Source organism: Vibrio kasasachensis (assembly GCF_050337565.1).
Classification (GTDB): Bacteria; Pseudomonadota; Gammaproteobacteria; order Enterobacterales; family Vibrionaceae; genus Vibrio; species Vibrio kasasachensis.
This window is the reverse complement of sequence record NZ_JAKJTB010000016.1, coordinates 1-57,671: the sequence shown is the minus strand read 5'-3', so window position 1 is coordinate 57,671 and position 57,671 is coordinate 1. Positions and strand designations below refer to the sequence as shown.

General features: G+C 42.8%; 48 protein-coding genes, 1 rRNA gene and 1 other annotated feature (1 of these 50 running past the window's edge). Of the genes, 30 read left to right on the top strand and 19 right to left on the bottom strand.

Going from position 1 to position 57,671, the window contains the following annotated elements:
• The 4 genes from arcB to L4C38_RS13800 all read left to right on the top strand — a co-directional run.
• A protein-coding gene (gene arcB / locus L4C38_RS13815) for an aerobic respiration two-component sensor histidine kinase ArcB (RefSeq protein ID WP_428798142.1) crosses the window boundary here: on the top strand, positions 1-2,037 show its 3' portion. Its footprint begins 312 nt before the window's first position; 2,037 of the gene's 2,349 nt are visible here — the last part of the coding sequence; the start codon falls outside the window, past its left edge; the stop codon is at positions 2,035-2,037.
• Between the two features lie 4 nt (positions 2,038-2,041).
• On the top strand, positions 2,042-2,488 hold the full coding sequence (locus L4C38_RS13810; RefSeq protein ID WP_428798141.1) for a hypothetical protein: 447 nt from the start codon (positions 2,042-2,044) through the stop codon (positions 2,486-2,488).
• A 260-nt stretch (positions 2,489-2,748) separates the two neighbouring features.
• Positions 2,749-2,871, top strand: coding sequence for a hypothetical protein (locus L4C38_RS13805; protein WP_428798140.1), 123 nt, complete (start codon positions 2,749-2,751; stop codon positions 2,869-2,871).
• Positions 2,872-2,983: 112 nt separating this feature from the next.
• Positions 2,984-3,235, top strand: coding sequence for a DUF1127 domain-containing protein (locus L4C38_RS13800; RefSeq protein WP_428798139.1), 252 nt, complete (start codon positions 2,984-2,986; stop codon positions 3,233-3,235).
• A 37-nt stretch (positions 3,236-3,272) separates the two neighbouring features.
• On the opposite strand, the gene L4C38_RS13795 is transcribed toward L4C38_RS13800, so the two are convergent.
• Positions 3,273-4,307, bottom strand: a complete 1,035-nt coding sequence (locus L4C38_RS13795; RefSeq protein ID WP_428798138.1) for an NADP(H)-dependent aldo-keto reductase — start codon at positions 4,305-4,307, stop codon at positions 3,273-3,275.
• Positions 4,308-4,506: 199 nt separating this feature from the next.
• Here L4C38_RS13795 and L4C38_RS13790 point away from each other — a divergent pair, with 199 nt between their 5' ends.
• Positions 4,507-4,818 carry a DUF6482 family protein gene (locus tag L4C38_RS13790; protein ID WP_428798137.1) on the top strand — a complete coding sequence of 104 codons (312 nt, stop codon included), beginning with the start codon at positions 4,507-4,509 and terminating at the stop codon, positions 4,816-4,818.
• Here L4C38_RS13790 and mutH read toward each other — a convergent pair.
• Positions 4,815-5,480, bottom strand: a complete 666-nt coding sequence (gene mutH / locus L4C38_RS13785; protein WP_428798136.1) for a DNA mismatch repair endonuclease MutH — start codon at positions 5,478-5,480, stop codon at positions 4,815-4,817. The genes L4C38_RS13790 and mutH overlap by 4 nt on opposite strands.
• Positions 5,481-6,097: 617 nt before the next feature.
• On the opposite strand from mutH, the gene rppH reads away from it, so the two are divergent.
• Genes rppH through L4C38_RS13760 form a run of 5 tightly spaced genes read left to right on the top strand, consistent with a single transcriptional unit; the run spans position 6,098 to position 11,392 of the window.
• Positions 6,098-6,616 (top strand): RNA pyrophosphohydrolase, encoded by a 519-nt coding sequence (gene rppH, locus L4C38_RS13780; RefSeq protein ID WP_428798135.1) that lies wholly within the window; start codon positions 6,098-6,100, stop codon positions 6,614-6,616.
• Positions 6,617-6,618: 2 nt separating this feature from the next.
• Positions 6,619-8,865 carry a phosphoenolpyruvate--protein phosphotransferase gene (gene ptsP / locus L4C38_RS13775; RefSeq protein ID WP_428798134.1) on the top strand — a complete coding sequence of 749 codons (2,247 nt, stop codon included), beginning with the start codon at positions 6,619-6,621 and terminating at the stop codon, positions 8,863-8,865.
• Between the two features lie 32 nt (positions 8,866-8,897).
• On the top strand, positions 8,898-9,665 hold the full coding sequence (locus L4C38_RS13770; protein WP_428798227.1) for a sulfite exporter TauE/SafE family protein: 768 nt from the start codon (positions 8,898-8,900) through the stop codon (positions 9,663-9,665).
• Positions 9,666-9,706: 41 nt separating this feature from the next.
• Positions 9,707-10,531 (top strand): prolipoprotein diacylglyceryl transferase, encoded by an 825-nt coding sequence (lgt, locus tag L4C38_RS13765; protein ID WP_428798133.1) that lies wholly within the window; start codon positions 9,707-9,709, stop codon positions 10,529-10,531.
• 9 nt (positions 10,532-10,540) lie between these two features.
• Complete coding sequence (locus L4C38_RS13760) at positions 10,541-11,392, top strand: thymidylate synthase (protein WP_428798132.1); 852 nt, start codon at positions 10,541-10,543, stop codon at positions 11,390-11,392.
• Between the two features lie 103 nt (positions 11,393-11,495).
• Here the strand turns inward: L4C38_RS13760 and L4C38_RS13755 are convergent, their stop codons facing one another.
• Positions 11,496-12,641: a Na/Pi symporter gene (locus L4C38_RS13755; protein WP_428798226.1), complete on the bottom strand. Its 1,146-nt coding sequence runs from the start codon at positions 12,639-12,641 to the stop codon at positions 11,496-11,498.
• 418 nt (positions 12,642-13,059) lie between these two features.
• Between L4C38_RS13755 and nhaR the strand changes: the two genes are divergently transcribed.
• Both nhaR and L4C38_RS13745 read left to right on the top strand, forming a co-directional pair.
• On the top strand, positions 13,060-13,950 hold the full coding sequence (nhaR, locus tag L4C38_RS13750) for a transcriptional activator NhaR (protein ID WP_428798131.1): 891 nt from the start codon (positions 13,060-13,062) through the stop codon (positions 13,948-13,950).
• Positions 13,951-14,072: 122 nt separating this feature from the next.
• The gene (locus L4C38_RS13745; RefSeq protein ID WP_428798130.1) at positions 14,073-14,369 is read left to right on the top strand and encodes an ArsR/SmtB family transcription factor; all 297 of its coding nucleotides are present in this window, start codon (positions 14,073-14,075) and stop codon (positions 14,367-14,369) included.
• Positions 14,370-14,430: 61 nt separating this feature from the next.
• Here the strand turns inward: L4C38_RS13745 and rpsT are convergent, their stop codons facing one another.
• Complete coding sequence (gene rpsT / locus L4C38_RS13740) at positions 14,431-14,691, bottom strand: 30S ribosomal protein S20 (RefSeq protein WP_120031875.1); 261 nt, start codon at positions 14,689-14,691, stop codon at positions 14,431-14,433.
• Positions 14,692-14,951: 260 nt separating this feature from the next.
• Between rpsT and murJ the strand changes: the two genes are divergently transcribed.
• The 7 genes from murJ to L4C38_RS13705 all read left to right on the top strand — a co-directional run bounded on the left by murJ (position 14,952) and on the right by L4C38_RS13705 (position 25,646).
• On the top strand, positions 14,952-16,514 hold the full coding sequence (murJ, locus tag L4C38_RS13735; RefSeq protein ID WP_428798129.1) for a murein biosynthesis integral membrane protein MurJ: 1,563 nt from the start codon (positions 14,952-14,954) through the stop codon (positions 16,512-16,514).
• Positions 16,515-16,585: 71 nt separating this feature from the next.
• Positions 16,586-17,521: a bifunctional riboflavin kinase/FAD synthetase gene (ribF, locus tag L4C38_RS13730; protein ID WP_428798128.1), complete on the top strand. Its 936-nt coding sequence runs from the start codon at positions 16,586-16,588 to the stop codon at positions 17,519-17,521.
• 64 nt (positions 17,522-17,585) lie between these two features.
• Positions 17,586-20,429, top strand: coding sequence for an isoleucine--tRNA ligase (gene ileS, locus L4C38_RS13725; RefSeq protein ID WP_428798127.1), 2,844 nt, complete (start codon positions 17,586-17,588; stop codon positions 20,427-20,429).
• A 128-nt stretch (positions 20,430-20,557) separates the two neighbouring features.
• A complete protein-coding gene (gene lspA, locus L4C38_RS13720) occupies positions 20,558-21,061 on the top strand; it encodes a signal peptidase II (protein ID WP_428798126.1) in 504 nt (167 codons plus the stop codon).
• Positions 21,062-21,238: 177 nt separating this feature from the next.
• Positions 21,239-21,670: an FKBP-type peptidyl-prolyl cis-trans isomerase gene (gene fkpB, locus L4C38_RS13715; RefSeq protein WP_428798125.1), complete on the top strand. Its 432-nt coding sequence runs from the start codon at positions 21,239-21,241 to the stop codon at positions 21,668-21,670.
• Positions 21,671-21,693: 23 nt separating this feature from the next.
• On the top strand, positions 21,694-22,659 hold the full coding sequence (ispH, locus tag L4C38_RS13710) for a 4-hydroxy-3-methylbut-2-enyl diphosphate reductase (protein WP_428798124.1): 966 nt from the start codon (positions 21,694-21,696) through the stop codon (positions 22,657-22,659).
• 218 nt (positions 22,660-22,877) lie between these two features.
• Positions 22,878-25,646, top strand: coding sequence for a M16 family metallopeptidase (locus L4C38_RS13705; protein ID WP_428798123.1), 2,769 nt, complete (start codon positions 22,878-22,880; stop codon positions 25,644-25,646).
• A 71-nt stretch (positions 25,647-25,717) separates the two neighbouring features.
• Here L4C38_RS13705 and L4C38_RS13700 read toward each other — a convergent pair whose 3' ends face one another.
• Positions 25,718-27,202 (bottom strand): carbon starvation CstA family protein, encoded by a 1,485-nt coding sequence (locus L4C38_RS13700; protein ID WP_428798122.1) that lies wholly within the window; start codon positions 27,200-27,202, stop codon positions 25,718-25,720.
• 247 nt (positions 27,203-27,449) lie between these two features.
• Here L4C38_RS13700 and L4C38_RS13695 point away from each other — a divergent pair, with 247 nt between their 5' ends.
• Entirely contained in the window at positions 27,450-27,797 is a 348-nt protein-coding gene (locus L4C38_RS13695; protein WP_428798121.1) for a DUF2799 domain-containing protein, read from the top strand.
• A gap of 44 nt (positions 27,798-27,841) precedes the next feature.
• On the opposite strand, the gene murQ is transcribed toward L4C38_RS13695, so the two are convergent.
• Together murQ and L4C38_RS13685 are read right to left on the bottom strand one after the other, a co-directional pair.
• Positions 27,842-28,768 carry an N-acetylmuramic acid 6-phosphate etherase gene (murQ, locus tag L4C38_RS13690; RefSeq protein ID WP_428798120.1) on the bottom strand — a complete coding sequence of 309 codons (927 nt, stop codon included), beginning with the start codon at positions 28,766-28,768 and terminating at the stop codon, positions 27,842-27,844.
• A gap of 14 nt (positions 28,769-28,782) precedes the next feature.
• Positions 28,783-29,892, bottom strand: a complete 1,110-nt coding sequence (locus tag L4C38_RS13685) for an anhydro-N-acetylmuramic acid kinase (protein WP_428798119.1) — start codon at positions 29,890-29,892, stop codon at positions 28,783-28,785.
• A gap of 100 nt (positions 29,893-29,992) precedes the next feature.
• On the opposite strand from L4C38_RS13685, the gene nagZ reads away from it, so the two are divergent.
• Entirely contained in the window at positions 29,993-30,979 is a 987-nt protein-coding gene (gene nagZ, locus L4C38_RS13680; protein WP_428798118.1) for a beta-N-acetylhexosaminidase, read from the top strand.
• A gap of 50 nt (positions 30,980-31,029) precedes the next feature.
• Here nagZ and btsR read toward each other — a convergent pair whose 3' ends face one another.
• Both btsR and L4C38_RS13670 read right to left on the bottom strand, forming a co-directional pair.
• Positions 31,030-31,749, bottom strand: coding sequence for a two-component system response regulator BtsR (btsR, locus tag L4C38_RS13675; protein WP_428798117.1), 720 nt, complete (start codon positions 31,747-31,749; stop codon positions 31,030-31,032).
• The gene (locus L4C38_RS13670; RefSeq protein ID WP_428798116.1) at positions 31,734-33,434 is read right to left on the bottom strand and encodes a LytS/YhcK type 5TM receptor domain-containing protein; all 1,701 of its coding nucleotides are present in this window, start codon (positions 33,432-33,434) and stop codon (positions 31,734-31,736) included. The genes btsR and L4C38_RS13670 overlap by 16 nt, the downstream gene beginning before the upstream one ends.
• A gap of 245 nt (positions 33,435-33,679) precedes the next feature.
• Between L4C38_RS13670 and L4C38_RS13665 the strand changes: the two genes are divergently transcribed.
• Together L4C38_RS13665 and tyrA are read left to right on the top strand one after the other, a co-directional pair.
• The gene (locus L4C38_RS13665) at positions 33,680-34,753 is read left to right on the top strand and encodes a 3-deoxy-7-phosphoheptulonate synthase (protein ID WP_428798115.1); all 1,074 of its coding nucleotides are present in this window, start codon (positions 33,680-33,682) and stop codon (positions 34,751-34,753) included.
• A 22-nt stretch (positions 34,754-34,775) separates the two neighbouring features.
• Positions 34,776-35,903, top strand: coding sequence for a bifunctional chorismate mutase/prephenate dehydrogenase (tyrA, locus tag L4C38_RS13660; RefSeq protein ID WP_428798114.1), 1,128 nt, complete (start codon positions 34,776-34,778; stop codon positions 35,901-35,903).
• A gap of 48 nt (positions 35,904-35,951) precedes the next feature.
• Here tyrA and L4C38_RS13655 read toward each other — a convergent pair whose 3' ends face one another.
• The 3 genes from L4C38_RS13655 to ettA form a co-directional block, all read right to left on the bottom strand.
• Positions 35,952-36,944 (bottom strand): M23 family metallopeptidase, encoded by a 993-nt coding sequence (locus L4C38_RS13655; RefSeq protein ID WP_428798113.1) that lies wholly within the window; start codon positions 36,942-36,944, stop codon positions 35,952-35,954.
• Between the two features lie 9 nt (positions 36,945-36,953).
• The gene (locus L4C38_RS13650) at positions 36,954-37,325 is read right to left on the bottom strand and encodes a PilZ domain-containing protein (protein ID WP_428798112.1); all 372 of its coding nucleotides are present in this window, start codon (positions 37,323-37,325) and stop codon (positions 36,954-36,956) included.
• Between the two features lie 345 nt (positions 37,326-37,670).
• Entirely contained in the window at positions 37,671-39,338 is a 1,668-nt protein-coding gene (ettA, locus tag L4C38_RS13645; protein WP_428798111.1) for an energy-dependent translational throttle protein EttA, read from the bottom strand.
• Between the two features lie 253 nt (positions 39,339-39,591).
• Here ettA and sltY point away from each other — a divergent pair, with 253 nt between their 5' ends.
• On the top strand, positions 39,592-41,544 hold the full coding sequence (sltY, locus tag L4C38_RS13640) for a murein transglycosylase (RefSeq protein WP_428798110.1): 1,953 nt from the start codon (positions 39,592-39,594) through the stop codon (positions 41,542-41,544).
• A gap of 14 nt (positions 41,545-41,558) precedes the next feature.
• Positions 41,559-41,864 carry a trp operon repressor gene (gene trpR, locus L4C38_RS13635; protein WP_428798109.1) on the top strand — a complete coding sequence of 102 codons (306 nt, stop codon included), beginning with the start codon at positions 41,559-41,561 and terminating at the stop codon, positions 41,862-41,864.
• Positions 41,865-41,909: 45 nt separating this feature from the next.
• Here the strand turns inward: trpR and yjjX are convergent, their stop codons facing one another.
• The 6 genes from yjjX to L4C38_RS13605 form a co-directional block, all read right to left on the bottom strand.
• Positions 41,910-42,443 carry an inosine/xanthosine triphosphatase gene (gene yjjX / locus L4C38_RS13630; protein WP_428798108.1) on the bottom strand — a complete coding sequence of 178 codons (534 nt, stop codon included), beginning with the start codon at positions 42,441-42,443 and terminating at the stop codon, positions 41,910-41,912.
• Positions 42,409-44,754, bottom strand: coding sequence for a putative bifunctional diguanylate cyclase/phosphodiesterase (locus L4C38_RS13625; protein WP_428798107.1), 2,346 nt, complete (start codon positions 44,752-44,754; stop codon positions 42,409-42,411). Before L4C38_RS13625 ends, yjjX begins: the two co-directional genes overlap by 35 nt.
• Positions 44,738-45,787 carry a polyamine ABC transporter substrate-binding protein gene (locus tag L4C38_RS13620; protein ID WP_428798106.1) on the bottom strand — a complete coding sequence of 350 codons (1,050 nt, stop codon included), beginning with the start codon at positions 45,785-45,787 and terminating at the stop codon, positions 44,738-44,740. The genes L4C38_RS13625 and L4C38_RS13620 overlap by 17 nt, the downstream gene beginning before the upstream one ends.
• A 162-nt stretch (positions 45,788-45,949) precedes the next feature.
• Positions 45,950-47,128 (bottom strand): prephenate dehydratase, encoded by a 1,179-nt coding sequence (gene pheA, locus L4C38_RS13615; RefSeq protein ID WP_428798105.1) that lies wholly within the window; start codon positions 47,126-47,128, stop codon positions 45,950-45,952.
• Positions 47,129-47,142: 14 nt separating this feature from the next.
• Positions 47,143-47,264: a sequence feature (Phe leader region), on the bottom strand.
• A 105-nt stretch (positions 47,265-47,369) separates the two neighbouring features.
• Positions 47,370-47,723 carry a ribosome hibernation-promoting factor, HPF/YfiA family gene (gene hpf / locus L4C38_RS13610; RefSeq protein WP_428798104.1) on the bottom strand — a complete coding sequence of 118 codons (354 nt, stop codon included), beginning with the start codon at positions 47,721-47,723 and terminating at the stop codon, positions 47,370-47,372.
• A 358-nt stretch (positions 47,724-48,081) separates the two neighbouring features.
• Positions 48,082-49,521, bottom strand: a complete 1,440-nt coding sequence (locus L4C38_RS13605; RefSeq protein ID WP_428798103.1) for an MltF family protein — start codon at positions 49,519-49,521, stop codon at positions 48,082-48,084.
• A 434-nt stretch (positions 49,522-49,955) separates the two neighbouring features.
• Between L4C38_RS13605 and L4C38_RS13600 the strand changes: the two genes are divergently transcribed.
• Entirely contained in the window at positions 49,956-51,587 is a 1,632-nt protein-coding gene (locus tag L4C38_RS13600) for a HAMP domain-containing methyl-accepting chemotaxis protein (RefSeq protein ID WP_428798102.1), read from the top strand.
• An 85-nt stretch (positions 51,588-51,672) separates the two neighbouring features.
• On the opposite strand, the gene L4C38_RS13595 is transcribed toward L4C38_RS13600, so the two are convergent.
• Positions 51,673-52,398: an outer membrane protein assembly factor BamD gene (locus L4C38_RS13595; RefSeq protein WP_428798101.1), complete on the bottom strand. Its 726-nt coding sequence runs from the start codon at positions 52,396-52,398 to the stop codon at positions 51,673-51,675.
• A 130-nt stretch (positions 52,399-52,528) separates the two neighbouring features.
• On the opposite strand from L4C38_RS13595, the gene rluD reads away from it, so the two are divergent.
• From rluD to L4C38_RS13575, 4 genes are all read left to right on the top strand, one after another.
• Entirely contained in the window at positions 52,529-53,506 is a 978-nt protein-coding gene (gene rluD / locus L4C38_RS13590) for a 23S rRNA pseudouridine(1911/1915/1917) synthase RluD (RefSeq protein ID WP_428798100.1), read from the top strand.
• Between the two features lies 1 nt (position 53,507).
• Positions 53,508-54,233 carry a peptidoglycan editing factor PgeF gene (gene pgeF, locus L4C38_RS13585; protein ID WP_428798099.1) on the top strand — a complete coding sequence of 242 codons (726 nt, stop codon included), beginning with the start codon at positions 53,508-53,510 and terminating at the stop codon, positions 54,231-54,233.
• Between the two features lie 121 nt (positions 54,234-54,354).
• A complete protein-coding gene (clpB, locus tag L4C38_RS13580) occupies positions 54,355-56,928 on the top strand; it encodes an ATP-dependent chaperone ClpB (protein WP_428798098.1) in 2,574 nt (857 codons plus the stop codon).
• A gap of 565 nt (positions 56,929-57,493) precedes the next feature.
• Positions 57,494-57,671 (top strand): 16S ribosomal RNA (locus L4C38_RS13575); the annotation flags it as partial.

Genomic DNA, 57,671 nt, shown 5'->3' with positions numbered 1-57,671 from the left:
AATCAGCAATTGCAATCAAATATAGAAAAACTTAATAAAGAGATTGAAGATCGAGTAAAAGCGGAAGAAGCGCGAGAAGAAGCGATGAAAGATCTCGAAAATGAGGTTTATCAACGTGAACGTACTCAAATGGAGTTAGCTGAGCGCACCGCACTATTGCGTTCTTTTATTGATGCATCCCCTGATCTGATCTATTACCGAAACGCTGAAGGTCTCTTCTCTGGCTGCAACCGTGCGATGGAGGAGCTGACTGGGAAAAATGAATCTCAGCTGGTCGGTTTGACTCCGTGGGAGGTTTATAGCAAAGAAGTGGCTCAACAAATTGTAGAGACCGATGAAGAGGTCTTCGCTGACAATCAAGCCATCACCTATGAGCAGTGGCTTGAATACCCAGATGGAAGAAAGATTTATTTTGAACTACGCAAAGTTCCTTTCTATAGCAAAGAAGGTCGCCATCTAGGTTTGGTTGGCTTTGGTCGTGATATTACAGAACGTAAACGCCATGAAGAGTCATTAGAGAAAGCTAGCCGAGACAAAACCACATTTATTTCCACTATTAGTCACGAGCTTAGAACACCACTTAATGGCATTGTTGGTTTGAGTCGCATGCTGCTTGATACTCCAATGACCGATGAACAGCGCAAACACATGCAAACAATTAATGTCAGCGCCATTACGTTGGGCAATATATTTAATGACATTATTGATATGGATAAATTCAATCGCCGTAAGTTGGAGCTTTATCCTGCTCCGCTTAACTTTGAAGAGTTTGTTGTTGAGATTGAGAGTATTGCAGCCTTGATGGCTGAGCAGAAAGGGCTGAGATTTGACCTAGAGCGTTTGAATGATTTGCCAACGGCGATCAGTGCTGACGCAACTCGTTTACGCCAAGTTTTGTGGAATTTGATCAGTAACGCCATGAAATTCACCAAAGAAGGTGGGGTGATATTGTCGGTTAGTTCATCGATCGAAGACGGGCTTGCTCATATTACTCTAGAAGTGGAAGATTCTGGTGTTGGTATTCCAGAGTCTGAATTAGACAAGATTTTTGCGATGTATTACCAAGTGAAATCGGAGAAAGATAACCTTCATGCGGTTGGTACTGGTATCGGTTTAGCGGTTTCTAAGCAGTTAATTGAAATGATGCATGGTGATATCACAGTAAGCAGTGAAGAAGGTTTTGGTAGCAACTTTACTGTGACCATTTGTGTTCCAGTAGCGCAAGCCGCCGAGATTTCCAAAGTCGAAGTGCTGCCATCCAAACGTCAACTCAATATATTCATGGTGGAAGATATCGAATTGAATATCACCGTGGCTCGCTCTTTACTAGAGAGCATGGGGCATGAAGTGACCGTGGCGATGACGGGGCAAGAAGCCATCGATATGTTTGATCCAGAATTATATGATTTGGTTTTCCTTGATATTCAGCTACCCGATATGACAGGTTTCGATGTGGCAATTTATTATCGAGAGCATTATCCACAGCTACCGCCTCTGGTGGCGTTAACGGCGAATATCATCAAGAACAAGCAAGAATATTATGAGCAAGGTATGGATGAAGCTATCAGCAAACCTTTATCTGTGCTGGCTGTCCAAGAAATCATCGCTTTGTTTAGTAGTTGCGAGCCTTTAGAGCCATTGCCACATTTGCCAGAACCTGCGGCACCAGTAGTGGATAGTGAAGAGGTTTATCACAGCGTATTAGATCTGACCATGTTGGAGTCTTATGTTGGTATTGTTGGCGCTAAGCCAGTGCTAGAAAGTATCACCATGTTCGAAGAGATGATGCCTGATTATATCGAACTGCTTGATTCCAATATGATTGCTAAAGATCAAGAAGGCATAGTGTCAGAAGCACATAAGATCAAAGGTGCGGCGGGGTCGATTGGCCTAAAGCATATTCAAATGGTCGCTCAGAAAGCACAATCTCCAGATCAACCAGCTTGGTGGGAGAATATCGATGATTGGGTTGATGAAATTAAGCGTGAGTATCAAAGTGATATTCAAATACTAAAAGAGTGGCTAGCACAGAGGTAATAATATGAAAAGAATCGCATTTGTCTCACTGGCTCTGGCGTTGTTAGCAGGATGTGCTTCTCCGCAAGTTGCTTGGGAGCAAGACGAGAAAATCGTCATTGATAATGCTCAAGTGCAATTAAGCAGTAACCTTTGGTTGAATAAAATGCCAACGATTGGGGAGTTGCAAGAGCAGAATCTACACGGGGCACTCTATTTAGAATCATCACAACCATTACCTGCGGATTTAGCAGTGAGCAGTGTTTTGCTTCGTCAAGGCGATGAGGTTTGGTTGATTGAAGGCAGTGATTTGGAAATACGAACTCACAACGAAAACCAATGGGAAATCGTGTTTGCGTGGCAGTTTGAATTAGACTCCTCTAAGGCGGTTGATGTTGCTTTGCAATTAAGCCTCCGAGATAAAATTAAGTGGATGGTTGAAAATCAGGTGTTAATCGACACTGTGTATTAGTCCTATCCGTATGATATCTAAGCCAGCTTAACCAAGCTGATTTTTTATTGCTGAAAACAAATCTAACGAGGGAGATATATTTCCAAGAGGAATATCTTATAAAATTAGCAATAAACGGGTTAATTTTAGGTTAATAGTTTGTTTTTATTTTTTCGGTTAATTAGTGGTTGAATAATAATCTCTATTGCTTAGTATTTAGCCATGAGCTCAAGCTCATACCCCACTCAAAATTGGATTAAATATTTGCTAGGAGGCGCACTATGAAACAGTTCACTGTCATTCAAACCACGTGTACCTCTGTCGATCCCATGGCTATTTGGAGCTTTGCTCCTTGTTTTGCCAACCATATGACCGATCGAAATTCTAAACACGCAACTATTTAATCCGTAACCATTTATTAATTGGCTGCGGAAAAAGGCAGCTGATTAAGTATCGAATTGATTCCTTTAATTTGTTGACCTTTTTCCCCAGCATCACTATGTACTGGAGAAACTAATGAGTCATTCAATTTACCTAAAGCTCGCCACTGTCTTAGTCAAAGCCGATCTACGCCGTGAAGAGCGAGCTTGGTTACGTAAGGTTCGTCGTAGTGCGCACGAAATTCCGTGGCAAAATGAGCATCTACTACGTGATATTGGTCTAGATAAAGATGGACGTCCGCTGGCAAGCAGTATTGCACCTGAAGTGAAAGCCGAACGTCGTATTCGTCATCTACGCCGGATTTTAACGTTGCGAATAACAACGTAAATTAAGGGAGGGAAGTGATTCTTCTCTCCCTTACCACCTAAGGACAAGGGTTGGAGTAAGTGGTCCCAATCTCTTGGAGATCTTTTAGTAATTCATCACTTAACTCGATAGAGATACTATCAATATTCGCCTTTAGCTGTTCCATCGTTGTTGCGCCAATAATGTTCGCTGCGACGAATGGACGCTGATTGACAAAGGCAAGCGCCATTTGAGCTGGATCGAGCCCATGCTTATGCGCTAAGTCAACATAAGCTTGAGTTGCAGCTATACCTTGCGGTGTAAAGTAACGAACAAAACGCTCAAACAACGAACACCGTGCGCCTAGCGGTCTTTGACCGTGCAGATATTTTCCGCTCAAACAGCCAAATGCTAACGGTGAATACGCGAGCAATTTAATTCCTTCAAAGTGACTTATTTCTGATAGACCGACTTCAAAGCTTCGGTTGAGCAGGTTGTATGGGTTTTGGATGGAAATAATCTTTGGTAAGTTATGTTTTTCTGCCAACTTCAGTAATGTCATCACGCCCCAAGGTGTTTCATTTGATACTCCGATGTCACGAACTTTACCTGCTTTGATGAGTTCAGCCATTGCTTCAAGGGTTTCGACGAGTGTTACTTCTTGCTGAGAATCTGGATAAGGGTAGTTGAGTTGACCGAAGGTGTTGGTTTCACGTTGCGGCCAATGAATTTGATAGAGGTCGATGTAATCGGTTTTTAGCCTAGTTAGACTATCATCGACCGCTTGATGGATATTACGTCGGTCGAGTTTCATGTTGTCGCGAATATAGGGGACGTTCCTCGGCCCTGCAACTTTAGTCGCTAAGATGACTTTCTCTCGTTTACCAGATTTTTCTAACCAGTTTCCAATATGGTTTTCCGTCGCACCCTGAGTTTTGGCGTTCGGTGGAACTGGGTACATTTCTGCGGTATCAATAAAGTTGACACCTCTTTCGATAGCGTAATCAAGTTGATTGAAGGCATCGACTTGGGAATTCTGTTCACCGAAAGTCATGGTTCCCAAACAGATTTTACTGACTTCTAAATTGGAATGCGGGAGTTTGTGATATTTCATGGCGCTTCCTTGTTGTATGAAACAGTCTGGTCAGACTATCTCCTGGTTGCCTTTATAGCCAATATAAAAGAGCTTTTGTGTATTAGAGAAGTGACTTGGTCGCAAATGTCCGTATTTTGTACTTATAATTATTACTAAGCGTACAGGTGAATTCTGATTAGGCATGTAAGTCGTGCGCTTGAATTTTTGGGGAGGGGGTATGCATAGGAAGCAATTGGATAAATGGATACATGGTTTTCACAAGAAGAGTTATCAACCACCGAAGGTATTTGTGATCAGCTGTTCTGACTTATCTCAGTACTTATTAGCAGTGGAGTATAAGCACAAACTAGAACCGATTTGTGTTGATGGGCATCCAGTTCATTTTGCATCACTGGATCAAGTCAAAGAAGAGCTGCATAAGCTTGATGTTGAACGCGCTTATTTACGCTTACACAATAGCTATGACGAATTTGGTTCTGAGAGTGTGTCTATGTACCATGATATAGAGTTGATGCTCACGGCCCACTAAGCAAAAGTATTGGCGAGGATACGAGCGGTAAATTGGGTTCTCAAGTAAAAACCGCGTGGTAGTGTTTTTATCGGTTTTCCGCTGGCACCGTACGCTTCCGTTAGGGCGTGACTATTGGCCGCTTTCGGACGAAGCTGCAACACTTCACCGTGTCGTGCGGTGATTTTGTCTATTTGTCCAAGTACAATCAACTCCATTAGCTCTTCCCAGTCGGCTTGCAGTTGGTTTTCTTCTTCTTTACTGGGTGACCAAATTAATGGTGAACCTACTCGGCGCTCGGCGAGAGGGATCTCTCTTTCTCCTTCGACAGGGATCCAAAGTACCCGCGATAGTTTGTTACGTACATGGCTTCGTTGCCACGTTAAGCCTTGTACGCCCATTAAAGGGGCGACACAAACGAATGTGCTTTCAAGAGGCTTGCTATTGTACCCAATTGGAATAGTTTTTAGTTCAATACCTAGATCCTCGAAATCTTGCTGCGGCTTACTTCCCGCGATTGCACCTAAATGCCATTCGAGCAATTGACCTACCCAGCCTTTATCTCGGCGTAAGTTTTCAGGTATTTTGATGCTAGCCTCTTCAGCGAGTTCTTGAAAAGTGAGTCCTGCAATTTCTTTCGCTCGCTCCAGCAATTCTTGTTCTGATTTTGGTTCAGATTTCATCTATTACACTTCTTGATGTCGTTGGCGTTATTCTAACGTTATTTCCCAAAAGATCGACCTGAGCAAAGATCGTACTAAATGATGAAAAGATCTTCATTAAGAGGTTATCCACAGATATTGGTGGAAAAATAACGTATTCTCAGTATCTGTACGAATTAACAGGGGTTTTAGTGGTTTTTTTTGCTTGAGTTTTCAAGGATTAGCTTTTTGTTTCTTTTGAAATGTGGATAAAGTGAGCGGTGATTGATCTTTGAGCAGTTTGAGTCAAGGTTGCTGAGCTTATTTTTTATTAAATGAATATTACGAATTTTCCCCAGTTAACTTGCTGTATTGTATGGGTTATAAGGCTTGGTTGTTACGTGTTTTTTGTTGCGCAAATAGAGTGTTTTGAACAAACGATCGCTTGTTCGGAGTTTCTTCACATACTTATGCACAGAAAAGGTGAATAAATGTGGAGTAGGTCTCACCTTAATGTGAATAACGACATTTTTGATGATAACTTATCCAGAACAGTAAGATTCGGCGATAATTTCTGTGTTAGTCACACTAGTAAGTTTGCTCCGCTTGGGGATATGTGGAAAAATTAGCGCAAATAAAGATTATATAGAGGTTGGCCAGTGATAGATGGCGATGGTTACCGCTTAAATGTGGGTATTGTAATCTGTAACAACCATGGTCAGGTCTTCTGGGCTAAACGATACGGACAGCATTCATGGCAATTTCCTCAAGGAGGAATTGATGATGGTGAAACACCAGAACAAGCTATGTATAGAGAGTTGTATGAAGAGGTAGGTCTTACTAAGAAAGACGTGAAAATCATAGCAACTAGTCGACATTGGTTGAGATATAAATTACCCAAACGATTGGTTCGCTGGGATTCCAAACCTGTTTGTATCGGTCAAAAACAGAAATGGTTTTTACTACGTATGGATTGTGATGAGTCAAATATCAACATGCAACGTGGTCATGCCCCTGAGTTTGATGGTTGGCGTTGGGTGAGTTATTGGTATCCAGTGCGTCAAGTGGTCTCTTTCAAACGCGATGTTTATCGCAGAGCAATGAAAGAGTTCGCATCCATGGCTATGCCATTTAAAGAACGTCGTGCTAAAGGCAAACGTAAATCGCGAAGAGGGTAGAGATGCTTTCTCAACTAAGGAATATAGTTGAACAAGTTTCAAGAGTAGAAAACGTCCATGCGGCGTTACAACTTTTGGTTAAAGAAACGTGTCTCGCTATGCACACGGAGTGCTGTACGATTTACCTTGCCAATGAAGAGATGCAACGCCTTGAGTTGATGGCAACTCAAGGCTTGCGCTTTAAAGGCAATAAAATACATATGAATTATGGCGAAGGTTTGGTGGGTTTAGTTAAGCGTAGTGCTGAACCACTTAATCTCGCTGAAGCTTCCAAGCATCCAGAGTTCAAATACTTCTCTCAATTAGGAGAAGAGGTTTATCAAAGCTTTTTAGGCACCCCGATTATTCATCGTAAGCAGGTCCTTGGTGTGCTGGTGGTCCAGCAGAAAGAACCACGTCTGTTTAGTGAAATGGAAGAGTCATTTCTCGTCACCCTTGCAGCACAGCTTGCTGTGATTATTGCTCATGCACAAACACAAGGGCAGTGGCGGTTAGAAAAAACTCAACAAGCGATTCGTGGAATCCCAGCGTCATCAGGCGTCGCTATTGGACAATTTTGGTGGGATAACAGCCAACCACTACTTTCTGATGTCAGTCCTGCCTCTGCGCTGGATGTTGAACGCGAACAAGAGTGGCTATTGTTGGCGATTGAAGCTGCGTTGACGGATTTCCGTCGTATGCGTAAAAAGCTTGATAGTGAAATCAATAAAGACACACTCGCTATTTTCGATTTGTTTACCCATCTACTCAATGACCCGATGCTGCGCAAAGATCTTAAAGCACAAATTCAAAAAGGGGATCGAGCGGATTGGGCGGTTCGTCAGGTCGTTGAAACCTATTCAAATCGATTTGCACGCATGTCAGATACCTATTTAAGGGAGCGAGCACAAGATGTTCGTGAGTTAGGGCAGCGTCTACTCTATTTTCTACACAATGCCGAACAAGAGCAGCAAAGTTTCGATCAGCCGATAATTTTGGTTGTACGCGAATTAACGGCGTCGTTATTAGCCTCCATTCCTAAAGATCAGTTATTAGCTGTTATATCGCTGGAAGGTGCTGCAAATTCCCATGCCGCTATTCTTGCGCGCGCGTTGGGTATTCCTGCGGTGATGGGGGTGAGTTTAAATCTCAGCACCATCAATGGTAAGCAAGGGATTGTCGATGGCTACAGCGGCAAAATACTGATTTCGCCTAGCCGCCAGCTACTGAAGGAATATCGTGCACTTGCGAACGAAGAGCGCGAGTTGGCCAACATGGTCAACCAACGCATCGAAGAGCCTGCGTATACGAGTGATGGTGAACGTATTGAAGTTCTGCTCAATGCTGGATTAAGTGCCGATGCCAATATTGCCGTTAATCAGGGTGTGGATGGTGTTGGCTTGTATCGAACAGAAATCAGTTTTTTATTGCAGCATCGTTTTCCGTCAGAAGAAGAGCAGACTCATCAGTATAAATCTGTATTGACGACTTACCCAGATAAACGGGTAGTGATGCGTTCACTTGATATTGGTGGAGATAAAGCTCTGCCATATTTACCTATAGAGGAAGACAACCCATTCTTAGGTTGGCGTGGAATTCGCTTTACTCTTGATCATCCGGATATTTTCCTAATGCAGATTCGCGCGATGATGAAAGCCAGCGCAGAGACTAAGAATCTAAGTATTTTATTACCGATGATTTCGGGGGCGCAAGAATTAGATGATGCATTGACTTTGATTGAGCAAGCGTACTCTGAGGTGGTGGCTATAAACCCAGAGATCGAACGCCCAGAAGTAGGGATTATGCTCGAAGTGCCATCTATGCTCTACCTGCTTCCGTTGTTGGCTGAGAAGATCGATTTTGTCTCTGTTGGTACTAATGATTTGACCCAATATTTGCTGGCGGTAGATCGTAACAATTCAAGAGTGTCGAACGTTTATGAGAGCATGCATCCTGCTGTGATCATGGCTTTGAACCATATTCACCAAACTTGTCAGCAACTTAAGTTACCAGTGTGTATCTGTGGTGAGTTAGCAGGCGATCCCATCGGCTCATTGCTGTTAGTTGGGCTTGGATATCGCAGCTTGAGTATGAATACTTCTAACGTAGCCAAAGTGAAATATCTACTTAGGCACACCAGCGCCGATGAATTAAAATTGCTTGCCAACCAAGCGTTAGTACAGCCATACGGCAATAACATTTATACAATGATGCAGGACTTCTTTGAGTTAAAAGGTTTTTCCGGCTTTATTCGTGCGGGTAAAAAGTAAGGAAAATCGTGAATATTGAACTTCTATGTTTGATGCTTTTACTTGGCTCGTTTGTTGGGATTATGGCTGGATTATTAGGCATTGGCGGTGGGCTTATTGTCGTACCGGCTTTGTTATACCTGTTACCACAAGCCGGTATTGACCCCGATATATGCATGCACATCGCATTGGCTACATCACTCTCAACCATTATTGTCACTTCCGGATCTTCAGCCTTAAACCACCTTAAGCTTGGTAATGTTGATATGTTTGTCATTAAGTGGTTAATGCCCGGAGTAGTGGTTGGTGGGTTTGTTGGGGCTAATATTGCCGAATGGATCCCAACGCATTACCTACCGAAAGTCTTTGGCGTCATTGTACTTTTTCTTGCATTACAGATGTTACTTTCTATCAGGAGCACTATAGAACGCCGTATGCCTTCTAGCAGTAAAACCATAGGTTATGGCGCTGGTATCGGTATGATTTCAAGCTTAGCGGGGATTGGCGGTGGCTCTTTGTCAGTTCCATTTCTTAATCGCCATGGCGTTGAGATGCGAAAAGCGGTAGGCTCTTCATCTGTGTGTGGTTGCGTTATTGCTATCTCTGGGATGCTAGGCTTTATTCTTCATGGTTACAGTGCAGAGAATTTACCAGCGTATAGTGTGGGCTATGTTTATCTTCCCGCGCTTGCTGCTATAGCGTCGACTTCAATGCTTACCACGCGTATTGGCGCAAAAATGGCAACATCGTTGCCTACTGCTGCGTTGAAAAAGATATTCGCACTATTTTTGATGTTTGTTGCGGGAACTATGTTGCTGTAGCGAAATCTCATATAAATCTTCATTAAAAGAGTAGTCTTCTTATGTTCCAGGGATACTTTGAATTTCCTAATATCGATCCTGTCTTAGTTTCCATCGGTCCACTATCCATTCGTTGGTATGGTTTGATGTATTTAATAGGTTTTGCTTTTGCTTTATGGCTGGCAAATCGACGAGCAGATAAACCGGGTAGCGGTTGGACACGAGATCAGGTATCCGATCTGCTCTTTGCTGGCTTCTTAGGTGTCGTTATTGGTGGTCGTGTTGGTTACGTGCTGTTTTATAACTTTGACCTTTTCCTTCAAGATCCATTGTACCTATTTAAAGTTTGGACCGGCGGTATGTCATTCCACGGTGGCTTACTTGGTGTAATTTCCGCCATGTTCTGGTACGCGAGAAAAAACAGTCGAACCTTCTTTGGTGTTGCTGATTTTATCGCGCCACTCGTTCCATTTGGTTTAGGGATGGGGCGCTTAGGCAATTTTATGAACAGTGAATTATGGGGACGGGTGACGGATGTACCTTGGGCTATTATCTTTCCGAACGGGGGACCGTTACCACGCCACCCTTCGCAGTTATATGAGATGGCTCTTGAGGGGATCGTATTGTTCTTCATCTTGAATTGGTTTATTAAAAAGCCACGCCCTCTTGGCTCGGTGTCAGGGTTATTCCTCGCTGGATATGGTACATTCCGTTTCTTAATCGAGTATGTGCGCGAGCCAGATGCACATTTAGGTCTATTTGGTGGCTTTATCTCAATGGGTCAAATCCTATCATTACCAATGGTTATTCTTGGTGTTTTGATGATGGTATGGGCTTATAAACGCGGTCATTACAAAGACGAATTACCCCAACAGAAAGCGAAGTAAGGAATTGGTGTGAAACAGTATTTAGATCTCTGTCAGCGAATCGTTGACCATGGTGAATGGGTTGAAAATGAGCGTACGGGTAAGCGCTGCCTTACCGTAATCAATGCCGATTTAACTTACGATGTGTCTAACAACCAATTCCCTCTTGTTACGACTCGTAAGAGCTTTTGGAAGTCGGCAGTTGCCGAGCTTCTAGGTTACATACGCGGTTATGATAATGCTGAAGATTTTCGCAAACTAGGTACCAAAACTTGGGATGCGAATGCAAACCTCAATCAAGCGTGGCTAGATAATCCTCATCGTAAGGGTGAAGATGACATGGGGCGAGTTTACGGCGTACAAGGTCGTGCATGGGCAAAGCCAGACGGCGGACAAGTTGATCAACTGCGTAAAATTGTTGATGAATTAACTCGTGGTGTGGATGATCGCGGTGAAATTCTTAATTTCTATAACCCGGGTGAATTCCACATGGGCTGTTTGCGTCCTTGCATGTATAGTCACCACTTCTCACTACTGGGTGATACCTTGTACTTAAACAGCACTCAGCGCTCTTGTGACGTTCCATTAGGCTTGAACTTCAACATGGTACAGGTTTATGCCTTTCTTGCGATTATGGCGCAGATTACAGGCAAGAAAGCCGGTGTTGCGTACCACAAGATAGTGAATGCGCATATCTATGAAGACCAATTGGAATTAATGCGCGATGTTCAGCTTAAGCGTGAGCCTCTTGCGCCAGCAACATTCCACATTAATCCTGAGATCAAAACACTCGAAGATCTAGAAACCTGGGTAACATTGGATGATTTTTGGGTTGAAGGTTATGAGTCTCACGATCCAATTAAGTTTCCATTTTCAGTGTAGCTAAAGAAATGAATTGAAAGGCTGACTATGTGTCAGCCTTTTTTATGCGTATAAAAAAGCCCCTGACATTGTCAGGGGCTCAGTAAGTGGTGCTTTTTAGGGATTATACAGTCAAAGCTAAGATTGCGCCTGGAAGAACAATAAACACCGCTAGTAAGTAGGCTGCTACTACTGTTTTGTTCTTAATTGCCATTTCAGCCAGTGTTTCTGCGCATTTCACGGGAATCTCACGTAAGAATGGGATTCCAAAGATGAATACAGTAGCCATTAGGTTGAAAACTAGGTGTACCAGAGCAATTTGTAGTGCAAATACAGCGAACTCACCAGATACGGCTGTTGCCGCCAGTAATGCTGTAATACAGGTACCAATATTTGCACCTAGAGTGAACGGGTAAACATCACGTACTTTAAGAACGCCAGTACCAACGAGCGGAACCATTAGGCTAGTCGTCGTTGAAGATGATTGAACCAGTACAGTAACGATTGAGCCAGATACAATGCCGTGGATAGGACCGCGACCGATTGCATTCTTAAGAAGCTCACGAGCACGACCAACCATTAACGCTTTCATCAGCTTGCCCATGACAGTGATCGCTACGAAAATAGTCGCGATACCTAATGTAATCAGTAGTACTCCGCCAATCGTATCGCCAAAGGTACTTAGTGGACCTTGAATGGCGCTGATTACGGGCTTAGTGACTGGCTTAACGAAATCGAAGCCACCCATGCTCATATCACCAGTAGCCAGTAGAGGAGAGACTAACCAATGAGAAATTTTGTCTAAAATACCGAACATCATCTCAAGTGGTAGAAAGATGATTACCGCTAGTAGATTAAAGAAATCGTGAATAGTGGCACTTGCAAAAGCGCGCTTAAATTCTTCTTTGCAACGTACATGACCCAAAGAAACTAGGGTGTTGGTTACAGTTGTACCAATGTTAGCACCCATAACCATAGGGATTGCGGTTTCAACTGGTAAGCCACCAGCGACGAGACCGACGATAATCGATGTAACTGTACTCGAGGATTGGATAAGCGCCGTTGCCACCAAGCCGATCATCAGACCTGCTACTGGGTGTGATGCAAATTCAAACAGTACTCTGGCTTGATCGCCAACTGCCCATTTGAAACCACTGCCTACCATCGCTACTGCAAGAAGCAGTAAGTACAACATGAATGCCAAGTTAGCCCAGCGTAACCAGCGAGCTGTGCTCGAGATTGGTGCTGCTGCTGTAGTAGCTTGGTTCATCATAATTTTCTCCGTTGGACCGTTAACTCTTGGATTTGGTCGGGTCTGTATTTTCAATCTGAAGGCGATAGTAGAGAGGAAATATTTCAGTAATATTACAATTTGATGTAACAACATTTTTTTTTCTTTTCGTAAGGAGTTGTGTCACTGTTTATTGCTTTTGCTTCTATTTAACTTGTTGATTTTGAAGTAAATTAATCACCTTTGTTGACGGTGTTATTTAATCAATAAAATGTCAAAAAGGTCAGGGTTGAGTCAAAGATATTTATCAAATGCGACAGTGTTCTGTCATAAATTACAATTAAAATTCGGTAATTTTCATTATAAATACTGCTATTATTCGGTTTTGTCGAAGTATTGTTGTCACTTAAAGCTTCTGCTATAAACTAAAGTATTCAACGTAAGAAGAAATTACCCAATGTCTCATCTAAATTACAATCACTTGTACTACTTCTGGATGGTCTGCAAGCAAGGCTCTGTAACAAAAGCGGCAGATGCACTGTTTCTAACACCGCAAACAGTCACTGGACAGATCAAGGCATTAGAAGATCGGTTAGATGGTAAGTTAACTAAACGCAATGGTCGAAGTGTGGAACCGACTGAGCTCGGTCAGCTGGTCTTCAAATATTCCGATCGGATGTTTGGTCTTAGTTATGAATTGCTCGATATCGTGAACTACAGTCAGCATTCTAATATTTTGTTTGATGTTGGTGTTGCCGATGCTTTGTCAAAGCGATTGGTGAGTAAAATTCTAATGACCACAGTTCCAAGTGATAACAGTATTCATCTACGCTGCTTTGAATCGACCCACGAAATGCTGTTGGAACAATTGTCTCAACATAAGCTCGATATGATCCTGTCTGATTGCCCGGTAGATTCAAGCCAAAGCCCAGGATTATTTAGTAAGAAACTGGGTGAGAGCAGTATGAGTTTTTTTTGCTCAGGTAGTGTAGAGAAGATTAACTTTCCTGCTGTGTTAGAACAACGCAAGCTGATCATTCCTGGTAGCCGCACGGCTATGGGGCGAAAAGTACTTGAATGGTTTGATCGTCAAGGTATTCAGGCTGATATTTTAGGTGAGTTTGATGATGTTGCATTAATGAAGGCGTTTGCTCTTTACCATGATGATGTAATTTTTCTGGCCCCAACGATATACATGAAAGAGGTGGGAGATGATCAATCACTACAGCTTTTAGGTCATATAGATGAACTGAAAGAAGAGTACTACGTCATATTTGCTGAGAGAATGATCCAGCATCCGGCGGTAAAAAATGTATGTGATGCTGATTTTACTAAACTATTTAACTAAGATCTTTTACACTTCAAATCAAATCGATTAGCATTTAAAAAAAACAAAATGTATAAATTTTAAGCTAATTATAACCTCAAAACCTCTAGTGAGATGTTTTGCTGTTCCTAGGAGGCGTACTGATGAATGCGCATGAGATGGAAAAAAACGCTGCTCAAGCTGTGGTGTTATTAAAGGCAATGGCCAACGAAAGGCGTTTACAGCTCTTATGCTTACTGCACAATCAAGAGCTCTCTGTAGGGGAGTTATGTAATAAGCTAGAATTGAGCCAATCGGCATTGTCACAGCATTTAGCTTGGTTGCGTCGAGATGGTTTGGTTAATACACGTAAAGAAGCACAGACAGTTTATTATACGCTGAGCAGCGAAGAGGTGAGAGCGTTAATCGACCTTTTACATAATTTGTATTGTCATGAATAAAATTTGGATATAAAAAAACCGGCCTAGGCCGGTTTTTCTTTCACTGGAAATCAGAGTTCTATTAAAGAGCTTTGATTGCAGCAGCGAAACGAGACTTGTGACGAGCAGTTTTGTTCTTATGAACAAGACCTTTAGTCGCCATGCGGTCTAGGATTGGTGTAACTGCAGCAAATGCAGCAGTTGCAGCTTCTTTGTCGCCTGCTTCGATAGCAGCAACAGTTTTCTTCATGTAAGTGCGCATCATAGAACGACGGCTAGCGTTGTGCTGGCGACGTTTCTCAGCTTGGATAGCGCGCTTCTTAGCAGATTTACTATTTGCCAAGGGTCTAACTCCCAAAAACTTTAGTTCGGTGACAATTTAAGGGCAGGGAATATCCCTTATTTGCGCCGAAATGTCAAATGATTTGTGCAAAAACCAATCGGAGCCAAAACAAACTTTGGATTCAACGGGTCATCACGGTTAAGATGGCGGGGATTCTATCAGTATTCTTTTTTCAATGCTAATACTTATCTGCCTTGAATCCGACTTTCGTTCGTCAATTTGGTCGGATTAGTCAAGTATTGCATATTTTTGAGGTATTTGTGAGTAAACGTCTGCTCAAGTCTGGCATGATCGTCAGCGCGATGACTTTAATCTCCCGTGTGCTTGGTTTAGTGCGCGATGTAGTTGTTGCAAATTTAATGGGAGCAGGTGCTAGCGCCGATGTGTTCTTCTTTGCGAATAAGATCCCTAACTTCTTACGTCGCCTTTTTGCTGAAGGCGCATTCTCTCAAGCTTTTGTCCCGGTTCTGACCGAATACCACGCTCGTGGTGATATGGATGAAACCCGACAATTAATTGCCCGCGCTGCCGGTACATTAGGCGTAATAGTCTCTATTGTGACTCTACTAGGAGTATTAGGCTCCGGTGTTGTTACCGCTCTATTTGGCTTTGGCTGGTTTTTAGATTGGTTAAACGATGGTCCTTCTGCAGGGAAGTTTGAACTAGCGAGCTTCATGCTCAAAATTACCTTCCCCTATTTATGGTTTATTACTTTTGTTGCGCTCTCTGGAGCAATACTCAATACGCTAGGCAAATTTGCGGTTTCTTCTTTCACGCCAGTTTTTCTCAATGTGATGATAATTTTTTCTGCGTGGTATATCGCTCCGCAGTTAGCTCAACCTGAAGTGGGTTTAGCTATCGGTGTTTTACTTGGAGGATTGGTGCAGTTTTTGTTCCAAATACCGTTCCTTATAAAAGCGGGAGTGATGGTCAAACCTAAATGGGGCTGGCGCGATCCGGGAGTTGTGAAAATTCGCACGCTGATGATCCCTGCGCTATTTGGTGTATCCGTTAGTCAGATAAACTTATTACTTGATACTTTTATTGCCAGTTTCCTGCAAACGGGCTCGATCAGTTGGCTTTATTATTCTGACCGCTTATTAGAATTTCCATTAGGTTTGTTTGGTATTGCCATTGCCACGGTAATTTTACCTGCATTGTCTCGTAAGCATGTTGACGCGCAGAGTGAAGGCTTTGCCAGTACGATGGATTGGGGGGTGCGGATGGTATTGCTGTTAGGGCTACCTGCGATGTTGGGGTTAATGGTACTCGCCAAGCCAATGCTAATGGTGCTGTTTATGCGTGGTGAATTTTCGCCTCATGATGTTCAGCAAGCGTCGTTATCCTTATTTGCTTATGCTTCTGGGTTGCTCAATTTCATGCTGATCAAAGTGTTGGCTCCCGGTTATTATTCGCGTCAGGATACCAAGACTCCTGTAAAGTACGGCATTATCGCAATGGTGACCAATATGGTTTTCAATGCCATTTTCGCATTTTTCTATGGTTATGTTGGCTTGGCAATGGCAACAGCACTCTCCGCATTGGTTAACATGTCTCTATTATATAGAGGTCTTCATATACAAGGTGTGTATAGAATTAGTAGGAAAACGCTATTGTTTGCAGTTCGACTAGTTATCGCTGGTGGTGCGATGGTTGCGGCGATAGTGTGGCAGCTCGAAGATATGAGTGTTTGGCTGGCATGGGATTTTTCGGAGCGCGTGATGTGGTTAGCCACACTAATTGGTTTGGGCGCGGGTGTTTATCTGCTCAGTTTATTAGCATTAGGCATGCGCTTAAAAGATTTAAAAGCAGCGACAGAGTAGCACGGATTGGTATATAATCCGTCGGTTTCACGCAGTGTAAATATAGAAGACAGGGCATTAAGCAGCTTCCAATGGAATTGATTCGAGGTATTCACAATATTCAGCCACAACATCAAGGTTGTGTGCTAACCATAGGAAACTTCGATGGTGTTCATCTTGGTCACCAAGCGGTTCTTGAGCAGGTGTCACAAAAGGCTAACACGCTGAATTTGCCTTCGATGGTGATGACCTTTGAACCTCAACCATTGGAATTGTTTGCAAAAGACAAAGCTCCGGCGCGCTTGACTCGTCTACGAGATAAGTTTGTTCAGTTGAGCAAGCTCAGCCTCGATCGTTTGCTTTGTGTCAGTTTTAATGCGTATTTTGCCAGTTTAACGGCAGAGGAGTTTATTACTGACTTGTTGGTCAAGCGATTGGGTGTTAAGTTTCTTGTTGTTGGTGATGATTTCTGTTTTGGTCATGGTCGCAAAGGCAATTTTGCGATGTTGCAGCAAGCAGGCAAAGAACATGGCTTTGAAGTTGTCAGTACGCAAAGCTTTTGCTTACAGCAACAGCGAGTCAGCAGTACTGCGATCCGCAATGCCCTCGCTAAAGATGATTTACCTGCAGTGGCAGAGATGCTTGGCCGTGATTACAGTATTAGTGGTCGTGTATCTCATGGTCGTAAGCTAGGAAGGACAATTGGCTTTCCTACAGCAAATATTCCCCTCAAACGTTGTGTATCACCTGTTTCAGGTGTGTTTGTCGTACAGGCTTTAGGGCTTGATGGACAGACGATTGGAGGAGTGGCGAACATTGGTCAACGACCAACAGTAAACGGTGTTCGCCAACAACTAGAAGTGCATTTATTCGACTTTCATGCAAATTTGTATGGCAAACAGCTAGAAATTGTACTTCTTCAGAAGCTTCGCGATGAACAAAAGTTTGAATCGTTTGAAGCGCTAAAACAGCAAATTGAATTGGATGCTGAGGCAGCAAGGGTGTGGCTGCGTCAGTTTAAAGATTAATCGGTTTATTCCACCGATTAACATAATGTCTAACTTTCGCCCAATATAACGGAATTAAGAATCGATGAGTGACTATAAAGATACCCTGAACTTACCTGAAACAGGGTTTCCGATGCGCGGTAACCTGGCTAATCGTGAGCCAGAAATGCTTAAGCGTTGGTACAAAGAAGATCTTTACGGTGAAATCCGTAAAGCTAAAAAAGGCAAAAAATCATTTATTTTGCATGATGGTCCTCCATATGCGAACGGTGATATTCACATTGGCCATGCGCTAAACAAGATTCTTAAAGACATTATTATTAAATCCAAAACACTTTCAGGTTTTGATGCACCATACGTTCCGGGTTGGGACTGCCATGGTCTTCCTATCGAACTAATGGTAGAGAAGAAAGTGGGTAAACCAGGACAAAAAGTGACGGCAGCAGAATTCCGCGAGAAGTGCCGCGATTACGCAGCAGGTCAAGTTGAAGGTCAAAAAGAGAGCTTCAAACGTCTTGGTATTATGGGTGAGTGGGATAAACCTTACCGCACTATGGATTTTGCTACTGAAGCAAACATCATTCGTGCGCTAGGTAAAATCGCAGATAATGGTCACCTGCTAAAAGGTTTTAAACCTGTTCACTGGTGTACAGATTGTGGCAGCGCACTTGCAGAAGCAGAAGTTGAGTACAAAGACAAAGTTTCTCCGTCTATTGATGTTCGCTTTAAAGCAGCAGACGAAGCTGCGCTACTGTCTAAGTTTGCACTAAACGAAGGTCATGAAGGTCACGGTGACGTCTCTATCGTTATCTGGACAACAACACCATGGACTCTTCCTGCTAACCGCGCAGTGTGTCTACGTGATGATCTTGAGTACGTATTAATCCAAGTAGAAGCTTCTGCTGCAAACGAACAGCGCACTGAGCGCATTATCGTTGCATCGGAACTGGCGAAAGAAGTAATGGACCGTGCCGGTATTGAGCACTTCCATAATCTTGGTTTTGCTAAAGGTGCGGATCTTGAATTAGTTCAATTCCAACATCCATTCTACGACTTCACTGTACCTGCGGTTCTTGGCGACCACGTTACGACAGATTCAGGTACGGGCGTAGTTCATACTGCACCTGGTCATGGTCAAGAAGATTTCGTGGTTGGTAAAAAATACGACTTAGAAGTTGCTAACCCAGTAGGTTCAAATGGTGTTTACCTGCCAGATACAGAACTATTTGCTGGTCAACACGTGTTTAAAGCGAATGATGCAGTTGTTGAGACGCTAAAAGAAAAAGGCGCATTACTACATCATCACGCATACGAGCACAGCTACCCACATTGCTGGCGTCATAAGACTCCAATCATTTTCCGTGCAACACCACAATGGTTCATCTCAATGGATCAAGCGGGTTTACGTGCTAAAGCGCTAGAGTCAATTAAAGGTGTTCAGTGGTTACCTGAATGGGGTCAAAGCCGCATCGAAGGTATGATTGAAGGTCGTCCTGAGTGGTGTATCTCTCGTCAACGTACTTGGGGCGTGCCAATTGCTCTATTTGTACACAAAGAGACTGCTGAGCTTCACCCTAATTCACTAGAGCTAATTGAAAAAGTTGCTCAACTGGTTGAGCAAAAAGGCATTCAAGCTTGGTGGGATGTAGAAAACGCAGAACTTCTAGGTGACGACGCCGAGCAATACGAAAAAGTGTTAGATACACTAGACGTATGGTTTGACTCAGGTGTTACTCATTATTCGGTTGTTGATGCTCGTGAAGAGTTTAATGGCCACAGTGCTGATCTATACCTAGAAGGTTCAGATCAACACCGTGGTTGGTTCCAATCGTCGCTAATTTCATCTATTGCGATGAAAGACGAAGCACCATACAAGCAGGTGTTAACGCATGGTTTCGTTGTTGATGGTCACGGTCGTAAGATGTCTAAATCTGTGGGCAACGTTGTCGCTCCAAAAGACGTCACTAACAAGTTAGGTGCTGATATTCTTCGTTTATGGGTTGCTTCAACTGACTACACTGGTGAAGTGGCAGTTTCAGATGAGATCCTAAAACGTTCAGCAGATGCATACCGTCGTATTCGTAACACGGCGCGTTTCTTCCTAGCAAACCTAAATGGCTTTAACCCAGTAACTGATATTGTTGAAGCTGAAGATATGGTTGCATTGGATCGTTGGGCTGTAGGTCGCGCATTAGCAGCACAACAAGAAATTATTAAAGCATACGATGAATACAACACGCATGCAGTAATGCAGCGTCTAATGCACTTTTGTTCTGTAGAGATGGGTTCATTCTACTTAGACGTAATTAAAGACCGTCAATACACGGCTAAATTGGGCGGTCATGCTCAACGCAGTTGTCAAACGGCTCTTTTCTACATTGTCGAAGCATTGGTTCGTTGGATGGCACCGATCATGTCGTTCACCGCTGATGAGATCTGGAATGAAATGCCTGGCGAGCGTGAGAAGTTTGTCTTCACTGGCGAATGGTTCGATGGTTTATTCGGTCTAAAACAAGATGAAACGCTTAACAACGAATTCTGGACAGAAATCCAGCAAGTTCGTGGTAGTGTAAACAAGCTACTTGAAACAGCACGTGCTGACAAAGTTATCGGTGGTTCGCTGCAAGCGGAAGTAACCTTGTTTGTAGATGATGCTTTGGCTGCAAAAGTTAACCTGCTTGAAGATGAGTTACGTTTTGTATTGCTAACTTCAGAAGCTGTCGTTAAACCTCTGAGCGAAAAGTCAGACGCCGCTAAAGCAACCGACATTGAAGGTCTATTTGTTGAAGTTAAAGCGACTGAAGCTGAGAAGTGTGAGCGCTGTTGGCACCACACGCCAGATGTAGGCACAATTGACGCTCATGGCAAAGTTTGTGGTCGTTGTGTGACCAACGTAGAAGGTGAAGGCGAAGCGCGTAAGTTTGCCTAATTACTCTTCATTCTGGGGCTATAGCATCACGCTATGGTTCCAATTATTTTGAGTAGTCCAATTCGGATTGGAACCTTTTCCAAATCTAATGGCCCCAGTCTTTACTGGGGTTATTTTTAGGATCTGAAATGACAGAAACTTCTTTGAGACAATCGGGCGTGCGCTGGCTTTGGTTAGCGTTAATTCTTTTCGTTGCGGATATCGCTATAAAATATGTTGTGATGAACAATATGGGATATGGCTGGAAGAACAGTATCGAAATTCTTCCATTTTTCAATTTAACCTATGTGCACAACTACGGTGCAGCATTTAGTTTTCTAAGTGATCAATCTGGATGGCAACGCTGGTTTTTCACCGCGATTGCATTTGCTGTTACAGCAATGCTGACTTACTGGATGAGTAAGTTACCCGCGAAGGAGAAATGGAATAATATTGCTTATGCCATGATTATTGGTGGCGCAATTGGCAACGTTTATGATCGTATCATGCACGGTTACGTTGTGGATTATCTGCACTTCTATATAGGTGATTTCCATTGGCCTGCTTTTAACTTGGCTGACAGTACTATCTGTATTGGCGCAGCGATGATTATCCTTGATGGCTTTATCAGTAAAGATAAAGCCAAAGTATAACCCAAAAATGGAATAACCCCAAGCGCTGTCTGTTGATTCAGGCGGCGCTTTTTAGTATACCCGTTTATATAAATTTGCAGTGCCAGCAATAAAGTGGCAACGTCAAGTTTCTAGGGTATACATCATCAATCCTACCCTTTAAATTAGAACGTATAAAAACGACAAGGATGCAGTAACGTGATAGCCATAACCCAAGATTCTACAGTCACTCTTCATTTCACTATCAAAATGAAAGATGGTTCCGTAGCTGATAGTACCCACAATATGGGCAAGCCAGCAAAACTTGTCATTGGCGATGGTAGTTTGAGTGATAACTTTGAACAGTGTCTGATAGGTTTACAAGCGGGTGAAAGCAAGGTTATTGAACTTGCCGCAGCGGACGCATTTGGTATGCCAAATCCAGACAATATTCATTATATGGATCGCGCAAAGTTTGTTGGTGATGTCGAGGTTGAAATTGGCACAATCATGGCGTTTAGTGGACCGGATGGTATGGAAATCCCGGGGATTATTACCGAAATCGCCGGAGATTCGGTCACGGTTGACTTTAATCACCCTCTAGCAGGACAAGATGTGACTTTTGCAGTTGAAATTTTGTCAGTAGAATAACGCCCCATAGAAGAAACGACTCCATGAGCAATGAAATGAAAATCCTGTTAGCTAACCCACGTGGCTTTTGCGCTGGTGTTGATCGCGCCATCAGCATAGTAGAACGTGCTTTGGAAATCTATCAGCCTCCAATTTACGTTCGCCATGAAGTGGTGCATAACCGCTTTGTTGTGGAAGGGCTTAAGCAGCGCGGTGCGGTGTTCGTTGAAGAATTAAGTGAAGTGCCAGATGACAACATTGTAATTTTCTCCGCTCATGGTGTATCGCAGGCAGTACGTAAAGAGGCAAAAGATCGCGATTTGACGGTTTTTGATGCAACTTGTCCGCTAGTGACAAAAGTACACATGGAAGTAGCACGAGCAAGTCGTCGTAGCATGGAAGTGGTATTGATTGGTCATGCTGGTCATCCAGAGGTGGAAGGCACCATGGGGCAATATTCAAGCGAAATTGGCGGCATGTACCTAGTTGAAAAACCTGAAGATGTGGCTACATTGCTTGAGGTGGTGAAAGATCCGAGTGAGTTGCATTATGTTAGCCAAACGACGTTATCAGTTGATGAAACCGCAGATGTGATTGCAGAGCTTCGCCGAGTGTTCCCTGAGATCCAAGGCCCTCGTAAAGATGACATTTGCTACGCAACGCAAAACCGCCAAGATGCGGTGCGTGAAATTGCTGAGAAAGTTGAAGTAGTGATCGTGGTGGGTTCGAAAAACTCATCAAACTCTACTCGCTTGAAAGAACTGGCAGAAAAACTCGGCACACCAGGCTATCTAACCGATTGCCCAGAAGATATTCAAGCCAAATGGTTTGATGGTAAGCGCCGAGTAGGCGTAACCGCGGGGGCTTCAGCGCCGGAAGAACTCGTTAATCAAATTATGGAACGCATTAAAGATCTAGTTGGTACACGCTCTGTAGAAGAAGTGACTGGGCGTGAAGAGAATATGTTCTTTGAAGTACCAAAAGAGCTGCAAATCAAGCAAATAGATTAACGCTTCATTTATCCATTAATTAAAGCCGCTGCTCATGTGAACAGCGGCTTTTTTATTATCGGCGTCCAGCCATGAAATAATGAATACTTTTTGATGGTTTGATTAATTTCATCGTCGGGTGATGTGCGCTGTATTTTTACTATCGTCCCTTCCGCGAATAATAATTTGCATTCCAAGCTGAGTATAGTGAGTTGAGTTGAATATGGCTGGAGTTATTGATGCAATATGTACACAAGTGGATGTTAGTTGTTTTAGTAGCTTTGCTCGTGGTGTGCATGCCCAGCTACGCTAAAGCACTGACGGAAGATCCGAATTGGACACAAGGGAAATTAGACAATGGGCTGATTTACCATATTTACCCTACCGATGATAAAGAAGTCTCAGTTCGATTGGTCCTAAATGCTGGTTCGTTGCAAGAAAATGATGAGCAAAAAGGTTATGCCCATTTTGTAGAGCATATGGCTTTTAATGGCAGCCGTAATTTTACTGCTAACCAGATTATCAAGGTTATTGAAGAAAGCGGTGCGCAGTTTGGTCCCGATATAAACGCATTTACCAGTTATCAATTGACGGTCTACCAACTTGATCTCGTCGGTAAAGAAGATTTAGGTACTGCGCTTACATGGATGAGAGATGTTGCTGATGGCATTGTCTTTGACCCCGAAGAGGTGGAAAAAGAAAAAGACGTCATTCTTGGTGAATTTCGAATGCGCAGACCAGAACATAAAAATCTGCATACGAAGGTCTATGAGCAGATGATTAAAGAAAGTGTTTTGGCTGATGCAGATCCAATCGGCACCAAGCGATCGGTCAGTGAGGCGACCGCTGAAGGTTTACAAGAATACTATCAACAGTGGTATCAACCGCAGAACGCCGAAATTGTTATTGTTGGGGATGTGAAAGAAAAAGAACTCCCTCAGTTACTTGAACAGCATTTTGCTGGTTGGATAAGCAATGGCAAATTGACAGCGAAAAAGCAACGTCGCTTTAAACTTGATCTTAGTTCTAGAGCCATCTCGATAGGCGATAAGGAATCGCCGAGTTTGAGTTATGCGATTGATAGAGAAGCAAACAGTAAGCTCACCACCCACAAGCAACAGCATCAACTTTGGATTGATGAAGTGAGCCAGAGCTTGATTAGCCAGCGATTATCAGAAGCGTTGAGTGATTCTGCGATAGCAGTACAGAATTTTGGCACGCATACCTATTGGATAAACTATGATCGTTTTTCGGTGGGTACGATTTCATTTTCGCCACAACAACGAGACACAGTCGAGGGATTGTTTATTGCCACGTTGCGTTCGCTACGTGATTTTGGTGTGACACAAGGTGAACTCGATAGTGTTATGGCAGGTTATCAAGCTGCGCTTAATAATCATGACACGACTTGGGAGAAGCATAAGCCGCCATTCTTCGCCGCTAACAAGGTTAACGCCCTCGATAATGGACAGATAATTCAAGGTAACAAGCACCACCATAAGACTTTGCAGAAGTTTATCAGGTCTATGAGTTTGAAGCGGGTCAACAACAACCTAGACGATATGCTGTCCTCCAAATTAACATGGCTAATAGGCTTTGAATCAAACCAAGAGCTTAATGCTAATGTTAAGCGACTTGAGTTGCTCCCTGTCATGTACGCTAAAAAAGGTGTCAAGCCCGTCGCATTGGATAAGGTGACATCAGAACTATTGCAGCCAATACAAGAAGGCAAAATCCTCTCTCGTGTCGATCGTGAGCGAAACCTAACGGTTTGGCAGCTAAGTAATGGTATTGAGGTATGGTTTCAGCAGGACGCTAAAGCTGGTAAACGCGCCTATGTTACTTACGCCAGTCAGGGAGGTCGAGCTGCACTATCTCCAGATCTTTATGCTGCCAGCAACTTACTCATTGATACAGCAATTCGAAGTGGTTTAGGTGAATTTAATGGCGCGAAATTAGATAGATTCCTGCGTAAAAAAGATGTGGCAGTATTCCCTTTTGTAGAGCTCACCTCTCATGGGATTGACGTAAATACTTCGTTAGATAGTTTGCCTCTCGCATTTAATGTTGTTTATAACATTGCCAGTGAAGTGAAACTTGATGAGAGACAGTTGGATGCGGTTAAGAAAGGCGCTTATCAAGATAATGACGTTAACTTAAATTCCCCACAAGGTAAGTACTATGAAGCGATTAATGCCAATACTTACCTGCCTAACAGTCGCCATCGCTTCTTGTTAAATAGCGATATCGCCAGTGTGACGGTTGAGCAAATGAAAGCGGTGCATAAAACGTTATTTTCTTATGACCGTTCAAATAAGTTGGTGATTATTGCTGATATGGAACCGGAGCAAATCGCGCCATTGATCAGCAAATACATCTCGCAGATTTCTCTGCAAGCAGATCCACCTGCGGCGATACATTTGGGCAATGGTTATGATCAAAAAGCGCAACCACGCATTGATATTGCGGCAGCAAAAGAGGATTCAGTGTTAATGATAAAGCGCGTAATAAACACAACGCCTCAGCCTAGAACGGCAAAAGAAGTCTTTGCTGATGATATGCTGCAAAAAATCAGCAACATTCGATTGGATGATCACATTCGAGGAAAATACGGTTTTGATTATGCACCAGAAATCTATTCTGTAATTCAAGATGGAGAGTCGGTTTCTGACTGGATGATCAGTACTAATATCGCCAGCAAGGATATCGAAGCGGTGGATTCTGAGCTAAGTAAGTTCTTAGTAAGTTTGAGCTCTACAATTACACAGCAAGAAGTAACAACGGCTGCTAAGCAGTTAACAGTGGCTTTGGAGTCGCTCGGCCTTGATCCTGTTGACCGTAGTTGGTTCTATACTCGATATCTCATCCATGGCTATGGAATCGATGCTCTACTTAACATTGAGCAAACGGCGCAAAGCATTACTTTGGACTATATGCAGCAACGAGCGAGATTGGCGTTCGGTGCAGAGAGTCGACATATGACTGCGACGTTGACTGAGGCGCCATAGTTATTGAAATGATAAATAAAAAGGCTCCTAATTAGGAGCCTTTGTCTTAATTACACTATCCATTTTGAAATTTAAGCTATTTCAGTTGTTCCGCTTGGCTTTTCTTCATCAGCCAATTCGGTATCGCCTTTGCCTTTCGATACTTTAATCACATAACACAGTGCCGCAACAGCAACCACGACACCAACAATTGTCGAGATTTGCATTGGCAGACCAAAGCCAAGCGAACTGTTGTTAAGGATAAAGGTGACACACACGCTAGTCATAAACAGTGCTGGAACAGAAGTAATCCAATGCAGTTTGTTGTGACGAAGCAAGTATGCTGAAGCTGTCCATAACATCATGACGGCTGTCGTTTGGTTAGCAAAGCCAAAGTAACGCCAAATAATACCGAAATCTACTTGAGTAAGAATGCCGCCAATTACAAACAGTGGTAAAGCCATCAGTAAGCGGTTACGTAGTGTTTTTTGCTCCATATTGAAGTATTCAGCCAGAATTAAGCGGCTAGAGCGGAACGCAGTATCACCTGAAGTGATAGGTAGAATCACCACACCTAAGAAAGCAAGTACACCACCAAACGCACCCAGTAGACCAAATGAAGAGCTGTACACAACGTTACCAGGGCCACCATTCGCCACTGCTTCAGCTAGTGAGTCGATAGAACCGAAGAACGATAGTGCTAGAGCACACCAAATTAGAGCGATAATACCTTCACCAATCATCGCGCCGTAGAATACGAAACGACCATTCTTTTCATTTTCCATACAGCGAGCCATAAGTGGAGACTGTGTCGCATGGAAGCCAGATATCGCACCACACGCAATGGTAATGAATAGTGCAGGCCAGATTGGCATATCATTTGGATTTAAGTTAGAGAACATGTCAGTGATTTGGAAGTCACCCATCACAGTATGCTCGCTGGAGAATGCGACAGCCGTAATTAGACCGACTGACATAAATATAAGCAGTGCACCAAATAGTGGATAGAAGCGACCGATGATCTTATCAACAGGAACAATTGTCGCGATGATGTAGTAACCAAAGATCAGCATGACCATGGTAGTCATACTAACGGTAAGATCAGTTTGATCATTGATAAGGTTAGTGATCATGCCTGCAGGTGCTGAAACAAAAACGACACCAACCAGTAGTAGTAAGACGATGGCAAAGATGTTCATAAAGTGTTTTGCGCCATTGCCTAGGTATCGACCAGTGATGGTTGGTACTGATGCACCGCCATTACGGATAGAGAGCATGCCTGAGAAGTAATCATGCACGGCACCGGCGAAGATACAGCCTAGTACAATCCATAACATTGCAGCTGGTCCGTATAGGGCTCCCATAATTGGGCCGAAAATTGGACCAACGCCTGCAATGTTAAGCAATTGAACTAGATAAACTTTTTTAGTCGACATGGGTACATAGTCAACCCCGTCTGTTTTGGTATGTGCGGGTGTTTGTCGATTTACATTGATGCCAAAAATCTTTTCAATAAAGGCACCGTAGATAAAGTAGCCACCGATTAACGCGGCAACACAAGTTAAAAACCACAACATAGCTCTTGTCCCCTGATCTTAGAATTCATCTTGAATAATATGGGGTCTTTGGGGCAAGTTCATGTTGATTTGGGGTGAGTGGTCGTATCATCATTTTAGTGGCAATCTCATCACTTAAGTGGTTCTACCGAAGTTAAGTAGTCAATATGAGGTGTTAAACCCAAGTAAGACTCTGAATCCTGCATCTTGAAGTCACTTGGGTATAGTGGTTACACTGATGATGCAAAGCGAATCATAAGGAAAAATAATGAAAAAGCTATTGAGTGTCATGTTGCTAGGGCTGTTAGCTGGGTGTGTTAGTTCAATCGATGAAATGGCGAAAGCAGGTGACTGGTATCAAGTGGGCTATCAAGATGGCGTTAGTGGCAACAATTCGCGCAGCATGCGAGAGCTATCAAGCATGGGTAACGTCAATACGGCAGATTACGATCAAGGTTATTTAGAAGGGGTAAATAAGTACTGCAACCCGAATGCTGCGTATCAAATTGGTCTATCAGGTCAATATTACGAAGGTGTTTGCGAAGGTACTGAGGATGCGCAACGTTTTCGCATGGAGTGGCAACGCGGTTGGAATGAATCACGAATTACATATTAACGCGGCGTGTAAAAGTAAGGCTTGGTAAACCAAGCCTTCAAAATCTATTTAGTGTGATACTCTTCAACTGCACGACGTAAGAATCCCTCTTTTTCAATCAGCTGAAGTTTCGCTGTATCGATATCCATTCCGGTCAAAATCATCAGTATCGCGAGCTTAACATCGCAACATGTTTTTTCTAGAGCTTGAGTCGCGACTGATTTATCACACTCCGTCGCTTGCATTACAATGCGCGCCGCGCGAGCAACCAGCTTTTCGTTAGTTGCTTTTACATCAACCATTAGGTTTTGGTAACTTTTACCTAATCGGATCATGCTAGCGGTGCTCATCATATTTAAGACCAGCTTTTGTGCTGTGCCTGATTTTAAGCGGGTTGAGCCTGTTAACGCTTCAGGACCAACCACCGGGCTGATCGCTATTTGAGCTTCTGTTGCTATCGCAGAATCGGGGTTACATGAAAGGGCAACAGTGGTCGCACCTAATTGGTTAGCATAGCGTAGTGCGCCGATCACGTAAGGCGTTCGACCACTTGCGGCAATACCAACCACGACATCTTTAGTATTAAAGTTGATATTTTTTAAGTCTTCGACACCAAGTTCTAGAGAGTCTTCAGCACCTTCTTTGGCTTTTAAGATCGCTTCAGGACCACCGGCAATTAACCCAATTACCATTTTGTCCGAAACCCCAAAGGTTGGCGGACATTCAGATGCGTCCAGTACGCCCAAGCGACCGCTAGTACCTGCACCCATATAAATTAATCTACCGCCGGCTTTAAATGCTTCAGTGATTTTATCTATGGCTTGAGCTATCTCTGGTAGTACTTTCTCAACGGCAAGGGGTACCAATTTATCTTGCTGGTTTATGCGCGTTATGATTTCAAGTGAGGAGAGTAAATCGATATCCATAGTGTCCGGATTTCGCCCCTCTGAAACCAAATGTGATAAAGCGGCAATGAGATCATCGCTAGTCATAACGTTCCTTATTGTTACGCAAAGTAAAGTACACCGAGCGAAGCCAGTTGGCTGGCACCAGTAACTTCAGGTAGGTTACTCGGTAAATTGTGTATACGACGTTGAGCAAGCCAGGCGAACGCCATTGCTTCCATGTTGTCACAGTCTACGCCTTTATCCTCTGTTGATCGTACCGACCAATTAGGCAATAACGCCGCTAAGCGAGACATTAATAGCGGGTTATGCACGCCACCTCCACACACGAGTAGTTCGGGGGCTGCACCTTGTTGATAGAGCTGAACTTCATTCGCAATCGTCAGCGCGCTATATTCACACAGTGTGCGTTGAACATCTTGTGGTGCAATTGATACCGCAGCGAGCATTTTCTCAAGCCAAGGCATGTTGAACAATTCACGCCCGGTGCTCTTTGGTGCTGAGCGAGTCAAATAAGGCTCTGCTAATAAGGCGTTGAGTAGTGATTGATTAATGACACCTTCTAGCGCAAATAATGCGTCCTGATCATATTTGCTACCGTGATGTTTTTGACACCAAGCATCCATTAACATATTGCCAGGTCCCGTATCATAACCAGTTACGGGATGGTTATGGCGCAACACTGAAATATTGGCGATACCACCAATGTTGAGTACCACAACACTTGAATCAGTAGCAGCAAATATAGATTGATGAAAAGCTGGTACTAAAGGTGCGCCTTGCCCACCGAGCGCCATATCTTTGCGGCGAAAATCTGCCACCGTATCAATGTCTGTTTTGGTGGCAATTATGTTGGCATCACCAAGCTGCATAGTGAATGGCGCAGCACCATCAGGTCGGTGGTAGACCGTTTGCCCATGATTGCCAATCGCGGTAATGCTACTGGCTGGGCAATTGGCGTGTTCTAGCAACGCATTAACAGCGTCGGCAAATAAGTGACCTAATAAGTGGTCGAGCTCACCAATTTCAGCCAAGTTGGTGGCTTGCCCTAGGCAAATATTCAGTAGGCGCTGTTTTAGGTGCTCTGGAAAAGGGAAGTCGAGCGAAGAAAGTAACTCAATATGACTGCCTTCTATTTCGACCAACGCTGTGTCGACACCATCCATGCTGGTGCCTGACATCACACCAATAAATCGTTGTTTTGTACTCATATCCAATTTTCAATAATAGGCTCACTTATCCATTGTAAACTAAGAATAATCAGAATAACCTCAAAGCCAAAGCGAAATTAGAGCGCAGTTAGGAGAAATTATGGGTCCGTTATGGTTGGATGTTGCTGGATACGAGTTAACCGCTGAAGATAAAGAGATTTTACAACACCCAACAGTGGGTGGGTTGATTCTATTTTCACGCAACTATCATGACAGCAAACAGCTTTTGGCATTGAATAGCGAAATTCGCAAAGCGGCTAAACGACCTATTTTAATTGGCGTGGATCAGGAAGGTGGTCGAGTACAGCGTTTTCGTGAAGGTTTTTCGCGTATACCTGCTGCCAAATTGTACGCAGAACAAGCCAATAGCGAGCAAATGGCAGAGCTTGGCGGCTGGTTGATGGCTGCAGAACTTATTGCTCATGATGTGGACTTAAGCTTTGCCCCTGTCCTCGATAAAGGTTTTGAATGTAAGGCCGTTGGTGATCGTGCTTTTGGTGAGGATTTTGAAAGTGTTATACGGCACAGTACAGCGTATATGCGCGGTATGAAGGCTGTAGGCATGGCAACAACAGGTAAGCATTTCCCTGGGCATGGTGGCGTTATTGCCGACTCTCATTTAGAGACGCCATACGATGAACGCGATACCATCCTTGAGCGCGATATGGCTATATTCAAAGCGCAAATTGAAGCGGGAACATTAGATGCGATGATGCCTGCTCATGTAATTTACTCACAATATGACGATCAACCAGCAAGTGGTTCACCATTCTGGCTCAAAAAAGTACTTCGTGAGCAGTTGGGGTTTAAAGGGATCGTTTTCTCTGATGACCTAAATATGGAAGGTGCGGCTGTGATGGGAGGACCGGCGGCTCGATCTCATCAAGCGTTGGTTGCTGGTTGCGATATGCTGTTGATGTGTAATAACCGTCAAGCACAGATTGAAGTTTTGGATAATCTACCAGTGATGGAAACGCCACAAGCTGCTCCATTACTCAAAAAGCAGTCATTTAGCCTAAATGAATTGCAGCGTAGTGAAAAATGGCGTCAAGCTTCTGAAGCAATGAAGCGAATATTAGATTGCTAAACATCCACAGTGTAATAAAGAGCTACCTAGGTAGCTCTTTTGTATTGGGGTTAATGAAAACCTAATAGCTCTTTCAATGTTTTCAAATAGCGGCGGCTGACAGGAATAGGGTGATCGCTGCAGGTGATGATTTCTGCTAAGCCATTTTCCAACAGTTTTATTTCTTTGATTGCCTTAATGTTGATCAGGTACTGGCGATGGCAGCGCACTAAAGGCGTTTTCTCCTCAAGTACTTTAAGCGTGAGTTGGCTGGTGGCTGATTGCTCAGTTGTCTGCACATGCACTCCGCTAATATCACTGTAGGCAAATTCAATATCTTGCGTTGCCACAATCACAATACGGTTTAAACCGATACAAGGCACCTGATCTAAGCTTGGTGGAGAAATCACTTCATATTGTTGCAGTTTTTTTTGCTCTGACTTGAGCAGCCTTTTGACGGTAACGTCCAGCCTTCTAGTATCTATAGGTTTAAGCAGATAGTCGAAGGCATTCTCTTCGAACGCTTGAATCGCAAATTGATCATAAGCGGTAACGAAAACAACCCGAGTTTGAATGTCGGGATCGAGCATACCCAGCAGCTCAATACCTGATATCTGTGGCATATGAATATCTAGAAATACCACATCCGGCTTTAGTTGGTTGATCTTCTTAAGACCTTCAATGGCATTGCTCGCTTGATCTATTACCGTGATATGCCCAGTTTCTTCTAATAACTCGGTCAATTCTTCACGAGCAAATAGCTCATCATCTACGACTAAAGCGGAGAGCATAGCGTTGTTCCTTCACTATCATTATGGGGAATGATGAAGCTCATTCGTGTGTATTGGTTAGGTTCAACTTCAATATTCAATTGACTGATGCGACCAAATTTATTGGTTAAGCGCTTGGCGACAATTTGCATACCGAGCCCTTCGTGATCTTCTTTAGGTGCCAAATAGCTACCGGCGTTGTCTTCGACCGTGATTTGACATCCTTGCTCGACTATCTGGCTATAGATCCGTATTTCACCACCTTCTAATAAGTTAGAGATACCATGCTTAATGGCATTTTCAACCAGCGGTTGCAGCGTAAAAGTTGGCAATTTTCGAGTGAGCCAAGCGGAATCAATATCCATTTCAACTTCGAGTCGGTCAGTAAAGCGCGCTTTTTCAATCGTAAGATATGCATTAACGTGCTCGAGCTCATCTTGCAAGGTGACCTCTTCAATATCTTGCTTAAGGTTACTGCGGAAAAACTGTGATAAATGCTGAATCAACTCACGAGCCTTACTTGGGTTGCGGCGTACTACGGCGCTAATCGTATTTAAAGCATTAAATAGGAAGTGAGGGTTTACCTGAGCATGAAGCAGCTTGATCTCTGCCTGTGATAGCAATGATTGTTTCAGTTGATAATCGCCGTACAGAATTTGGCTTGATAAAAGTTGAGCAATACCTTGCCCCATCGACATATTGATGGTGGAAAATAGTTTTCGCTTTGGCTCGTATAGCTTAATCGTGCCTATGACTTTGTCACCAGTACGCAGAGGAATAATCAAAGCAGATCCGAGTTTGCACTGTGTAGATAGTGAGCATTGGTAAGGCTTATCTTTACCATCAAGGTAAATAATATTGTCTTGTGCAATCGCATCTAAGGTACTTTGAGAGGAGATGGGTGTATCCGGTTTATGGTGGTCATCGCCGATACCAACGAACGCGAGAATTTTTTCATCATCGGTGATTGATACCGCACCTACATTGGTTTCTTCATAAACGATACGCGCTATTTTTTCTGCAGTGTTAGTGTTAAAACCGGCAGATAATATTCCAACAGAACGTTCAGCTATATTCAATGCTCGGCGTGAGAACGTTGCGGAGTATTCTTCAAAGATAGTTTTTCGGTCTTGTAGGATGCTCATAAACAGCGCAGCTCCTACCGAGTTAGCAATAATCATTGGAGCGGCAATAGCCGAAACCAAAATAAAGGCTTGGTCAAATGGCTTGGCAACCAATAAGAGTATCGCCATTTGAATAATTTCTGCGAACAAAGTTACGCCGAAAACAATACTTGGACTAAATAGCAGGATACCTTTGCCTTTACGTAACAAATAGGTATGCAGCAAGCCGCCTATTAACCCTTCAGCGGTCGTGGAAATAGCGCAGGCAAGATCAGTAAACCCACCTAACGAGTAGCGATGCAACCCACCTGTTAAACCAACAAAAAAACCAACTACCGGTCCACCAAACAGCCCTCCCATTACAGCACCAATTGCTCGTGTATTGGCAATGGCATCATTGATTTGCAAGCCAAAATAGGTACCCATGATACAAAAAAGGGAAAACAGCACATAAATACTCAGTTTATGGCTAAGTCGATTGGATACATTGAGCAAAGGCAAAAAGATAGGGGTCTTGCTCAGCATATAGGCGAGCACTAAATAAACACACATTTGTTGCAGTAGAGAGAGTATTAAATCCATGCAGCTCAACCTATTTCCATTAGTTGTTCATAACTATTTTATAGGCTTTATCAATTAGAAAACATGCTTTGAGTAGTGATTTTATTTAGACCTTATAATTACAGTTAATGTAAGTAATAATTTACAGTGAGTGTTTATTTAAATTTACAGTTGAAAACTAGCTAACGCCTGTTATTGTAGTGTTCTAGTCGTGCCTTGGTTGTTGTTAAACTTTGGTGTAATAAAATATTTACAGAGTGTCGGTTATGCAAAAAAGTGAATTGAGTAATGTCAACATCATTGAAGAACAGGTATTGATTACCCCTGATGAGTTGAAGGCGAAGTTGCCGCTGAGTGATAGTGCCCGCCAATTTATTCAACAATCACGTCAAACAATCTCGGACATCATTCATAAAAAGGATCAGCGCTTACTGATCGTGTGTGGTCCTTGTTCAATTCATGATGTTGAGATGGCAAAGGATTATGCTCGCCGTTTGAAGTCGATTTCAGAACAACTAAGTGACCAACTGTATATTGTTATGCGAGTGTATTTTGAAAAACCTCGTACTACCGTGGGGTGGAAAGGTCTGATCAATGATCCGCATCTTGATGGTAGTTTTGATATCGAGCATGGTCTGCATGTCGGACGAGAGCTATTGGTCGAATTGGCGGAAATGAATATTCCATTGGCTACAGAAGCATTAGATCCAATTAGTCCACAATACTTAGCGGACACCTTTAGCTGGGCCGCTATTGGCGCACGTACGACGGAATCGCAAACTCACCGCGAAATGGCCAGTGGTCTTTCAATGCCAATCGGGTTTAAAAATGGCACCGATGGCAGCTTAGCAACAGCGATCAATGCAATGCAAGCCGCATCTTCAAGCCACCGTTTTATGGGTATTAGCCGTGAAGGACAAGTGGCGCTATTAACCACCCAAGGCAACCCAAATGGGCACGTGATTCTTCGTGGTGGTAAGCAAACGAACTATGATTCAGTGTCGGTTGCTGAGTGTGAAGAAGAAATGGCAAAAATGGATCTTGATGCCTCTTTAATGGTGGATTGCAGCCACGCAAACTCCCGTAAAGATTACCGTCGCCAGCCACTGGTTGCGGAAGATGTGATTCATCAAATTCGTGAAGGGAATAAATCCATTATTGGTTTAATGATTGAGAGCCATATTAATGAAGGTAGCCAGTCCTCGGAACTGGCAACAAATGAGATGCAATATGGGGTTTCTATCACAGATGCCTGTATTAATTGGCAAGCAACTGAGACACTATTACGTCATGCCCACACAGCGTTGGTGCCATTCTTAAAAGATCGCTTAAAAGTTTAAGCCGTAAAGTATAGGGACATTCATGGCCGAACAGTTAAACGGACTGCGTGATCAGATCGATGCAGTCGATAAGCAGATACTCAATTTACTTGCTCAGCGCCTTTCTTTGGTGGAAACAGTGGGCGAAGTAAAAAGTGAACATGGCTTACCAATCTACGCACCCGATCGCGAGGCGGCTATGCTGGCTTCTCGTCGTACGGAAGCTGAAAAAATCGGTGTTCCCCCGCAGCTGATTGAAGATATTTTGCGTCGAACGATGCGTGAATCGTATGCCAGCGAGAAAGATTCCGGTTTTAAGTGTTTGAACCCAGAGTTACGTTCGGTAGTGATCGTCGGCGGTAAAGGGCAACTGGGTGGATTGTTTGGGCGAATGTTCAGCCTTTCAGGTTATCAAGTTAAAGTATTGGGCAGCCAAGATTGGCATCGTGCTGATGATATTTTAGATGGCGCTGGGCTGGTGGTTGTGACGGTACCGATTCACCTTACGCAAGGTGTAATTGAAAAGTTAGCTAAGCTGCCTGAAGATTGTATTTTGTGTGACCTTACCTCGATTAAGTCGAAACCGTTAGCGTCGATGTTACGAGTTCACAAAGGACCTGTGGTTGGTCTTCACCCAATGTTTGGTCCGGATGTACCAAGTTTAGCCAAACAAGTGATCGTGTACTGCGATGGCAGAGGGGAAGAACACTATCAATGGCTACTAAAGCAATTTGCTATTTGGGGGGCAAGCCTCTGTCAAATTGATGCCAGTGAGCATGATCATGGTATGACACTTATTCAGGCACTGCGTCACTTTACTTCATTTGCGTACGGGCTGCATTTAAGCAGAGAGAATCCAAGCATTGATCAGTTAATGCAATTAAGTTCGCCAATCTATCGCTTAGAACTTGCCATGGTTGGTCGTTTGTTCGGGCAAGACCCAAATCTCTATGGTGATATCATTTTCTCATCTCAAGAGAATATCGAGATGATCAAGCGCTTCCATCATCGCTTTGGTGAAGCATTACAGATTCTTGATAATAACGATAAAGAGACTTTTATCGACAGCTTTAATCAAGTCAGTGATTGGTTTGGCGACTACTCTCATCAATTTATGGTTGAAAGCCAAAATCTACTTAAACAAGCCAATGACTCGATTCATCGGGGATAACAAAAAAGCTGCCATTGGCAGCTTTTTTGTTATGTGTGCTATTTTTGGTTATTGCACACTGAGTTGATTTTCCGTTTTACTCTCGTGTTTTACGGTATCAACTGAGTTATCTATGTAAGGGTTGTTGGTTAAGTTAACTTGCAAACGTACATTGTCATCAATCAATTTTACTAAGGGTGCCCATTTTACTTTTTTCTCTTTTTCAAATAGATAGTTAAAGTTATCGGGTGTCCAATCCATGGTGTATTGTGGGTTGAGTGAGCGACCTAAAAACCGCACTTCATAATGAAGGTGTGGTCCGGTCGAATTACCAGAATTACCACAGGTAGCGATCACTTCACCCTTTGATACAAATTGTCCGCTTTTGACTTTGAAATATTGCAGATGAGCGTAAGACGTCATAAAACCAAATGAATGACGCAGTGTAAGGAAATTGCCGAAGCCTTTTTTGCTTGGTCTTACCGTTTCTATTACACCATCGGCGGGTGCCACAATAGAGGTACCGCGCTTACAGGTTAAATCAATACCGGTATGCGTGTGACGTTTACCGCTGATTGGGTTTGTGCGTCGACCATAGGAAGATGATATTCGCTGATAATCCAGCGGTGTGTCATTTGGGATCATTCGAAACATCGTAGCTCGTACGGCTGAATCGACAGCAGCAGCATCAAGGCGATCTTCGAGATTTTGCTCACCTAAAGGTGTTTCATCGGATAAACCAAGTACCGATTCTACATCGTAGACTCGCTTCCCAAGCACATGTAATTGATCGCGCTTTTGTTCCAGTTCTTGTGAGAGGCTATGGCTGGTGTCCATTTGCTCTTCATAAAGTTGTTCTAATGTATTTTTTTCAGTGTGTGCTTGCGCCAGATTTTGGCTAAGCGTGGTTATTTGTTGTTGATGGTAATAGATATAGCTGGCGGTAGAACCAAGTAAGGTAACGGTGGCAGCAATAGAGAGCAGTAAGCTCTTTCTACTGATAGAGAAGTGTTGTGCTTCTTTATCAGTAGGAATAGTAATTGTTATTTTTTTTTGAGGCATACAACTTAGTTATGAATAATCTGCTAGATCCGATAATTGCTCGATTTCACGATGCAGTAAGCGATCGTCTCCAACATTGAGTTCGATAATGCGTTTAATGTGACTGATACTCTCGATATCAATATGTTCAATGATGACTCGAGCGAATTTATTGTCATCATTGATTATTCTACCGTCTAACTCGATTGTTATATCGCTTTCAGGTAGCTGGAACTGTACCGAAATTGGTAAGCTAATATCCAGCGGGCAATCTTGAGGGCAACGAAGCAGTAGTCCGTGTAAAGAAAGATCTTTTACACTGGCTTCCACTTTAATGTCGCCTTGACTAATTACCGCTAGGGCTTGATATACAATGCGTGAAAATCGACGTCTTTCAATCATTCTTCGCTCTCCGTTTTCCATTTTTATCAGCTTAACAGAAGATCTCTATTTACAGTTTGGAATTCTTTAAACTTAGTGATGAAGGTCGTTGTACTTACCTAACGAGTCAAATTATAAACAAGAAAGGCCGCTATATTAGCGGCCTTAGAGTAAATTTCAAGCAAATAGGTATACCCGTCATACTCGAAGTTGCAGCGGTGTTGTTGGCTGTGTTCGTTCGCCCCAATCACATAGTTCACCTATGCTCAGGAGATTTTCTTACTTGCCGCCTACCTGCATCTGCATCTTCAAGTTTCTTGGGTATAGTATGTATTACCGCGTTTTCTTGCTTGATTCTATCTCAGCTTACTTAGCAATGCGTTTGTACTTGATGCGATGTGGTTCAGCAGCTTGTGCGCCCAAAGTTTGCTTCAGCCAATCTGTGTATTCGCTATAGTTACCTTCATAGAAGTTTACCTGACCTTCATCGCGGTAATCTAAGATATGGGTAGCAATACGGTCTAGGAACCAACGGTCATGCGAGATAACCATGGCACAACCTGGGAATTCAAGCAGAGCTTCTTCCAAAGCTCGTAGTGTTTCGACGTCCAAGTCATTGGTTGGCTCATCGAGTAACAATACATTGCCGCCCGCTTTTAGCAATTTTGCTAAATGAACGCGGTTACGTTCACCACCAGAAAGTTCACCAATGATCTTCTGCTGGTCGTTACCTTTGAAGTTGAAACGAGAACAGTAGGCACGGGCAGGGATTTCGAAATTGTTGATCTTAATAATATCAACGCCTTCAGAGATCTCTTGGAATACCGTGTTCTTGTCATTCATTGAATCACGGAACTGATCAACAGAAGCCAGTTTTACGGTTTCACCCAGCTCGACTGTGCCTGAATCAGGCTGTTCAGTGCCGCTTAACATTTTAAAGAGTGTTGATTTACCCGCACCGTTGGCACCCACGATACCGACAATGGCGCCTTTAGGCATACTGAAGGATAAATCATCAATAAGTACACGATCGCCGAATGACTTGGTTAGGTTCTTAACCTCAAGCACTTTGTCGCCAAGGCGCTCACCTGGCGGAATAAATAGTTCGTTAGTTTCGTTACGCTTCTGGTATTGACCTGTGGTTAATTCTTCAAAGCGAGCCATACGAGCTTTAGATTTAGCCTGACGACCTTTAGGGTTTTGACGAACCCATTCAAGTTCTTTTTCAATGGTTTTTTGACGTGCGCTTTCGCCTGATTTCTCTTGCTTTAAACGTTCATCTTTTTGCTCTAGCCAAGAGGTATAGTTACCTTGCCATGGAATACCTTCACCACGGTCAAGCTCTAGAATCCAGCCAGCAGCATTATCTAAGAAGTAGCGGTCGTGGGTAATAGCTACAACAGTTCCGCTGTAATCAACAAGGAAGTGCTCTAGCCAAGCAACTGATTCAGCATCCAAGTGGTTGGTTGGTTCATCCAGTAGCAGCATATCTGGCTTCTCTAGAAGCAGACGACAGATAGCAACACGGCGACGTTCACCACCCGATAGCAGTTCAATTTTTGCATCCCACTCAGGAAGGCGCAGTGCATTTGCCGCACGTTCTAGGGCTGTTTCTAAGTTGTGACCGTCTTTAGCTTGAATTAGAGCTTCTAGTTCACCTTGTTCTTTTGCCAGTGCATCAAAATCAGCGTCTTCTTCGGCGTACGCTGCATATACTGCATCTAGGCGTTTAAGCGCGCCTGCGACATCAGAAACGGCTTCTTCAACAATTTCACGAACGGTTTTTGATTCGTCTAGAACGGGCTCTTGCGGTAGGTAACCTACTTTAAGACCTGGTTGTGGGCGAGCTTCACCATCGATATCAGTATCGAGGCCGGCCATGATGCGTAGTAGGGTAGATTTACCCGAGCCATTTAGGCCGAGAACACCGATTTTTGCACCAGGGAAGAAGCTTAGAGAAATGTCTTTAAGAATTTGACGCTTAGGTGGAACAATTTTGCTCACCCGAGACATGGTATATACGTATTCAGCCATTGCCGATGGTTCCTAACTTTCTGTATATAAACGTGCATTTTACACCAACCTGGCAAGGTTTGTTACCGATCAGGTCAAATGGTGCTAATAGAAAAAGCATACTAACGAAATTTATTCGCTAAGGAAGTATAAATCACTAAATGTGTCACACTTATGTGAAATAGTTTTTGTTTACAGCTTTATGCTTTACAGAACTTATTAGAATAGTCTTAATAGTATTTATACATATCGTTTCTCAATAGGATGAGAAGACATGACGCCAAGGTTTTCAAAGACGCTGTATAGCATTCCTTCATCGATATTGGCATTGTCAACGATGATATACAGCGCAGCGGGCAGCGCTGCTAGCCCAATAAATTTATCTGAGCAACGGGATCTTTATGATCAAGCCCAGCAATTACTTGATAATAAGCAAGTTGATAAGTACTTAGCGCTAAGGTCGCAAATTGCGTCTTATCCGCTAACTCCTTATGTTGATTATCGAACTTTGCTTGTTGGTTTGAATGACAAGTCCCCCCAAGAAGTGGAACGATTCATCGATGAGCACCAAAGCTTCCCTTTTTCAGCCCGTATCCGAGCGCCATATCTAGAAAACTTAGCGCGCAATAAACAGTGGAAAACTCTGTTGAAATTTCAAACAGAATTACCGCGCGGTGAAAAATATCAATGTTATTACTACTATGCACAGTACCAAACCGGTAATACCAGTTTGGCTTACAAAGGGGCTGAAGATTTATGGCTCCATGGCAGTAGTGTCTCGGAAGCGTGTGACCCATTGTTTGATGTATGGGATAAAGCGGGATTACGTGGCGATCAACAGATTTTAAGTCGAATGCTATTAGCGTTTGATGCACGTAATGGCAGCTTATTAACGTATCTAACTAAGCAAGTTAGCTCGCCAAAAGCAAAGCAGCAAGCTAACGAGATGAAAGCCTTATTTATACAGCCTGAAAATGTAGCCAAATTTGCTAAGAAAAAACCAGCGAATGCATTTTATCGCCAACAAAGTGAAATGGCCCTTGAGAAACTGGCGAGAACAGATGTAAAAGAGGCTCAGCGAGCGTGGTCTACTGTGGTTGATGGGCAGAAGTTAACTCAAAAACAAGCTCAAGAATTAGCGGACTATATTTCATTTCGTTTGATCAATATTGACTCTGCATCACTGGCAAAATGGCGTGATAAGCAAATTAATACTTCAATCAATGTTAAGTTGATTGAGCGACGTGCTCGCTTGGCTATTGGGCAAGCTGACTGGGATGGTATCGCTAATTGGATTCATATTTTACCGGAAGCGGATCAAGAGACGTTACGTTGGCAATACTGGTTAGCTCGTTCTGAGCTTGCTACCGGGGAAGTGACACAAGCCAATCAACGGTTAGAAAAAATTGTAGGTCAGCGTAATTTTTATAGCGTGGCTGCGGCCAAAGAACTTAAGCGTTCAGTGGTTTATCCACAAACTACGGTACAGCTTGATCGTTCTATGATTAAGCCATTTGATAAAGCATTGGTGCGAATTGATGAGCTGGTGGTGCGAGATAAAATTGCAGCAGCTAAGAGTGAATGGCGTCATTTACTTAGGAGTGCTGACAAGCAACAACAAGAGATGTTGACGGCATATGCCGCCTATAAGCGTTGGCATCATTTGACAGTTACAGGCAGTATTCAAGCAGAAATGTGGGGTAATTTAGAGCTACGCTTTCCGCTTGCTCATCGCTGGTGGTTTAACTTTTACGGCGAGAAACACAGTGTCGACCCGATCACATTGATGTCTCTGGCTCGTCAAGAGAGTGCAATGGATGTTGAGGCTAAATCGCCTGTTGGGGCAAGAGGTATAATGCAGATTATGCCATCAACAGCAAAGTATACAGCGCGCAAATACGAACTGTCTTACAAAGGTCACGATGACCTTTACCAAGTAGGCAAAAATATTGAAATAGGAAGCCGCTATTTACAGAGTTTGTTGGAGAAGTACGATAACAATCGAATTTTCGCATTTGCAGCGTATAATGCTGGACCGGGAAGAGTTAAGACTTGGCGCGCGCGAACGCAAGGAAAATTAGATGCTTATGCATTTATTGAAGCGATTCCGTTCAATGAAACTCGTGGCTATGTGCAGAACATCTTGATGTTTGAAGTCTACTATCGAGATTTACTCGCTGCAGATGGTGCATTCCTCAAACCACATGAAATGAATACTAAGTATTAAGTGAGCGGCAAATCATGTCACAACAACCTGAGTACACTGATTGGCAACAAATCTTGGATTTGATTCAACATAGCACGGAAACAGAGCAGCATAAGATGTTGTTAACTATGCTGTTAACGCCAGATGAAAGAGACTCACTTGTGGCTCGCGTCAATATTTTTCGGGAACTGCTAAAAGGTGATCTTTCTCAGCGTCAAATTAGCCAAATGTTGGGTGTTGGTGTTGCGACAATTACACGTGGTTCTAATGAGCTTAAATCGAAAAGTAGCGCTGAAAAACAGGCGATAACAGATCTATTAGAACACGCAGAAAGAGATTAAAAAAAGGTGCCTTTGGCACCTTTTTTTATCTTCGATATTACAATTCTACAAATTGGCAGGGTAGTGTTCAGGGTTAGTAAATGGAATTAGCGCCATGATCAATGCTTGGTGATAGACAGAACTACGTGTCAATTGATGCTGAGTGAGTAGTCCGATTGCGCCACCTTTTTGTTTTATGTTTTGTGTTCCAAACACCTCATCCATGATCGTTCCTAGCTCAACGTCTGGCGTTAAGCGATCAGCGACTTTCGGTGGTAACATCATGCTGGCAGATCGTGATTCGCCACGATGTGTTTCTGACTCCACAACCATCCAAGCAAATGTAACCTTACCTTCAATACCAGCTTCTAAACCGACATAAAAATCTCCATTAAGATGGGCGTCCTTGGCATTTTTTACTCGATTCAGAGCGCCTTGGTAGGTTGCTTGATTGCCAATCGGTTGGTCAGCAACGCCACTAGCAACATTGACGCCAATAAAATCAAATACTGTCTCTGGAAAGGTGGAGTGAAAGGCGCTTTCAACAGCTTTGATTTTTGCTGGATTAAGCGAAGCTACGATAACTGTCTGGTGGGTCATTTTTCTCTACCTTTTGTGATATCGCGATCTCATTGAGTTGTCTGATCTTGACTGGCGGTGAGAGGTAATAGCCTTGCATATAGTCACATTGATTTTCGGCAAGCCAATTGTGCATATCTTCTGACTCTATGCCTTCAGCAGTGACGATCATTGACTGGGAATGACATAAGTCGACTAAAGGCTTAACTACATTCCGGTTGTTTGTCTTGATCAGTGCTGTTAAGAACTCGCGATCCAATTTTATTTTCTGCACTGGGTATTCTACTAGCTGTGTGATGGATGTATAGCCAGAACCAAAATCATCAATGGCTAATTTGAATCCCATGTTAGAAAGCTCATGCAGTAGAGAATAGCTTTGTGAATCGGTAGCAAATGTTTCGGTAATTTCAAAATCAACTAAGTACGGAATAACTTGGTATTCCTGAGCCATTTTCTGAATAAATGTCGCCAATTGCCTTGAATCGAGTTCTGCAGAAGAAAGATTGATAGAAAGTTGAATGTCATATTCAAACATAGATTGGATATGGCAAAAATCACGAAAAGCCTGTTTGATTACCCAACGGTCAATTGCACCGAACATACCTGTTTGCTCTGAAATCGGTATGAATTCTATTGGTGGGACTTTCCCCAATTTTGGCGAGTCCCATCGAAGCAGAGCTTCAACGCCGACAATGTTTTCACCGCTGCGATTGTAATACGGCTGGTATCGTAATGAGAACTCGCTGTTAAATTCTTCGCTCCTTAGTGCTCGTTCTATTTGAGTTCGGCGGCGAACGCTATTATCTAGCTCTTGTGAATAATAGGACATTTGGTTCTTACCCGCTTTTTTCGCTTGATACATGGCGGTATCAGCATTGGATAGTAAAGTTTCTAATGTTTCCCCATCGGTCGAATAAGCTGAGATTCCGATGCTGGCGGTGATTGGAAAGCTACTAAATGATGAATTGGAATTATTCATTAGCGTAGTAAGAATTGCATGTGCGATAGAGTCTGCGTAGGTGTTTTTATCCTTAGCGGCGACAAAAACGGCGAATTCATCACCGGATAAACGCGCTGGGAGGCAGTTGATTTGTAAAGAGTTTTTCCAATCATTGCATATAGTTCTAATATGATTGGCAAAATTGATTAGCAGATCATCTCCTACTGTATGTCCGTACTTATCATTGACGTATTTAAAGTTGTCTAAATCAATATATAAGATCCAAGCGTGTCGACATTGCTTCTTGTTTGAGAGGTATTTTCTAACATAAGTTTGAAATTGATAACGATTAGCCAGTCCCGTGAGGTGATCGTTTTCAGCTAGCACCTTGGTTTTTTGATAGCTCGATTGCAGCTCTTGATACATGGTGTGAAAACGCTCAGATAGACGACCGATTTCATCGCTATTTGGCAAGCGTTCTATGTTATATCTTCGTTTTTGCTCCACCTCAAGTAATTGGCGATCCAGCCTCGCTATTGGGCTGGTAACGTGACGATAAAGCAGCATCAATAAAATAAGCACTGTAACGAAGGAAGAGGCAGTGAAGAAAAGTAAGAGCTTGCTTTCTATAGCGCTAAGCTTGTCCTCCAACAGGTACTGCGCCGGATCTAGCGTAGCAAATAACCCCGATTTCAATTCAACGGATTGGGTTAACCCATCTTTATCAATTGAGTGGGGAGAAAAAAATATCGAACTGTCGTTATCAAACTCAATCAAACGTTGCTGTTGGTCAAATCGATCAAGTGTCAGGTAGACCATGAAGAATGATATTTGAGTACTGTTGTCGGTAAGAGGCTTGTTTAACGTTTTTTGGTTTAAAACCTGATAATGAATCAAGACACTTTGACCTTGTTCATTTTTGCTAAAACCAATATTTTCGCTGGCGCCTGATGTTGCATAAGCGAGCTTTACGTATTCCATCGCGCGATTGTCGATAACAGAGAATGGGTTACCCTGGTTATCAGCGAAAAAGCGCGGTCTCAGCTTATCGTCGAGGATTGCGATACCAATAGAATCCTGAGAGATAGACTGAAAGCTAGTAATAATCCGCTGCATGTTATTGAGCATATCCATTTCAATAAATGGGTTGCCTTCATGGCGGAGATATTGGCGAACAATTTCACTACGAGAAAGGGTGAGAGAGTAGCTGTTTATTAGTGCGTATGATTGCCTAAAATGACCCGCCAGCTTTTCCATTGTCAGTTGTAAATAGCTGATTTCACGTTTAATCAATGCATCTTTTTGATCTTGATATATGCCATAGCTTGAAATGGCTGCGCTGAGCAGTATTACAGGGGCAACCAGCAACAGGACTCTAGTGTTGAGTTTCATGGTCATTCAAAAGTTGGCTTAAAATTTTTGCTCGTAAGCTAATGTTTTCAGAAGAAAGAGGGCTATCTATCTGTCCTTGAGAAATGTGTTTTTCCTCTGGGAGCAATGATGCACCATTTAAGTACCAAGCTGGCACTAGTTTTAACGCACTTACATTTGTCGTTGCAGCTTTGATTTCTGTTGCATTTTTTGCTGCAATTATGGGATCTGAAAGGTAGTTAAGGAACTGCTTGGCTATTTCTTTGTTATCTGAGTGCTGATTGATGGTTAGGCAGTCTAGCCATAAGCTGGGGCGCTCTTCTGGAAGTACAAATTTCCAATGCTCGATATTTTGTGTGCGATTAAGTAGATGCTCGTCTCCGCTATAGCCCACTGCCATATATAATTTGTCAGCGTTTTTGTTGCTACCAATAAAACTAAGAGGGTATTGATACGTTAGAACGTGGTGATTAAAGCTGAGCATCGTAGAATAGACTTGCTTCAATGCGTGAGAGTTTTCGGTTTCTGATGAAATACCTCGGCTCGCAAAAAAGGGTAAAAAACTGTCGGTAGTGTCGTTTAGCAAACCAATATGCCCGGACAACTCAGTGGGGGGATTGATAAAATCACGCCATTTTTTAGGAGGTTGTTGAACTTTATCAGAACGATAAACTATGCCGATGACTCCCCAAAAATAGGGTTGACCATAGTCTCCACAAGCGTTATTCCACCGTTCTCTATTGTGTGAGCGGTTGCTGATTTGAGATACGTCGACTAGCCCGCCAAGTTGACCATAGATCTTAGAAGAAACATTGTCGAGGATAAGGATGTCGAATGGCAGATTGTTATTTGCTGTTAGTAGCGTATCTCGATCGTCGTTGCTATCAAAATGGGTAATATGCAGTGTGTTGCCTGATTGAACTTGCCATTGCTGAACAACGTGTTCAGAGAGAGTATCCTCCCACATTAATAGGTTGAGTTCTTTGGCTATAAGCTGAAAGCTCAGAACTTGCGTAAGTCCTAACAATGGTGGAATAAGTGACTTCAAAGTCATAGCGGAGTTATCGAGTCCTTTCTTGTTATGGATAACACCGAGCTTTGTGATAAACCAGTGAGTAACACCGACTAGCAAGCTCAAACAGGTCAAGAATGCTAGTGGTGTTTTTAAAAGATGTCAGCCACTTGTTGGCTATTTTTTGAACTGAAAGGTGATAATTTACACCAATTTTACTTGCGTCGGTTTTACATTCTCACTTGGATAGCTCCCGAGCACTTTTAAATGCTTAGTTATTTTTGTGAGCTCAGCCAGTGCCTCGTTCATATTTTCCGAATCTAAATGAGTATCGACATCAACATAAAACATCTCTTCCCATGGATTTCCCATAATTGGACGTGACTCCAATTTGGTCATGTTGATGTTGTAGCGCTGGAGTATCAGTAGCGCAGCTACAAGAGAGCCGGTATCTTGAGATGTCGACATGATCAGTGTCGTTTTTGCAGGGATTTGTGGTGAAACTTCTACAGGTTTACGCGCGACGATAATGAAGCGAGTATGGTTTTCTGTTTGATTGGCTATATTATCTTGAATAGCTTGTAAGCCATATATTTTGCCTGATGATGCATTGCCTATTGCGGCGACGTCGGAGCGGTTGAGCTCGCGTACTTTTTGCATTGCATCAGCGGTACTAGCGCAAGTTTTTAACTCAATATTTTTTAAGCGCCCTAAGAACTCACTGCATTGCTGGTGTGGTTGAGGATGCGAATAGAGTGTAGTGAGGTCTTCTAAGCGAATTTCTTCAGTGGCCACTAAGCAGTGTTCAATAGGTAATGTTAACTCGCCAACGATGTACAAAGTGGTGTGTTGTAGTAAATCGTAGACTTCATTGATAGAGCCGGAGCTTGTATTTTCAATTGGTAACACACCATAGTCCGCGTGACCTGATTCAACAGTTGTAGCGACTTCTCTAAATCCTTCACAATTTAGCTCAATAAGCTCAGTGTTCTTGCGACTAAAGTATTCTCGGCTAGCGAGGTGAGAATATGAACCTTTTGAACCTAAAAATGCCACACGGGCTAGCGGTTTTCTACTTAACTCTGGGTTGGCTAAGTTTTGTAAGTAGGCTTGCTGAAGTAAAACCGAATCTTCAATGATGGAGTGGAACAATTTGGTGATGTATTGGGCATCTAGGTCGTATTTTTTTAGTCCACTATTGATCAGTTTGACGAGTAGTTGTTGCTCTCGTTCTGCGTCGCGAATTGGTTTTGAAGTATGAACTTTGCTTTTCGCAACCTCAATACTCATCTTTCGACGTTCAGAGAGTAGTTGTAGCAATTGGTCGTCTAACTCGTTTAATCGAAGTCGAATTTCATCGAGTGAGTATTGGTGTTGATTCATGCTAATTTCCCTACATAAAAAAACCTCCCTTAGAGGGAGGCTTCCTGTTCGTTTTTGACTTATCTTCCGCAAACGAGTCAGCCTCCAAAGCTATTGGAGAAAAAACAAGTCAAAAAAGAACAGATGGATTGGTTTCATTGTCATTATTCATTTGGAAAGTTCTTAAACACAATAAGCAACCGTGTTTTAAGCGTCAAGAAAAAAAATAGCGCCAAAGGGCGCTATTTTCGATATCAGATAATTATTCGGTCTCAGCCTCAGCCTCTACTTCCGCATCTGCTTCTTCAAGATCAAGCTTTTCGTTACGGCGAGCTTCAGGTTTATGACGTAGCTTATTTAGCTGTCGTTCTAGTTTTTGTTCTACCTCATTAACGGCAGCGTATAAATCTTCATGAACAGCGGAAGCAACAAGTTTGCCTTTTGGTACCGTGATGACTGCTTCAAATTTTTTATGTTTATTCGGTTCCTCGCTGAAGGTCGCTTGGCAGCCAATGATATCTACTTGCCACTTTTCGAGCTTTTTGAATTTGCTCTCAATGTGATTCCGGATTGCAGAGGTAATGTCGATATTTTTGCCAGTGATGTTTACTTTCATAGATGTTTTCCTCTGTTGCATCCCTCATGGGTTAACTCCAGATTACGGATTTCACCATAAAAAAATGTGATGAGCGTCACTTTTTGTGTGTGATGTTTTTCGTGCGAAACCAATTGTGATCTCACTCAAAGTGTTTTCGGTTTGTTGCACGAAAAAGCTTGTGAAAGTAAAAAAAAACGCTAAATTGGTAAAGGTGTCTAGCTAGAAATCGCCTGTTTTTTAGGGCACGAATTCGACCTAAAGAAATGGTTTGTTTAATCTTCGCTCAGACAACATTGTGATCATCCCCCCCAATATTTTTTGATTTCCGGTCCCGTCGCCAATTTAAGGTGAGAGACGTGTGTATAAGTTAAGCTGACTACTTCATCTCTATTGGAAAAATAAGCGGATTTAATTCAGTTTTGTTGTTTTCATCTCTGGTTTTTTGCAATTCAGAGAGCTGTTTGTATATGACAAAATAACGATTGATGTTCGATACGTACTGAACGGGCTCTCGTCCTATATTTTTTCGCGTTACAATTTCTACATTCTTGAACCACTTATTTGCGTCATAGCCTTGTTGTGTTGCTATCCGACGCATCTTGCGTATGTTTCCTGGTCCAGCATTGTATGCAGCAAGCGAAAAGTAGACTTGGTTATCAGCGCTGATACCGTGGTCATTAAAGTAGCGATCTTTAATAAAGCGCATGTATTTCACTCCTGCATGGATATTGTTATCAATCTTATAAATATTGCTAATATTGACGTTGGGATCTCTGGCGGTGCTAGGTAGAACTTGCATGATACCTACAGCCCCGCGATGCGAGACTTTATTCTGATCAAGACCGGATTCTTGGTAACCTTGTGCTGAGATCATTAATGGGTCAAATTGGTATTCGTTTGAGTATTGGATGAATATCTTGGATATCAATTCAAGCTTGTGGATGTTTTTGGGGTCTAATACTTTTTTTAACCAGTGAGTATTTCCGAGATATTTACCATAAATAACATTGCCCATCAGTGTCCCAGTTCGATGCTCAACTAGATATTGATCGACGAGCACCTTCAATTTCGGGCTGTTTTTTCTAAATGCCCACGCAATCTTACCTTGGCTGCGAATCGGTAGTTCTTTGTGTGCTTGAATGTTATCCATTACATTTAGCCATAACTCGCTTTTGTGGCTATCGAGTATTGTTGCCTTTAAATGTCCTTGATTGACCATTTCCATGATTTCAAAATCTTGCAGTGTTTCTTCTAGAAAGCGGATTAAAACGGGCGGGCTACCAAGTTTATTGAGCTGGTGGTTAAGTTGCTGCAAACTTTCGAAGTAGCTAGAGCTTGCGCGAACCCAAAATTCTTCGCCACTTAATTGAGTAATAGTTTGGTATTTTGGGGTGTCCTTTGAAGTTATTATCCATTCTTGAACATTTGTACGAACTGGTATGCTAAATGCCACATTTTGTTTGCGTTTGTCGGTAATGGTGAGGTTTGCGACAGCGAGATCACCATACCCTTGCTTGAGTGAAGGCAATAAATCATCGCGATCAATGGGTATGACTTGTAAGTTTAAGTAAGAAGAACGTTGTTTAAGTTGCTTTTCAAAATGATAGAGCAGTTCAGCAAGAATGCCTTTGGGCTGACCTCCTTCAATGTAATAGAAGCCAAGATCAGCGGAAACTAGTACCCGTATGACCCCTTTTTTTTCTAAAGCAGGTAGATCTCCGTAGTAAGGATCTTTATTTAATGGCGTGAGCGATAGCGCCATGCTGTTATATGACGCTAGAAGAAATATAACAGTTAACAACAAAATTCGAAGCATTCGCTAACCTTTTAATATCTATATATTAAAAGTAGCCTTTGTCTGCCACTTAACAAGCGTCTACACCCAGTCAGAGGAAAAAAATCAAGAACTGAAGGATTCGCAGTGTTTAATCTACCGAGATTAAAATCATATGTGCGTTATGAGTATTCACTATTCACAATCATTATCGCAGTTACAACCCTACAAAATTATTCACTTCAAAAAACACTTTGGAAGCATGGTTGTTACGTTTTTGCAGCAATAATCCATATAAATATTTGATTATCTTGATAATGCGATTTAGATAACAGTTAGTTTTGTGATTTGACACGCAATTATTGGTCCAATGTCATTATGGGTTTCTTTGTGGGGATATAAACTGGTTTGAATAAAATTAGCAGGTTAATTATCTCGAATAATTAACCTTATCTAGAGATATTCATTGGTGTTGTATGCGTTTTAAAGATTTTAATATTAAAAATAAAATAGCGGTTATTTTCATTGCGATAACGATGGTAGCGGTCTGCCAGGTTTCCTTTTTTTTGAAGCAAATGGATCATGTGAGAGATGCATTGCTTGAATTTGCAGACGCAACCGTACCAAGCGTTTTGTCAGTTAAAGATATGCAAATTAATATCGAAGAAATTCGACGTGATCAGTATGCATTGGTAGCAAACCCTCAGCATGATTTAGTGCCAATATGGCATCAAAATATGGATAACTTCGAGAATGAAATTAATCAGCGCCTAAATCTTTATCGTGAGGGGCTTTGGGATGATAATGATCGCGCTGCTTTTGCCAACTTAGAGAAACATTGGAAAGCGTATACTCAGCAGCTCAATCATTTTCGTATTTTGATGGACACAGGAAAAATAGCTCAAGCGAACAGCCTCACTGTTGATGGTTACGAGCTCTATCAGAGTACTTTCAATGCGATGACTGAATTAGAAAAGCTAAACCAAGGGTATATCGCCGCAGACAAGCAAGTTGCCAATGATCGAGTAAGCGAAACTTTTGTTCTTAGTATTATTAGCGTTGTGGGTGTAATAGGGTTCATGCTGTTCACTAGTTGGTTGTTAACCAAACAGATATGCACGCCATTGAATTTAGTTATGGATCTTGCACGCCATATTACCAATGGTGATTTGACGCAAAAAATTGATCGTACAAAAATAGGTAATGATGAACTTGGAGTGCTTGCTGATACTTGTCATCAAATGCAAATGAACTTACAGCAGATGGTTGAACAAATTGTTAGCGCTGCGACTCAACTTGCGACTTCAATTGAAGAGGTGAGCGCTGTATCCGTTCAAACAGAGCAAGGCATGATCAATCAACAAAACCAATTAACACTGGTTGCTACAGCGATGACTCAATTACAAGCGACAGTGAATGAGGTCGCAAGTAATACAGAGGAAGCATCTTGTGCTGCAACTAATGCTAGTGACACTGCTCGTGAAGGTGCTGGCGGGGTTGGCGTAGCCCTGAATCAAATTGTTCATGCTCAAAGTGTGATTGAAGAAACAGGCACAATGGTTGCTCAGTTGGAAAAAGATTCAAGTGACATTAGTATGGTTGTCGACGTTATTCAAAATATTGCAGCACAGACGAATTTGTTGGCACTGAATGCGGCAATTGAAGCTGCGCGCGCTGGAGAGCAAGGTAGAGGTTTTGCTGTTGTTGCTGACGAAGTTAGAACCTTGGCTGGTCGTACACAAAGTTCTACTGAAGAAATTGTGCGCATTATCGAACAATTGCAGCAGCGTGCTAAAAGTGCGGTAGTAGGTACGACTGAAAGTTGTGACAATATAGGTATTTGTAAGACACAAGCAAGCACGGTTGGCGGTATTATTGAGGGGATCAGTAGTTCGGTTGAGAATATTGCTAGCATGAACATTCAAATAGCAAGTGCTTGTAGCGAGCAAAGTTCGGTGTCCGAAGAGCTGCAACGTAATGTGGACAGTATTCATCATTCGTCTATTGAAGTGGCAGCAGGCTCAACGCAAACCGCTCAAGCTTGTGTAGAGTTAAGTCAGTTAGCAGCCAATATGCAGACGATTATTCAGCAATTCAAAGTGGCTTAATTCTTTTGCGTTTCGCTGGAATATAGAGATAAAAAAAACCGCTTTCTAGAAAGCGGTTTTTTTATGTGAAAGATTTAAATGGCAGTTAAACCGGGTTTTTAGCCATTAACTGACGAGTGCGATTTGCTGCTTCCGTTAATCCGAGTTCTTCATAGGCAGCTAGCTGAATAGCAAGAGATTTACGCGCAGCCGCTGTATTTGGATAGGTTTTTTGCAGTTCCTGACAACGATTGATTGCCGCAATCCAAGCTTCGCGGCGTAAATAGAAATCGGCTGTAGCCAAATCGTACTCTGCCAAACGGTTTTTCAAAGAGAACATGCGTTTTTGTGCATCTTCGGCATAAGCACTATTAGGGTAGCGATCGAGTAGCTTTTTAAAATCTGCAAAAGCCGATTTTACTGGTTCTGGATCGCGGTCACTTCGATCGATATTAAATACGTCGTGCATGAAATTACGATCTTGCGCCATATGAGTCAGTCCGCGCATGTAAAGTACCCAGTCTAATTTTTCGTTAGTTGGATTTAGGCGAATGAAGCGTTCGATCGTCGCGAGACCTAAAGCTAGGTCGTCATTTTTGTAATAGGCATAAATAAGATCAAGTTGAACCTGTTCAGAATAAGCACCAAATGGGTAACGAGAATCGAGTGCCTCAAGTTTCTCTATGGCTGTTGTCCAACTACCTTGTTGCAGTAATACCTGAGCTTCGGAGTAAAGCTCTGATGGCGGTACATCTGGAACAATCTCTTCGCTGCTAGTACATCCGAAGAGTAAAGTGAGAGCCAATAATCCAGATAAAGTATGCTGTTTCATGTCAGGATTCTATTCCTTGAAGTAAATAATTTTGTCGCTTCCGTTACTTTTATGTCGGTAGCAGATACAATGGAACAATATTCTTCCACACTGTAGACAATTAGTCTCACAGTTTTTGAAAAAGTTCGATATGGCTCAGCAGATTGAATTAACTAATACAGTAAAAGATAGTCAATTAGGTCAACGCCTTGATCAGGCTATCGCAGAAATATTCTCCGATTTCTCTCGTTCGCGACTCAAAGAGTGGTTGTTGGCGGGTAACGTTCAAGTCGATGGCGTGGTTATTACTAAACCACGAACTCGAGTTATGGGCGGAGAAGTCATTACATTGCAAGCGGAGCTAGAAGATGAAGAGCGCTGGGAAGCGCAAGATCTACCTCTAGATATCGTTTATGAAGATGATGACATCATGGTCATCAATAAACCACGTGGTTTCGTAGTGCATCCAGGTGCGGGTACGCCAGATGGAACAGTGTTAAATGCTCTACTTCATCATTACCCTGATATCGCGGAAGTACCTCGTGCAGGTATTGTGCATCGCCTAGATAAAGACACGACAGGTTTGATGGTGGTAGCGAAAACGGTACCAGCGCAAACTCGTTTAGTGCGCGCTCTGCAAAAACGTAATATTACGCGTGAATACGAAGCTATTGCGATTGGTCGTATGACAGCTGGTGGTAAAGTTGAACAGCCGATTGGTCGTCACTCTACTAAGCGTACGCTAATGTCAGTAAGCCCAATGGGTAAACCTGCGGTTACTCATTATCGAGTGGCGGAACACTTCCGCGAACACACGCGTATTCGCTTGCGTCTTGAGACGGGACGAACTCACCAAATCCGTGTGCATATGTCTTACTTGCAGCATCCTCTGCTAGGTGATTCAGCATATGGTGGACGTGCGCGCATTCCTTCAGGAGCGTCACAAGAGCTAACTGAAATGATTCGCGGTTTTGACCGTCAAGCGCTTCATGCTGTGATGTTGAGATTCGAACACCCAGTTACAGGTGAAGAACTTGAATTCCATGCACCAGTACCAGATGACATGGTTGTGTTGACTGATGCATTGCGTCAAGACGCTCAACAATATGGGCTAGAAGAAGACTATTAAGATGTCATTTATTATCCCTAACTGGAAAGTTCCGAAAAATGTAAAAGCTATTTCCTCTACGCGGATTGGTGGTTACTCGTCGGAGCTTTATCAAGGCTTGAACCTTGGTAGCCATGTTGGGGATGATTTAGAGACAGTCTTAAGAAATCGTCAAGCTTTGGTTCAGTTATCCGCAATGCCGAGTGCACCTATTTGGCTCAATCAAACACACTCAACTAATGTGGCTACAGTCAGTGAACCGACAGAGGTTACATTGGATGCAGATGGTATATTTACCTCACAAACGGGTATTGTTTGCTCTGCGATGACAGCTGATTGCTTACCTGTATTGCTAACTAATACGCAAGGTAATCAGGTTGCTGCTGTTCATGCGGGTTGGCGTGGATTAGCCAACGGCATTGTAGAGAATGCAGTAAAGATGTTTGATGGGGAAGTCATTGCTTGGCTTGGTCCAGCAATTGGGCATAATGCTTTTGAAGTTGGTGAGGACGTATTGCAAGCGTTCTGTGATTTTGATGCTGAAGCCATTCACGCTTTTAAACCTACGGGTAACGAGGGGAAGTGGTGGGCAGATATGGATCAAATTGCAACTCAACGTCTCAACAAACTGGGTGTTAACCAAGTATTTACTAGTAAACTATGTACTTACTCTGAACCAGAACGCTTTTACTCATATCGCCGAGAAGGTGTCACTGGGCGACAAGCCAGTTTGATCTGGCTAGAATAACTTATAAAGGCTGACTTGTTGTCAGCCTTTTTCATTTCATATCCCTTGAAAATTTCCTTGTGCGTATCCATCTTTCATATTGATTAATAGAATTATCTCAGTTGAGTTTAGGAAGGTTGATATGCGTCTAGACAGATTTACGAGCAAGTTCCAAATCGCTATTTCTGATGCGCAGTCTTTGGCGTTGGGTCGCGATCATCAATATATTGAGCCAGTTCACCTCATGGTGGCACTCATGGATCAAAATGGCAGCCCGATCCGCCCATTGCTTACTATGTTGAATGTGGATGTTGCCCATATACGTTCAAAGCTTAGTGAAATGTTAGATCGCTTACCTAAAGTGAGCGGTATTGGTGGTGATGTTCAGTTATCAAGTGGTATGGGGGCTATGTTCAACCTCTGTGACAAAGTGGCTCAGAAACGTCAAGATACCTATATTTCTTCGGAAGTTTTCCTTCTTGCGGCTGTTGAAGACAAAGGACCGCTGGGGGCACTATTAAAAGAGTTCGGAATTACAGAGCTAAAAGTTGCTGAAGCTATTGATAAGATCACTGGTGGTCAAAAGGTCAATGATCCTAATGCAGAAGAATTACGCCAAGCTTTAGAAAAATTTACGGTGGATTTAACCGAGCGTGCTGAACAAGGAAAGCTTGATCCGGTAATCGGTCGCGATGATGAAATTCGTCGTACGATCCAAGTGCTTCAACGTCGTACCAAAAATAACCCTGTCATTATAGGTGAACCGGGTGTGGGTAAAACGGCAATTGTAGAAGGGTTAGCACAGCGGATTATTAATAATGAAGTACCTGAGGGATTACGTGGTCGCCGAGTTCTTTCATTGGATATGGGGGCGCTCGTCGCTGGCGCGAAATATCGTGGTGAATTTGAAGAACGCTTAAAATCCGTGTTGAATGAACTATCCAAAGCCGAAGGTAATATCATACTTTTCATCGATGAAATTCACACAATGGTAGGTGCAGGTAAAGGCGAAGGCTCGATGGACGCAGGTAATATGCTGAAACCAGCTTTGGCAAGAGGCGAGCTGCATTGCGTTGGTGCGACAACGCTCGATGAGTACCGTAAATACATGGAAAAAGATCCCGCTTTAGAGCGTCGATTCCAAAAGGTCTTAGTGGATGAGCCAAGCGTTGAAGATACCGTGGCGATATTGCGTGGTTTAAAAGAGCGCTATGAGCTACACCATCATGTTGAAATTACCGATCCTGCAATCGTTGCTGCCGCCAGTTTATCGCATCGTTATGTTTCCGACCGACAACTACCAGATAAAGCTATCGACCTAATAGATGAAGCGGCATCGAGCATACGTATGCAGATAGACTCAAAGCCAGAGTCACTTGATAAGCTGGAACGAAAAATTATCCAGTTAAAGATTGAACAGCAAGCATTAAGCAATGAACAAGATGAAGCGAGTGAAAAGCGTTTAGATATCTTGAACCAAGAGTTACAAGAAAAAGAACGTGAGTTCGCTGAGTTAGAAGAAGTCTGGAAAACAGAAAAGGCAGCTTTGCAAGGAACACAGCACATCAAATCAGAGCTGGAACAAGCACGTATGGATATGGATCTTGCTCGACGAGCTGGTGACTTAAGTCGTATGTCTGAATTGCAATATGGTCGTATTCCTGAGCTCGAGAAGCAGCTCGACCTAGCCGCTCAAGCTGAAATGCAAGAGATGACCTTATTACGTAATAAGGTTACCGATGCAGAAATTGCTGAAGTATTGTCAAAACAGACAGGTATTCCGGTCTCTAAAATGCTGGAAGCTGAAAAAGAAAAGCTGCTCCGCATGGAACAAGTGTTACATAAGCGCGTTATTGGTCAAAAAGAAGCGGTTGAAGTTGTGTCGAATGCAATTCGACGAAGTCGAGCTGGGCTATCTGATCCTAATAAACCTATTGGTTCCTTCTTATTCTTAGGTCCAACCGGTGTCGGTAAGACTGAACTGTGTAAAGCTTTAGCCAATTTCATGTTTGACAGTGAAGGTGCCATGGTTCGTATCGACATGTCTGAGTTTATGGAGAAACATTCAGTCGCAAGATTAGTGGGTGCTCCCCCTGGCTATGTCGGTTATGAGGAAGGTGGTTACTTAACAGAAGCCGTTCGTCGAAAACCATATTCTGTGATTCTTTTAGATGAAGTCGAAAAAGCGCATCCTGATGTGTTTAACATATTGCTGCAAGTACTTGATGATGGTCGCTTGACTGATGGGCAAGGTCGTACGGTTGATTTCCGCAATACCGTCGTGATCATGACGTCTAATTTGGGCTCATCCCAAATTCAAGAAAATTTTGACAACCTTGATTACCAAGGCATTAAAAATGAAGTGATGAACATCGTAACTAAGTACTTTAGACCTGAGTTTTTAAATCGAGTGGATGAGAGTGTAGTGTTCCATCCATTAGGGCAAGATCATATCAAATCAATAGCTGCTATCCAGTTATTAAGCTTGGCAAAACGAATGGAAGAGCGCGGATATCAAATGGAAGTGTCTGAAAAAGCGCTAGAGTTGATTTCTCAAGTTGGTTTTGATCCGGTGTACGGTGCGCGACCATTGAAACGAGCTATTCAACAAAGTGTAGAAAATCCGTTAGCAAAAGCTATCTTATCGGGGCGGATACTGCCGGACAAAACCGTCAAATTAGTGGTGCATAACGATCAAATCATCGCTCACCAATAATGTTGTTGGTGTTAGATAGGGGCTGCAGAGCCCCTTTTTGTTGTATATTTAACAGTTTTGTTTAATTCCTAACCAAACGGCTCAAAAGTGCAAAATAACGGTTGTGTTGGAGAAAGAACTCCCTATAATTCGCATCGTTGTCACGGGTTACCGAGCTGAACATAGCAAGACAATAGAGACGGTGAAAGTTGTTCAAGTAACTTTCAGAGAAATAAGCAAAAAGTGTTTGACACTAATGGTTATATCGCTAAAATGACCGTCCGCTTTAAAGTGAAAACTTAAAGCGCTGCTCTTTAAAAATTAAAACCTATCAATCTGTGTGGGCACTCGTTGATGATAATCCAATAAGTTTTCCTTCTCTTTTATAAAGAGCGGCGAAGGCTGTTTCTTCGGAAACACATTGGGTTCAATGAACTGAGTGACCAATCGAGATTAAGTCTAACTTAGTCTTGGCACAGTCAATTCATTATCATTCTGTTGGAATGATAATAGCTTTAGAATTACATGTTTATCTTCGGATAAATATTAGTTTTGAAGTCAGTATTCATTGAGCCGAAAAAACTTTAAATTGAAGAGTTTGATCATGGCTCAGATTGAACGCTGGCGGCAGGCCTAACACATGCAAGTCGAGCGGTAACAGGAAGAAAGCTTGCTTTCTTTGCTGACGAGCGGCGGACGGGTGAGTAATGCCTAGGAAATTGCCCTGATGTGGGGGATAACCATTGGAAACGATGGCTAATACC

Coding starts and splice junctions, on each gene's coding strand:
- L4C38_RS13810 (WP_428798141.1), top strand. CDS start 2,042: ATGAAAAGAATCGCATTTGTCTCACTGGCTCTGGCGTTGTTAGCAGGA.
- L4C38_RS13805 (WP_428798140.1), top strand. CDS start 2,749: ATGAAACAGTTCACTGTCATTCAAACCACGTGTACCTCTGTCGATCCC.
- L4C38_RS13800 (WP_428798139.1), top strand. CDS start 2,984: ATGAGTCATTCAATTTACCTAAAGCTCGCCACTGTCTTAGTCAAAGCC.
- L4C38_RS13795 (WP_428798138.1), bottom strand. CDS start 4,307: ATGAAATATCACAAACTCCCGCATTCCAATTTAGAAGTCAGTAAAATC.
- L4C38_RS13790 (WP_428798137.1), top strand. CDS start 4,507: ATGCATAGGAAGCAATTGGATAAATGGATACATGGTTTTCACAAGAAG.
- mutH (WP_428798136.1), bottom strand. CDS start 5,480: ATGAAATCTGAACCAAAATCAGAACAAGAATTGCTGGAGCGAGCGAAA.
- ptsP (WP_428798134.1), top strand. CDS start 6,619: ATGCTTTCTCAACTAAGGAATATAGTTGAACAAGTTTCAAGAGTAGAA.
- L4C38_RS13770 (WP_428798227.1), top strand. CDS start 8,898: ATGCTTTTACTTGGCTCGTTTGTTGGGATTATGGCTGGATTATTAGGC.
- lgt (WP_428798133.1), top strand. CDS start 9,707: ATGTTCCAGGGATACTTTGAATTTCCTAATATCGATCCTGTCTTAGTT.
- L4C38_RS13755 (WP_428798226.1), bottom strand. CDS start 12,641: ATGAACCAAGCTACTACAGCAGCAGCACCAATCTCGAGCACAGCTCGC.
- nhaR (WP_428798131.1), top strand. CDS start 13,060: ATGTCTCATCTAAATTACAATCACTTGTACTACTTCTGGATGGTCTGC.
- L4C38_RS13745 (WP_428798130.1), top strand. CDS start 14,073: ATGAATGCGCATGAGATGGAAAAAAACGCTGCTCAAGCTGTGGTGTTA.
- ribF (WP_428798128.1), top strand. CDS start 16,586: ATGGAATTGATTCGAGGTATTCACAATATTCAGCCACAACATCAAGGT.
- ileS (WP_428798127.1), top strand. CDS start 17,586: ATGAGTGACTATAAAGATACCCTGAACTTACCTGAAACAGGGTTTCCG.
- lspA (WP_428798126.1), top strand. CDS start 20,558: ATGACAGAAACTTCTTTGAGACAATCGGGCGTGCGCTGGCTTTGGTTA.
- ispH (WP_428798124.1), top strand. CDS start 21,694: ATGAGCAATGAAATGAAAATCCTGTTAGCTAACCCACGTGGCTTTTGC.
- L4C38_RS13705 (WP_428798123.1), top strand. CDS start 22,878: ATGCAATATGTACACAAGTGGATGTTAGTTGTTTTAGTAGCTTTGCTC.
- L4C38_RS13700 (WP_428798122.1), bottom strand. CDS start 27,202: ATGTTGTGGTTTTTAACTTGTGTTGCCGCGTTAATCGGTGGCTACTTT.
- L4C38_RS13695 (WP_428798121.1), top strand. CDS start 27,450: ATGAAAAAGCTATTGAGTGTCATGTTGCTAGGGCTGTTAGCTGGGTGT.
- murQ (WP_428798120.1), bottom strand. CDS start 28,768: ATGACTAGCGATGATCTCATTGCCGCTTTATCACATTTGGTTTCAGAG.
- L4C38_RS13685 (WP_428798119.1), bottom strand. CDS start 29,892: ATGAGTACAAAACAACGATTTATTGGTGTGATGTCAGGCACCAGCATG.
- nagZ (WP_428798118.1), top strand. CDS start 29,993: ATGGGTCCGTTATGGTTGGATGTTGCTGGATACGAGTTAACCGCTGAA.
- btsR (WP_428798117.1), bottom strand. CDS start 31,749: ATGCTCTCCGCTTTAGTCGTAGATGATGAGCTATTTGCTCGTGAAGAA.
- L4C38_RS13670 (WP_428798116.1), bottom strand. CDS start 33,434: ATGGATTTAATACTCTCTCTACTGCAACAAATGTGTGTTTATTTAGTG.
- L4C38_RS13665 (WP_428798115.1), top strand. CDS start 33,680: ATGCAAAAAAGTGAATTGAGTAATGTCAACATCATTGAAGAACAGGTA.
- tyrA (WP_428798114.1), top strand. CDS start 34,776: ATGGCCGAACAGTTAAACGGACTGCGTGATCAGATCGATGCAGTCGAT.
- L4C38_RS13655 (WP_428798113.1), bottom strand. CDS start 36,944: ATGCCTCAAAAAAAAATAACAATTACTATTCCTACTGATAAAGAAGCA.
- L4C38_RS13650 (WP_428798112.1), bottom strand. CDS start 37,325: ATGATTGAAAGACGTCGATTTTCACGCATTGTATATCAAGCCCTAGCG.
- ettA (WP_428798111.1), bottom strand. CDS start 39,338: ATGGCTGAATACGTATATACCATGTCTCGGGTGAGCAAAATTGTTCCA.
- sltY (WP_428798110.1), top strand. CDS start 39,592: ATGACGCCAAGGTTTTCAAAGACGCTGTATAGCATTCCTTCATCGATA.
- trpR (WP_428798109.1), top strand. CDS start 41,559: ATGTCACAACAACCTGAGTACACTGATTGGCAACAAATCTTGGATTTG.
- yjjX (WP_428798108.1), bottom strand. CDS start 42,443: ATGACCCACCAGACAGTTATCGTAGCTTCGCTTAATCCAGCAAAAATC.
- L4C38_RS13625 (WP_428798107.1), bottom strand. CDS start 44,754: ATGAAACTCAACACTAGAGTCCTGTTGCTGGTTGCCCCTGTAATACTG.
- L4C38_RS13620 (WP_428798106.1), bottom strand. CDS start 45,787: ATGACTTTGAAGTCACTTATTCCACCATTGTTAGGACTTACGCAAGTT.
- pheA (WP_428798105.1), bottom strand. CDS start 47,128: ATGAATCAACACCAATACTCACTCGATGAAATTCGACTTCGATTAAAC.
- hpf (WP_428798104.1), bottom strand. CDS start 47,723: ATGAAAGTAAACATCACTGGCAAAAATATCGACATTACCTCTGCAATC.
- L4C38_RS13605 (WP_428798103.1), bottom strand. CDS start 49,521: ATGCTTCGAATTTTGTTGTTAACTGTTATATTTCTTCTAGCGTCATAT.
- L4C38_RS13600 (WP_428798102.1), top strand. CDS start 49,956: ATGCGTTTTAAAGATTTTAATATTAAAAATAAAATAGCGGTTATTTTC.
- L4C38_RS13595 (WP_428798101.1), bottom strand. CDS start 52,398: ATGAAACAGCATACTTTATCTGGATTATTGGCTCTCACTTTACTCTTC.
- rluD (WP_428798100.1), top strand. CDS start 52,529: ATGGCTCAGCAGATTGAATTAACTAATACAGTAAAAGATAGTCAATTA.
- pgeF (WP_428798099.1), top strand. CDS start 53,508: ATGTCATTTATTATCCCTAACTGGAAAGTTCCGAAAAATGTAAAAGCT.
- clpB (WP_428798098.1), top strand. CDS start 54,355: ATGCGTCTAGACAGATTTACGAGCAAGTTCCAAATCGCTATTTCTGAT.